General features: G+C 32.0%; 48 protein-coding genes, 1 pseudogene and 1 other annotated feature. Of the genes and pseudogenes, 6 read left to right on the forward strand and 43 right to left on the reverse strand.

The annotated features are described in order from the left end of the window. The 15 genes and pseudogenes from GMA11_RS09330 to GMA11_RS05195 all read right to left on the reverse strand — a co-directional run. Positions 1–154 (reverse strand): annotated as a pseudogene (locus GMA11_RS09330) (IS5/IS1182 family transposase); the annotation flags it as partial. Between the two features lie 294 nt (positions 155–448). Beyond that, positions 449–2,059: a ribonuclease Y gene (rny, locus tag GMA11_RS05130; RefSeq protein WP_163546149.1), complete on the reverse strand. Its 1,611-nt coding sequence runs from the start codon at positions 2,057–2,059 to the stop codon at positions 449–451. A gap of 128 nt (positions 2,060–2,187) precedes the next feature. Next, positions 2,188–2,886: a pseudouridine synthase gene (locus GMA11_RS05135; protein WP_163546192.1), complete on the reverse strand. Its 699-nt coding sequence runs from the start codon at positions 2,884–2,886 to the stop codon at positions 2,188–2,190. A 62-nt stretch (positions 2,887–2,948) separates the two neighbouring features. Then, positions 2,949–3,548 carry a Holliday junction branch migration protein RuvA gene (ruvA, locus tag GMA11_RS05140; protein ID WP_163546150.1) on the reverse strand — a complete coding sequence of 200 codons (600 nt, stop codon included), beginning with the start codon at positions 3,546–3,548 and terminating at the stop codon, positions 2,949–2,951. Further along, positions 3,548–5,581 carry a glycine--tRNA ligase subunit beta gene (gene glyS, locus GMA11_RS05145; RefSeq protein WP_163546151.1) on the reverse strand — a complete coding sequence of 678 codons (2,034 nt, stop codon included), beginning with the start codon at positions 5,579–5,581 and terminating at the stop codon, positions 3,548–3,550. The genes ruvA and glyS overlap by 1 nt, the downstream gene beginning before the upstream one ends. Next, positions 5,582–6,496, reverse strand: coding sequence for a glycine--tRNA ligase subunit alpha (glyQ, locus tag GMA11_RS05150; RefSeq protein ID WP_163546152.1), 915 nt, complete (start codon positions 6,494–6,496; stop codon positions 5,582–5,584). A 263-nt stretch (positions 6,497–6,759) separates the two neighbouring features. Beyond that, the gene (locus GMA11_RS05155; RefSeq protein ID WP_163546153.1) at positions 6,760–7,821 is read right to left on the reverse strand and encodes a zinc-dependent alcohol dehydrogenase family protein; all 1,062 of its coding nucleotides are present in this window, start codon (positions 7,819–7,821) and stop codon (positions 6,760–6,762) included. Between the two features lie 118 nt (positions 7,822–7,939). Further along, positions 7,940–8,941, reverse strand: a complete 1,002-nt coding sequence (locus tag GMA11_RS05160) for a YeiH family protein (protein ID WP_163546154.1) — start codon at positions 8,939–8,941, stop codon at positions 7,940–7,942. 425 nt (positions 8,942–9,366) lie between these two features. After that, positions 9,367–10,476, reverse strand: coding sequence for an ABC transporter permease (locus GMA11_RS05165; RefSeq protein ID WP_163546155.1), 1,110 nt, complete (start codon positions 10,474–10,476; stop codon positions 9,367–9,369). A gap of 64 nt (positions 10,477–10,540) precedes the next feature. Beyond that, positions 10,541–11,200 (reverse strand): ABC transporter ATP-binding protein, encoded by a 660-nt coding sequence (locus tag GMA11_RS05170; RefSeq protein WP_205422901.1) that lies wholly within the window; start codon positions 11,198–11,200, stop codon positions 10,541–10,543. After that, entirely contained in the window at positions 11,193–12,200 is a 1,008-nt protein-coding gene (locus tag GMA11_RS05175; protein WP_163546156.1) for an efflux RND transporter periplasmic adaptor subunit, read from the reverse strand. The genes GMA11_RS05170 and GMA11_RS05175 overlap by 8 nt, the downstream gene beginning before the upstream one ends. A gap of 17 nt (positions 12,201–12,217) precedes the next feature. After that, on the reverse strand, positions 12,218–12,616 hold the full coding sequence (locus tag GMA11_RS05180; RefSeq protein WP_163546157.1) for a hypothetical protein: 399 nt from the start codon (positions 12,614–12,616) through the stop codon (positions 12,218–12,220). A 704-nt stretch (positions 12,617–13,320) separates the two neighbouring features. Continuing rightward, a complete protein-coding gene (locus tag GMA11_RS05185) occupies positions 13,321–13,788 on the reverse strand; it encodes a hypothetical protein (protein WP_163546158.1) in 468 nt (155 codons plus the stop codon). Between the two features lie 475 nt (positions 13,789–14,263). Beyond that, positions 14,264–14,881, reverse strand: coding sequence for an ATP-binding cassette domain-containing protein (locus tag GMA11_RS05190; protein WP_163546159.1), 618 nt, complete (start codon positions 14,879–14,881; stop codon positions 14,264–14,266). Between the two features lie 55 nt (positions 14,882–14,936). After that, positions 14,937–15,188 (reverse strand): circular bacteriocin, circularin A/uberolysin family, encoded by a 252-nt coding sequence (locus GMA11_RS05195; RefSeq protein ID WP_163546160.1) that lies wholly within the window; start codon positions 15,186–15,188, stop codon positions 14,937–14,939. 446 nt (positions 15,189–15,634) lie between these two features. On the opposite strand from GMA11_RS05195, the gene GMA11_RS05200 reads away from it, so the two are divergent. Together GMA11_RS05200 and GMA11_RS09510 are read left to right on the forward strand one after the other, a co-directional pair. Next, the gene (locus GMA11_RS05200) at positions 15,635–16,189 is read left to right on the forward strand and encodes an IS30 family transposase (protein WP_163546161.1); all 555 of its coding nucleotides are present in this window, start codon (positions 15,635–15,637) and stop codon (positions 16,187–16,189) included. After that, positions 16,186–16,422 carry a transposase gene (locus tag GMA11_RS09510; protein ID WP_163546162.1) on the forward strand — a complete coding sequence of 79 codons (237 nt, stop codon included), beginning with the start codon at positions 16,186–16,188 and terminating at the stop codon, positions 16,420–16,422. The genes GMA11_RS05200 and GMA11_RS09510 overlap by 4 nt, the downstream gene beginning before the upstream one ends. 61 nt (positions 16,423–16,483) lie before the next feature. On the opposite strand, the gene GMA11_RS05210 is transcribed toward GMA11_RS09510, so the two are convergent. From GMA11_RS05210 to GMA11_RS05240, 7 genes are all read right to left on the reverse strand, one after another. After that, complete coding sequence (locus tag GMA11_RS05210; protein ID WP_163546163.1) at positions 16,484–17,326, reverse strand: MetQ/NlpA family ABC transporter substrate-binding protein; 843 nt, start codon at positions 17,324–17,326, stop codon at positions 16,484–16,486. A gap of 10 nt (positions 17,327–17,336) precedes the next feature. Next, a complete protein-coding gene (locus GMA11_RS05215; protein ID WP_370516575.1) occupies positions 17,337–17,999 on the reverse strand; it encodes a methionine ABC transporter permease in 663 nt (220 codons plus the stop codon). Continuing rightward, entirely contained in the window at positions 17,992–19,008 is a 1,017-nt protein-coding gene (locus tag GMA11_RS05220; RefSeq protein ID WP_163546164.1) for a methionine ABC transporter ATP-binding protein, read from the reverse strand. The genes GMA11_RS05215 and GMA11_RS05220 overlap by 8 nt, the downstream gene beginning before the upstream one ends. Before the next feature lie 36 nt (positions 19,009–19,044). Continuing rightward, positions 19,045–19,267 (reverse strand) — a binding site (T-box leader). Between the two features lie 64 nt (positions 19,268–19,331). After that, on the reverse strand, positions 19,332–20,381 hold the full coding sequence (locus tag GMA11_RS05225) for a C40 family peptidase (protein ID WP_163546165.1): 1,050 nt from the start codon (positions 20,379–20,381) through the stop codon (positions 19,332–19,334). A 162-nt stretch (positions 20,382–20,543) separates the two neighbouring features. Continuing rightward, on the reverse strand, positions 20,544–21,380 hold the full coding sequence (locus tag GMA11_RS05230; RefSeq protein ID WP_163546166.1) for an alpha/beta fold hydrolase: 837 nt from the start codon (positions 21,378–21,380) through the stop codon (positions 20,544–20,546). Between the two features lie 25 nt (positions 21,381–21,405). Then, positions 21,406–22,404: an NADP-dependent oxidoreductase gene (locus GMA11_RS05235; RefSeq protein ID WP_163546167.1), complete on the reverse strand. Its 999-nt coding sequence runs from the start codon at positions 22,402–22,404 to the stop codon at positions 21,406–21,408. An 83-nt stretch (positions 22,405–22,487) separates the two neighbouring features. After that, positions 22,488–22,919, reverse strand: coding sequence for an Rrf2 family transcriptional regulator (locus GMA11_RS05240; protein WP_163546168.1), 432 nt, complete (start codon positions 22,917–22,919; stop codon positions 22,488–22,490). Between the two features lie 230 nt (positions 22,920–23,149). Between GMA11_RS05240 and GMA11_RS05245 the strand changes: the two genes are divergently transcribed. Further along, the gene (locus GMA11_RS05245; RefSeq protein WP_163546169.1) at positions 23,150–24,256 is read left to right on the forward strand and encodes a Xaa-Pro peptidase family protein; all 1,107 of its coding nucleotides are present in this window, start codon (positions 23,150–23,152) and stop codon (positions 24,254–24,256) included. Between the two features lie 143 nt (positions 24,257–24,399). Here the strand turns inward: GMA11_RS05245 and GMA11_RS05250 are convergent, their stop codons facing one another. From GMA11_RS05250 to folD, 20 genes are all read right to left on the reverse strand, one after another. Then, on the reverse strand, positions 24,400–26,082 hold the full coding sequence (locus GMA11_RS05250) for an ABC transporter ATP-binding protein (RefSeq protein ID WP_240332477.1): 1,683 nt from the start codon (positions 26,080–26,082) through the stop codon (positions 24,400–24,402). Between the two features lie 248 nt (positions 26,083–26,330). Beyond that, entirely contained in the window at positions 26,331–26,969 is a 639-nt protein-coding gene (locus GMA11_RS05255; protein WP_163546170.1) for a thiamine diphosphokinase, read from the reverse strand. A gap of 1 nt (position 26,970) precedes the next feature. Continuing rightward, positions 26,971–27,618, reverse strand: coding sequence for a ribulose-phosphate 3-epimerase (gene rpe / locus GMA11_RS05260; RefSeq protein WP_163546171.1), 648 nt, complete (start codon positions 27,616–27,618; stop codon positions 26,971–26,973). 37 nt (positions 27,619–27,655) lie between these two features. Further along, entirely contained in the window at positions 27,656–28,528 is an 873-nt protein-coding gene (gene rsgA, locus GMA11_RS05265) for a ribosome small subunit-dependent GTPase A (RefSeq protein ID WP_163546196.1), read from the reverse strand. 285 nt (positions 28,529–28,813) lie between these two features. Further along, positions 28,814–29,164 carry a YtxH domain-containing protein gene (locus tag GMA11_RS05270; RefSeq protein ID WP_163546172.1) on the reverse strand — a complete coding sequence of 117 codons (351 nt, stop codon included), beginning with the start codon at positions 29,162–29,164 and terminating at the stop codon, positions 28,814–28,816. Between the two features lie 20 nt (positions 29,165–29,184). Further along, complete coding sequence (locus tag GMA11_RS05275) at positions 29,185–29,625, reverse strand: DUF948 domain-containing protein (RefSeq protein WP_163546173.1); 441 nt, start codon at positions 29,623–29,625, stop codon at positions 29,185–29,187. Next, positions 29,615–31,144 (reverse strand): ATP-binding protein, encoded by a 1,530-nt coding sequence (locus GMA11_RS05280; RefSeq protein WP_163546174.1) that lies wholly within the window; start codon positions 31,142–31,144, stop codon positions 29,615–29,617. The genes GMA11_RS05275 and GMA11_RS05280 overlap by 11 nt, the downstream gene beginning before the upstream one ends. Next, a complete protein-coding gene (locus GMA11_RS05285) occupies positions 31,141–31,842 on the reverse strand; it encodes a response regulator transcription factor (RefSeq protein WP_163546175.1) in 702 nt (233 codons plus the stop codon). The genes GMA11_RS05280 and GMA11_RS05285 overlap by 4 nt, the downstream gene beginning before the upstream one ends. A gap of 84 nt (positions 31,843–31,926) precedes the next feature. Further along, a complete protein-coding gene (locus GMA11_RS05290; RefSeq protein WP_163546176.1) occupies positions 31,927–33,279 on the reverse strand; it encodes an aspartate kinase in 1,353 nt (450 codons plus the stop codon). Positions 33,280–33,306: 27 nt separating this feature from the next. Continuing rightward, a complete protein-coding gene (gene mnmG, locus GMA11_RS05295) occupies positions 33,307–35,196 on the reverse strand; it encodes a tRNA uridine-5-carboxymethylaminomethyl(34) synthesis enzyme MnmG (protein ID WP_163546177.1) in 1,890 nt (629 codons plus the stop codon). Between the two features lie 132 nt (positions 35,197–35,328). Then, positions 35,329–36,708, reverse strand: coding sequence for a tRNA uridine-5-carboxymethylaminomethyl(34) synthesis GTPase MnmE (gene mnmE, locus GMA11_RS05300; RefSeq protein WP_163546178.1), 1,380 nt, complete (start codon positions 36,706–36,708; stop codon positions 35,329–35,331). A gap of 154 nt (positions 36,709–36,862) precedes the next feature. Next, a complete protein-coding gene (gene mreD / locus GMA11_RS05305) occupies positions 36,863–37,393 on the reverse strand; it encodes a rod shape-determining protein MreD (protein WP_163546179.1) in 531 nt (176 codons plus the stop codon). Then, complete coding sequence (gene mreC, locus GMA11_RS05310) at positions 37,390–38,304, reverse strand: rod shape-determining protein MreC (protein WP_163546180.1); 915 nt, start codon at positions 38,302–38,304, stop codon at positions 37,390–37,392. The genes mreD and mreC overlap by 4 nt, the downstream gene beginning before the upstream one ends. Positions 38,305–38,425: 121 nt before the next feature. After that, positions 38,426–38,905: a transcription elongation factor GreA gene (gene greA / locus GMA11_RS05315; RefSeq protein ID WP_163546181.1), complete on the reverse strand. Its 480-nt coding sequence runs from the start codon at positions 38,903–38,905 to the stop codon at positions 38,426–38,428. A 163-nt stretch (positions 38,906–39,068) separates the two neighbouring features. Then, positions 39,069–40,739 (reverse strand): DNA repair protein RecN, encoded by a 1,671-nt coding sequence (gene recN / locus GMA11_RS05320; RefSeq protein ID WP_163546182.1) that lies wholly within the window; start codon positions 40,737–40,739, stop codon positions 39,069–39,071. A gap of 12 nt (positions 40,740–40,751) precedes the next feature. After that, on the reverse strand, positions 40,752–41,570 hold the full coding sequence (locus GMA11_RS05325) for a TlyA family RNA methyltransferase (protein WP_163546183.1): 819 nt from the start codon (positions 41,568–41,570) through the stop codon (positions 40,752–40,754). A gap of 10 nt (positions 41,571–41,580) precedes the next feature. Next, positions 41,581–42,453 (reverse strand): polyprenyl synthetase family protein, encoded by an 873-nt coding sequence (locus tag GMA11_RS05330; RefSeq protein ID WP_163546184.1) that lies wholly within the window; start codon positions 42,451–42,453, stop codon positions 41,581–41,583. A 5-nt stretch (positions 42,454–42,458) separates the two neighbouring features. Continuing rightward, positions 42,459–42,680 (reverse strand): exodeoxyribonuclease VII small subunit, encoded by a 222-nt coding sequence (locus GMA11_RS05335; protein WP_163546185.1) that lies wholly within the window; start codon positions 42,678–42,680, stop codon positions 42,459–42,461. A 1-nt stretch (position 42,681) separates the two neighbouring features. Continuing rightward, a complete protein-coding gene (gene xseA / locus GMA11_RS05340; RefSeq protein ID WP_370516576.1) occupies positions 42,682–44,031 on the reverse strand; it encodes an exodeoxyribonuclease VII large subunit in 1,350 nt (449 codons plus the stop codon). Between the two features lie 7 nt (positions 44,032–44,038). After that, positions 44,039–44,905, reverse strand: coding sequence for a bifunctional methylenetetrahydrofolate dehydrogenase/methenyltetrahydrofolate cyclohydrolase FolD (folD, locus tag GMA11_RS05345; protein ID WP_163546187.1), 867 nt, complete (start codon positions 44,903–44,905; stop codon positions 44,039–44,041). Positions 44,906–45,046: 141 nt separating this feature from the next. Between folD and GMA11_RS05350 the strand changes: the two genes are divergently transcribed. The 3 genes from GMA11_RS05350 to rpsT all read left to right on the forward strand — a co-directional run bounded on the left by GMA11_RS05350 (position 45,047) and on the right by rpsT (position 46,255). Further along, positions 45,047–45,421 carry a helix-turn-helix domain-containing protein gene (locus tag GMA11_RS05350; protein ID WP_163546188.1) on the forward strand — a complete coding sequence of 125 codons (375 nt, stop codon included), beginning with the start codon at positions 45,047–45,049 and terminating at the stop codon, positions 45,419–45,421. Between the two features lie 12 nt (positions 45,422–45,433). Then, positions 45,434–45,907 carry an endolytic transglycosylase MltG gene (locus GMA11_RS05355; RefSeq protein WP_163546189.1) on the forward strand — a complete coding sequence of 158 codons (474 nt, stop codon included), beginning with the start codon at positions 45,434–45,436 and terminating at the stop codon, positions 45,905–45,907. A gap of 93 nt (positions 45,908–46,000) precedes the next feature. Beyond that, positions 46,001–46,255 carry a 30S ribosomal protein S20 gene (gene rpsT / locus GMA11_RS05360; protein ID WP_163546190.1) on the forward strand — a complete coding sequence of 85 codons (255 nt, stop codon included), beginning with the start codon at positions 46,001–46,003 and terminating at the stop codon, positions 46,253–46,255. A 241-nt stretch (positions 46,256–46,496) separates the two neighbouring features. Here rpsT and GMA11_RS05365 read toward each other — a convergent pair. Then, positions 46,497–46,962, reverse strand: a 466-nt coding sequence (locus GMA11_RS05365; RefSeq protein ID WP_163546191.1) for a transposase, incomplete at its 5' end; no start/stop codon positions are given.

Consider the following 46,962-nt stretch of genomic DNA (forward strand, 5'->3'; position numbering starts at 1 on the left):
TTAAAAAGACCAATTTAAATAAAACAACAGGGTCTAAACTATTGCGACCATTCGTATGGCTATAATAAGGAGAAGTAATCTCATAAATAAAGTTGAAATCAATTGATTTATCAATTTTACGTAGTAAATGGTCTTTTGGTACTAATTCGGACAATGTGTTTCATATGATTTCATCATTTGGGTGAGTTTCTTTATAAAACATAGATTTTTCCCTCCTTTTTCTTATCTCTATTATACCACTTTTAAGCGTTATTATCGTATCAGACGTTGTGGTACGAATGGCTTCGTTCTCGCACATGGTAGAGAACGAGCGATGTATCGTGTACATCGTGGTAAGCCGTACAACTTAACGTCTGATACGAAAAAAGACTGTTGACACTCTTACTTTGTCAACAGTCTGAACAAATCATCCTAGTGCTTCTTGCACTAGGATGATTTGTTATGTGTTTTATTTAGCATACTCCACTGAACGCAATTCGCGTATCACTGTTACTTTAATATGCCCTGGATATTCTAACTCAGATTCGATTTTCTCTTTAATATCACGTGCCAATAAAGCCGTTTGATCATCGTCCAATACATCAGGTTTAACCATGACACGTACTTCACGACCTGCTTGTATAGCAAAACTTTTATCAATACCTTCAAAACTATTTGAAATTTCTTCAAGTTTTTCCAAGCGTTTAATATAGTTTTCTAATGAATCACTTCTAGCACCTGGTCTTGCAGCAGATAACGCATCTGCAATGGCAACAATCGCTGCAATGACTGAGGTAGCTTCAACATCACCATGATGGGAAGCAATGGCATTGACAACAATAGGATTTTCTTTATATTTTTGAGCAAATTCAGCACCAATTTCTACATGTGAGCCTTCTACTTCATGGTCTAAGGCTTTTCCTAAGTCATGTAGCAATCCTGCACGTTTTGCTAAATTAACGTTTTCTCCTAATTCTCCAGCAATGATACCAGATAAACGAGCCACTTCAATACTATGATTCAAGACATTTTGTCCATAACTTGTTCTGAAATATAAACGTCCCAATATTTTAATTAAATCAGGATGTAATGTATGCACACCCACATCAAAGACTGCTTTTTCCCCAATATCTCGAATGCGTTCATCCATTTCTTTTCTAGATTTTTCAACCATTTCTTCAATACGAGCCGGATGAATACGTCCATCTTTCATGAGTTTTTCTAATGTCATTTTAGCAATTTCACGACGTACTGGATCAAAACCACTTAATACAACAGCTTCTGGTGTATCATCTATAATAACATCAATCCCTGTTAACGTTTCTAATGTACGAATATTTCGTCCTTCACGCCCAATAATGCGACCTTTCATTTCTTCATTTGGTAAAGAAATAACTGATACAGTATTTTCAGAAACTAAATCTGATGCCGTACGTTGAATAGCTTGTAAAATAATATTTTTTGCTTGACGATCGGCTGTTTCTTCTGCTTGACGTTGTGACTCTTTTACCAAAACGGCACGTTCATGTTTTAATTCTTCTGTTAGTTTTGTTAAAATGATTTCTTTTGCTTCATCAGATGTTAAAGATGCAATATTTTCCAATTCTTGTTGTTGTTGTGCAATCAATGATTCTATTTTTAATTGCTCTTGTGACAATACTTCAGAACGTTGAGATAGTACCTTTTCCTTATCATCAATCGTTTGCTCACGACGAGATAAGTTCTCATCTTTTCTATCTAAATTTGTTTCACGCTGAACAAGTCTTTTTTCTTGTTCAATGACATCGTTTCGACGTTCTTTTAACTCTTGATCTATACTTGTACGATATTGTTGAATTTCTTCTTTTGCACCTAATAATAAAGCTTTTTTCTCAGATTCCGCATCTTTTAATGTCAAATCTGCATTCTTTTTAGCATCTTCTAATAAAAATTCGACTGTACCACGTGTACTTGCCAATTTTTTTTCATAAGATAATTTTCTAAAAATATATCCTGCCCCTATACCAAGGATAGCAGCTACTAAAATAACAATGATAGTAGAGGTTGCATCTCCTTGTGGGATTAAACCACTAGGTCCCATATCGACACCTCCTATCATATTTATTTTTTTATTTTTACTAAATAATACATAATGACATACGACAACTTAGCCGTACACCCTTACATTTTATAGATAATATAGTCCCTTGTCAAATATTATATGGTCATTTATCTACCCTTTTTTAAATGCTCCAATTCTTCGATTGTTAACTCTCGATATGCTCCAATTGGAAGTGTTTCATCTAATTGTAAACTTCCCATACTCAATCGTTTTAAAAAAACAACTTTATTATTCAATGCTTGAAACATACGTTTTACTTGATGAAATTTTCCTTCTTGAATCGTCACGAATACACAATACGAATCTTTTATCGTGAGCTTAGCAGGCAAACATTTATAGCCGTCTTCTAATATGATGCCTTCTTCAAAAGAAAGTACTAAATCTTCTTGAATTGGATATTTTAGATGTACTTCATATCGTTTATCAACATGCTTTTTAGGAGATAATAAATCATGTGCTAAAGCACCGTCATTTGTCAATAATAATAGACCTTGTGTATCTTTATCCAATCTACCAACAGGTGCTACTCGATGATACCTTTTATCCAACAAATCTAAAACTGTTTGATGTATCTTATCTTCTGTTGCACTTACCACACCTTGTGGTTTATTTAACATAATATAGTCGTATTCTGTATAGTGATATACTACCCCTTGGCACATAACTTCATCTTGTTTTTCATCTATTTTATCATCTGCTTTTTTAGCAATTTCTCCATTTACTTGGACTTGTTTCTTTTTGATTAACTCTCTAACATCTTTTCGCGAGCCAACACCCATGTCTACTAAAAATTTATCTAATCTAATCATCTTTTTCTACCTACTAACACAATAAAATCACACTGGTAACCCACTGTGATTTTATTGATTTATTTACTTCCTAATAAAAGTTTAAATGCAATTCTTAACGCTTGATCTGTCGATTGACAATGTTCTTTTTCAAGTTGAGGTAAGACTTTTTTAATTTCACGTTCCGAATATCCTAATCCTAATAACGCTTCTTTCGTTTCTGCTAAAATTGGTGATATTTCTAAAACAGGAATATGATTTTCCAAAACAGGTTTCGATATATCAGTAAACTTCCCTTTTAAATCTAACACTATTTGAGCTGCCGTCTTTTTCCCAACACCTGGAAACTTCGTCAAATAAGTAATATCATTCGTTTCAATAGCCTGTATCAATCCCTCACTATTATCACTCGCCAAAATGGACAACGCACTTTTTGGACCAATCCCCGATACACTAATCAATTTCAAAAATAATTGTTTTTCTTCTAATGACTTAAATCCATATAACGTAATGGCATCTTCTCGAACAGCTTGATACACATACACCGTTATATCTTGTTTGAGCATTTCTTGCAAACCGAATGCATTCGGCATAAAAATCTGATAACCAACACCATGCACCTCTACAACTACATACGTTGGATAAATCGACACTAACTGTCCTTTTACATACTCAAACATTATTTCACCACTAACTTCGTTGTATCTGCATAGTTTAATACTTTTGTTGCACATTGCACCAATATACTTAAACGATTGTTCCGAACTTCTTCGTTTTCAACCAACACCATATTATCATTAAAGAAAGCTGTAATAGGTTGTGTCAATATTTTTAAAGTATCATAAGAAACATGCTCTACTTGTTGCACCACTTGCGCCAGTACTTTCTCACTATCTGTTTCAAATAAATCTGATACGATATTTATTTCTCCGAAGTTTTCTATATCATGCGATTTTTTAGCAAGGTTTAACACACGAGATACAGCCTCGATTGTTACTTTAAAATCAATTTCTTGCGTATGCTCTTGCAAATCTTTGGCATTATGGATAAGCAATGGAATATTTAATGTTTGACTCGCTAAAACAGATTCAATCACATCATAACGAATATCATAACTTTGTAATTTTTGTTGTAAACGTGCCAAAATAAATTGTCGTAATAACTCTACAACATCACTATTTTCAACGTGGTATACTGTTTTTAAAATAGTTTCAAATAAAGAACCCATATCGATTTGCCAATTTTCTTTTTCAAAAATAGACACAATACCAATGGCTTGACGACGCAATGCGTACGGATCATTCGAACCACTTGGTATCATTCCTTTTAAGAAGAAACTAATCAATGTATCTAGTTTATCAGCAACAGCCAACAATGCTCCAGATATACTTTCTGGTAAAGCACCATCACTTGATAAAGGCAAATAATGCTCTCTAATGGCTTGTGCCACTTCTATGCTTTCACCTTTATCTAAAGCATATTTTTCACCCATAATTCCTTGTAATTCTGGGAATTCACCAACCATATTTGTCACTAAATCAAATTTATAAATTTCTCCTGCTCTTACAGCATGTGTCACATCAATTTGTAACAAGTTTGAAAGAACTGTTAAAATGGCTCTTGTATTTGACATTTTGTCATAGACAGATCCAATTTTCACATGGAAGTTAACATGTTTTAGTTTCTCAACTGCTTGTGCAATCTGAATTTTAGCGTCTTCTTTTGTAAAGAATAGCGCATCTTCTAAACGTGCTACCAACACTTTTTCATTTCCTTTAACCACATTATCTAAATGTTGATCATTCCCATTTCTAACAGAAATAAAGAATGGTAATAATTGACCTTCTTTATTTTTAACATAGAAATAGCGTTGATGCTCTTTCATTGTGGTGATAAGCACTTCATCAGGTACAACCAAATATTTTTTGTCAAATATTCCAAAAAATGCAGTTGGATACTCCACAATGCTTGTTACTTCTTCAAGCAACTCTTCATCTAATTCCACAACCCAATCATTTTCTTGTGCTAACGCATCAATTTGTGACACAATCAATGATTTTCTATCTTCTTGATTAACTAACACATATTCTTTTTCTAACTGTGAAACATAGTCACTCGGTGTCAAAACTGTCGTTTCTTGTCCTAAGAAGCGGTGACCTCTTGTTGTTGTACCTGTTTCTACACCCAAAATATCAAATGGAATGATAGTATCTCCGTAAAGAGCGATTAACCAATGAATAGGACGAATATATTTCAACGTATGATTGCCCCATGTCATTGAAATCGGAAAAGTCATTTTTAAGATTACATCTTTTAAACCAGGCAAAATAGATAATGTATCTTGTCCTTTAATTGATTTTTTAACATGAACATACTCAACACCTTTAATATCCTCAAAGAAAATATCATCTGTTGATAATCCTTGCCCGTTGACAAAACCAATAGCGGCTTTTGTCCATTGACCTTGTTCATCTAAAGCAATTTTTTTTGCCGGACCTTTAGCAACTTCTTCTATATCTTCTTGTTTTTCAACAACTTCTTTAACAATAACTGCCAAACGACGAGGTGTGGCATACGCAACCACTTCTTTGAATGCCAAACGATTTTCTGTTAAAAATTGTTCTACACGTTCTTTTAATTGTTCACTACTAGAACGTACATATTTAGCAGGTACTTCTTCTAGTCCAATTTCTAATAAGACATCTTTTGTCATTTATTTATCCTCCTCTAATAATTTTCGTGCTTCTTCACGACTTAACAACGGAAAACCTAAATCACGTCTTGCTTGTACAAAAGCTTTTGCGACTTCTCTAGCCATATTACGAATACGTGCCAAATATCCTGCTCTATCTGTTACAGAAATAATACCTCTTGCATCCATTAAGTTAAATGTATGACTACATTTTAAAATATAATCATAAGCTGGGTGAACTAAATTTTTCTCCATTTGCTTCAATGCTTCTACTTCATATTTATCAAATAATTCTTTTAATAATGGAGCATCACTTGTTTCAAATGCGTATGTAGAATGTTCAAACTCTGGTTGAATAAAAATCTCACCATATTTTACTGTATCGGTCCATTGTAAATCATACACGCTTTCTACTTCTTGAATATAAGAAGCTAAACGCTCTAAACCGTATGTCAATTCTGCTGTAACAGGTTTACATTCTAAACCACCAACTTGTTGGAAATATGTAAACTGTGTCACTTCCATACCGTCTAACCAAACTTCCCAACCTAAACCAGCACATCCTAAAGACGGATTTTCCCAGTTATCTTCTACGAAGCGAATATCATGCTCTAAAGGATCAATCCCCAATGCTTTTAGACTATCCAAATATAATTCTTGAATATTATCTGGAGAAGGTTTCATAATGACTTGAAATTGATGATGCTGGAACAGTCGGTTTGGATTTTCACCATATCTTCCATCTGCTGGACGACGAGATGGCTCAACATACGCTGCATTCCAAGGCTCTGGACCAATAGCTCTTAAAAACGTATACGGGCTCATTGTTCCTGCTCCTTTTTCCGTATCGTATGCTTGCATCAATAAACAACCTTGTTTAGACCAATAATTTTGTAATGTTAAAATAATTTCTTGTAAGGTCAATCCTTTTTTCATATTTTATATCCTTTCCTATCTTCTCGTTCTTATAAAAGAATGGCATAATCATGCCACATTTTACCATATTTTTAATCAATTCACAACGATACAATACGATATACTAAGCTATTAAAATAATGTATATATAAACATTTTTATTGTTTTTTTACAAAAAATATTGAATCTCCGTCAAATCTGTTGGTACAACACGATTTATTATAGAGCCAAAATATTATAAAAAGCCTAAACTAGCCAATGCTAGTTTAGGCTTGGAGTGATTTTTATTCAGCTGGTGTAATATCATTTTCAATAATAACTTTAATCGCATTATGTTCACTTGCTTTACCAAAAATTTCGTACGCTTCTTCAATTTCACTTAATTTGAAGTAGTGTGTTACTAATTTTTCTGGTTGAATTTTGTTTGCTGCTAATGCTTGTAATAATTGAGGTGTTGTATTTGTGGATACTAAACCTGTTGTAATATTGATGTTGTGAATCCATAATCTTTCAATATCGAATAAAACAGGTTTTCCATGTACACCCGCATTTGCGATTGTTCCATCAATCGCAATAACTTTTTGACAGAAGTCAAATGTTGCAGGAATACCAACAGCCTCAATGGCTACATCGACACCACGGTTATCTGTTAATTCAAATACTTTTTGAATTGCTTCGTCAACATTAGAAGAATTGATTGCGTGTGTTGCACCAAATGACAATGCTCTTTCTAAACGGTTGTCATCAAGGTCAATCATAATAATTTTTGCTGGTGAGAAGAATTGAGCTGTTAATAAAGATGCCAATCCAACTGGTCCAGAACCAACGATTGCTACGGTACATCCTGGTGTTACTTTACCTTTAAGAACCCCAATTTCATATCCTGTTGGTAAAATATCTGATAACATCACTAATGCTTCGTCAGATAATTCTTCTGGTGTATGATATAAAGTTGCATCTGCATGTGGTACACGTAAAAATTCTGCTTGTGTTCCGTCGATTAAGTGACCGAAAATCCAACCACCTTCGTCTTCACAGTGTGCATAAATTCCTTTTTTACAGTAATAACATTTACTACATGAACATACACATGAAATAAGTACTTTATCCCCTTTTTTAAAGTTTGTTACTGCTTCACCAACTTCTTCCACAACACCAATACCTTCGTGTCCTAAAATAGTGCCACTTTTAACAGCAGGAACATCTCCTTTAATGATGTGCAAATCGGTACCACAGATTGTTGTTTTTACCATGCGAACAATAGCATCTGTTGGTTTTAAAATAACCGGTTTGTCTTTTTCTACAAATTTTGCTTCTCCTGGTTTAACATATGTATAGGCTTTCATAATTAACCACCTTTCTTCTATATGATTATATTATGCCACATTTTTTACAAAAAATACATAACTTTTAAATACAAAAATCATCGAATTTATTGTTTATTCGGCACAAAAATAAGATGCACTAACGAATGTGAAAAAGAAATATAATGAACAAAGCTATCACAACTTGAAAAAGCCCCACACTCAATCCATAAATAGCAAATTTAGGACCTTCTTTTAGGAATTTTTTTATATCCAGTCGTAATCCAATAGCGGCTAAAGCAATGGTTTCAAACCAACTGCTTACAAATTTTGCACTGGATACAAAAACTGGTAGTATCCCTATGGTACTATTGATAAGGCAAATCAATAAAAATAAGCACACATACCACGGAATAGGGAATGTTTGTCTTTTTTGGACAACTATTGGCGAATGATGTTTTTTAAACACTACTTTTTTACAAGCATATACAACAAATACTAAACACATAATACGTGTCATCTTGTATAGCATCGCAAATTTAACGATTTCTTCGCTGACTAAGCTTGCTCCTGCCACTACTTGACCTACAGATTGCAATGTCCCACCTAACAAGGCACTTTTGGACATCAAAGCATCTTGAAACAGTGCAGTCGCTAAAAATGGTAATGTTAACATCATCACAGTCCCTAATAAATTGACTAATGTGACAATTTGACCTTTCTCATCATCTTTAGCATGTATTGCCGGTGCAATAGCACCGATAGCTGATGATCCACATACAGCATTTCCTCCCGCCATCATCAAACTCATCTCATCATTAAACCCAATACGTCTTCCTAAAAAATAAGTTCCTATTAACACAATAGACATATTGAGGAAAATATATCCGACACCATTGATGCCCATTTGACTAATCGTTTGAAAAGTTACAGTAAATCCTAATAAAACAACAGAACACTCAAGAAGCTTACTTTCAGAAAATTTTGTTCCTTTATTAAATATTTGATGCTTTAAAACAGTATTACCAAATAAAATGCCTAACAAAATAGCTAATGTTGCTGGTCCTCCTATGGCAATATAGCTTGATACCATTTTTGCCATAACCGTGACAAAAAAAGCAGCTATTACACCTGGTAAAAGAGGTTTTATTGATATTTTCATATACTGACACTTCTTTCTAATCTTTTATGTTTATCTTACACAATATGCTCCCTTTTGAATAGGTATTTTACTAAATTCTAACAATCAATTATGAAATATACACTACGACTACGATACAACTTACATTTATCTGTTTATTTAATTTTTCATTGATGTGCTAATACTCCTCTCTTTTCCATTAGAAAAATAGTAAAAAGACTTAAAATCAACACGTTGAACGTGTTAATTTTGCTCTATAATAAATCGTGTTGGTGAAAGTTATCCACCAACACGATTTGACGAAGAGCCATAAAAAATAAAAGAGACTTTTTAAATATCCTCACAAAAAGAAATCACTTTTGGTATATCCCAATTAACTAACAAAGACTACCAACACACTCTGCAGTTTATTTTTGATACTCTTTATAATCAATAAAAATATATAGTTAACGTAATAATTTAATTATTTCTTTTTTTGATATATATTTCGCTGGTCCTACACTAGATACTATACCTATTGTAAAGATTACTAAAAGAGAAACAACTATTCCTGTAGTACTGATTGGAACATGAAAAGGCAACAACAAACCTACAATTTGAGATAATAATATACCTATTAAATAACCAATCATACCTGCAATACTAGTCAAAATAATTCCTTCAATTAAAAATTGATTCCTTATATCTTCTATAGTAGCACCCGTAGCTCTTCTAATCCCTACTTCTGAAGACCTTTCAATAACTGATGAATACATCATATTCATTACTCCAACACTAGCAATCAAAAGTGAAATTCCTGCCACTGTTGATACAAATATTGTTAAACCACTAATTACACTTCCAAACCCTTTAAGTAATGAATCTAAATTTAAAATATTATACGTACCTTCACTTCTATTTGTACCAAAATTTTCCATTAACTCTAATATATTGTCAGATGTTTTTTTTAAATTGACATCAGAATTAATATAAATCGTTAAATACACTGTTTCTTTAGTCCCATTATAAAACTTATATGTTTCGCTTGGAACTACTATATCAGATGAAAAGAAATCCATCTGCTCATTATCATAAATCCCCGAAACTATATATACCGTATCTTTAATTACTATCTCCTTACCGATCAAACTACTTATATTATCTGTAAGAGTTATTGAAAATTCTTTAGATATAACTACTTTCTTATTTAAAAATTCTGAATCTAATCTGATAATACCTTCTCCATAAAGTATGTTATCATAAAATTCGTCTACTAGACTAATATCTATATTTTTAATTTTGTTTGCAATAAATACACTATCAGAAAAAGAATTTGGTGATTTATTAATAAGTTCTAAACTACTTACACCATGTATTGATTTTATTAAGTTAAAATCATCATTAGTAAAATAATGTTCCGTTCGTATTAAATCATTATAGGGGTTAAATATCATTTGGATCGGAATTTCTTTAGAATATTTACTATCTGTAATATTTTCAAAAGTATATTTATGAAATCCTTCTCCAATAGAAACTATGACTATAACACTGCTTAATCCAATTATAATTCCCATCATCGTTAGACAAGTTCGCCTAAAATTTAATAATAATGAGTGTAGTGAATTTTTTAATAAAATTATTTTAGCTTTCATTCGATACTTTACCATCTATAATATTAATAACTTTATTACAATATCTAAGAAGATCACTATCATGTGTCACTATCACAATTGATACTCCTTTTTTATTTAAATCATTTAATAGTGTTAATATTTCCAAAGATGAACCTGAATCCAAAGAACCTGTTGGCTCATCTGCAATGATTATATCTGGATTAAGTACTAACGAACGAGCAATTGCGACTTTTTGCTTTTGTCCACCTGAAAGAGTACGTATATTAGAATCAAATTTATCAGAAAGTCCCACCTGATCCAAGCATTTCATTACTCTATCATTTGAAAAAGACTTCTCTCTTGAATACAAAAAAGGCATTGAAACATTTTCAAAAACATTCATTGTTTCCACTAAAAAAAAACTTTGAAAAATGTATCCCATTTTACTATTTCTGATTTTAGATCGTTCGTAATCACTCATACCTTTTACATTAATTCCATCCAATAAATATTCTCCAGAGAAACAATTATCGATTAAACCGATGATATTTAATAATGTTGATTTACCTGAACCACTTTTACCCCAAATCGCTAAAAAATCACCTTTATTAATTTCTAAATCAATATCTTTTAAAATATTAATACCTGATTTATTAGCACTCTTATTTATATTTTTAAGTTTAATCATCAGAATACACCTCTTTTATTTCATCTCCCACAATTAATCCAGATATTAAAATAATATACCCATTTTTTTCTATGCAAGTAATTTCTGTTCGTTCAAAATTTCCTTCTGCATTTTTTTTATAAACAAAATTATCCTTAATAGATGTTCTCGGTATTTTTATTTCTTCATCTTTGAGTGAAACAAATACTCTGTCTCCTATTTTCAAATTGGTAGATTGTATATTAACTTTAACATTGTAAAATGATTTTTGTGTATTAGTTTCCGAATTTTTAGTAGGTATTTCTGATACAAAAAAAATTTCTCCATTATACACATTATCATCATTTATCTTTTTAAAATTAATCAAATCACCTTTTCTTATTTTTGAATAATCTGTATCAGATATTTCAAACGATACAATTTTAGAATTACTATGAATTGACACTATAAACTCTTCACTCTGAGTTTCATCAATATATACTATACCATCTAATTCAGAAAAGACTTTTATATTCTCTTTAGATTCCATTACACTCTTTCGTGATATTTGATCTTCTAAATTAATTTGCTCTATTGCTAACTGTTCTTTTAATTTATCAAAATCAGCATTTACTGTTTGTTGTCCATCAAAATTTTCTTTACTATCTATTCTTTTCTCATATTCGTCTATATCTTTTTTTAACCCAAAAATTATTCTATTTTGCCTTTTTATAGTATTTTCTAATGAATTTAGTTCCTCAGAAACTGCTGAATTTAAATATTCTAATATTACATCTCCTTTTTTTATACTTTGCCCATTAGTTACAAATAAATTCTTTATTTTCCCAAATTCTGAATTCTTCCTAATAACCTGAGTTGTATTAGCCATCACTTTTCCTTGTAATATTATATCAGGAGCGTTTTGTACAACAAAAACCTCTCGATTAACTTTATCTTCTTTTTTTAATAAAAATTGAACAGCTACAACAAACAACATACAAATTAGAAGTATTGAACAAATCGCAATTAATTTCTTTTTCATATTTTTTCTCTTTCTATCTATTGTTCATAAACTTTATAATGTCTAATAATAAACACTGCATTCAAAGCAGAAAATAAAATGAGCATAAACACATTATAATAGCTCGAAAACATGCCAAATTCAACATGTTGATAAGGAATAATTTTAGCAACTGTCAAAAACATAAAGTACGCAAAGAATGTACCACTCAAAATTAAAGACAACATTTCTTTGACAATTCTGTTATAGTATAAATATGATCTTTGTAATAAATATCCATATATTACACTATCTAAAATAAATAGCGTTACAGAAATTACACCTATAATCAAAATAAAAAATTCAATAACTTTATTAGTAAATAGAGAAATAATCAAACACAAAATAATCATTTCTAAAACTTGGATTTTAAATTTTTCAACTTGATTTATAGACAAAAAGGTTAGATTAGGTTTAGATTTTTTGGTTAAATTTATAAAATATCGCGATTGGAATATCGATAGCATTCTTTGGTTACTTTTATATATATTCTCAATATCTGCTACTAAAAATAAACATATTACTGATAAAAACTGTTCAACTGGAACATATTGCCATAATTTAGACATTTTTATATAAGAAAAAAAACAAATATATTTTAGTAGTTTTATAAAAAATATATTTTTTCTCTGAAAAAAAGATAATTTAATAAAACTTTTTGAAGTATATAATATATTTTCCCATTTAATATAAATATACATAATTCCAATTAAATAAAGTATACATAGACATATAACATGAACAGTATTTAGTATACTTGCAAACATTGTTACAATCATGCAAGATATATTTACATACTCATAGTATCTTAAAAATTTATATTTAGAGATTATATTCAATATAAGAGTAAAAAGTTGCAATAATACTAACCATATATATTCAAATGATTGAATACATCCTATTAAAATCAAAATCACCCATAAACTAAATTCAATCATAAAATTACACACTAATTTCAACAAATAAAATTGTAATTGCTTGCTCTTTTTTTTAACAAAAAAAGAGAGATAAATTTGTTTATATTCCAAAATTTTAGAAATTATATCTACTAACACTAAACATGACATCATGTTTACGAAAATAAACATATACGACATAAAATTCACCTCAATCCATTTTCAATAATTGCTGCTATCAATAATAACGCAACTCCAAAGCTAATATATATAAGAACTCTTTTTATAGGTATTTTTCTATCACCATACAGCATATTATTCAATGATAACGGTATTGAAAAAGCTAACATTTCAATAGGATAATGTATTAATTTAAACAACACAAAATAAATCCCAAAGTTTAAGACTGATTGAACGATATAAGCATAAACAAAAATCATAGCGTAACAAAAATACACTGGACTTACTATCGGTATTAATAGGATCAAAAAAAATAAAAAATTATTCAAGAATATATGATATGCTGATTCTGGAATCGAGGTTTCTGAAAAATAAATATCATTGTTTTTAACAAAAAAAGAGAAGAATATTATACACAAAAATATACCATATGAAAGAACAGCTAAATACGTAAAAAATATTTTCTTCACTAAATAAATATTTTCCGTTTTCATTTAAATATCACCATAAAATTTAATACATTCAAAATAAATAAGATAATAATAACTAAAAACACCATTTTTTTAAAATTCTTACTAATTTGTTTAATATTTTTTTCTAAATAAGTGTATATTAAAATACAAAATATTACACCGAATAACATTTCTCTTATAAAAATGATATAACTTGGAATTTGAAAAAAAACAACAAAAATATTTATTAGCGATATAATTAGTTTAGCTATTATAAATAAACAATACAATATTCTTTTTGGAACATTCAACTTACAATATATAACGACTACTTTAATTATATTAAACATTACTAATATAGAAATCAAATTACTCAATATAATACCTATTATTATGAAATAATCACTATATGCTATACTATTTCCCAAATGTATTTTTGAAATATATTGATTAATTTTACTTAAATCTACTAATGGTATTAAAATAACCAATATTGTCGTAAGAAAATTTAAAAAAACTAATTTACTATCCTTTTCTCGCATAAAAACTCCTTAATACTTATATGATCTAATAATTTCTCAATAATACTTTCACTATGTTCAACAATTATTACAGTAACATTCTTTTTGTGTAATTCACATAATCTATTCTGTAAAACAAACTGTGTACTTTCATCCACTCCCGAAAAAATCTCGTCTAATACATATAATTCAATATTTTCAAAAAAAAGTGGGATAAGACATAATTTTTTTCTCATTCCGGTAGACAATTCAAAGGTTTTCTTTCCCTTAATATTTTCAAAATTCATATCTAATATGTCTAACTTATCTATAATGTCCGCTTTAGATACATTATAAAAAAAAGACAATATATCAATTACTGAACTAACTTTTTCTGAGTCTAAAAAAAATGGATTAGCAGTAATATAAGATACTGTATCTTTATTAAAAAACACTTTGTATTTACCTTCAACATGACGATTTAATCCTAAAATAGTATTTAAAAAAACAGTTTTCCCACTACCGTTATTTCCTTTTATTCTATAAAAATCTCCTTTTCTCAACACAAAAGTAACATCACTTAAAATATTTTTATCATATATATTAATATTACAATTTTCAAAATATATTTCCATATAAAATAACTTCTCCTTAAAATAAAATCAGAGTGATAGAGTTATTAGTTATAAATTACCAAGCAATCGCTGCTTTTTTACCTACACGTTGAATTAGTTCTTTAACGCCAAACCAAACTACAGCTAACGCACCCCCACTAACCGCAACAAGACCTATAATACTCCAAATACTCATACCTGCCATAATAGCATCTACAATTTTCATTGCAGCATAAGTATTCACACCTAACATACTAGCCGCATCAGGAGTTACCACAAAAAATATACCTAAAATTAACATAATAACTGAAAATAATGTTTTCTTCATTCTACACCTCTCGAATTTATCACTCTACTCTCACTCTGACGCATTTTATTATATCATTATTTTTTCTTGTTTACAATACGTAATAAATACGTTTTACAAAAAAGTAAATTATATAATTAAGTTAACCAGTGATACAAAAAAACATCTCATCGGTAGATTATTAGGAAAAAATCACCAAACCATCAATAATGAAATCAAACGTGGACTCATCGATTTATCTTTTCATGGTGGCACTAAAGAATATTCTGCTCAAAAGGCACAAAACGAATATAACCGTTTACGTTTAGCCGTAGGCAGAACAGATAGAAAAAGAAGCCCTCATCAGAGAAAAAATCATGGATAAATATTCCCCTGAAATGATTAGTCAACTACCTGATATGCCCTCTTGTACAACGATTTACACATAGGTATACAAAGGATGGATTACAGGTATTTCGCGTAAACATTTGATTTATCCTAGAAAAACTAAACCGATAACATCAACTGAAAAACGACCACCAAGAAAGGCTAATGCCCTCTCTATCGAGCAGCGACCACAAGAGATTAACGAGAGAAAAGAAATCGGGCATTTTGAAATAGATTTAGTGATTTTAAACAAGAAACGTGGACAACAATTATTGACATTAACAGACAGAAAAACACGCTATGAAATCATTCGTCTAATTCCTGATAAAACGGCTCAAAGTGTGAACATCGCTTTGACGTCTATTCAACAAGACTATTTAATACGCTCTTTAACAGCTGATAATGGTTCTGAATTTTTAAGATTAGACGAAGCCATCACTTGTCCTATTTATTATGCACCTCCATTCTCTTCTTATGAACGAGGCAGTAACGAAAATGCAAATCGATTGATTAGACGATGGTTCCCAAAAGGCACAACAACCGTTACTCCTAACGAAGTAACGGCTGTTGAACAATGGATAAATCATTATCCACGTAAATTATTTAACTATGTATGTCCTTATGATTTGCCTGAAGTGGCTAACTTACTATTGTGATTTACATTAGAAAGAAATTTTATATTTTTAAAACCTATCAGAATGGTATTTATCAAGCTTTTATCATACCTTATTCAAACGGTATCACAGAAGCCATCAACAATCATATTAAAGTTATCAAACGGATTACCTATGACTATAGACGTTTTTCTTATTTTAGATTGCGTATTTTAATCATACAACACCATTCCCAATGGCAGAAAAAGAATGTGAAAAAGGTAGTGAATGGTTAATGCCATTCACTACCAACATACTCACTATTTCTTTCCACCAACACGATTTGACGAAGAGCCTTTATTTATAAGACGGTTTGTCGAAACCTTTGAATTGTTCATCAATCACTTTGTTGAAATCATCTGATTTCACAACGTCGATAATGTCTTTTGCAAATTGTGCATCTTTGTCTTTTGTATTGACAACAACACGGTTACGATAATTGTCATCCATTTTTTCAAGAACAAGTGCTGTTGTTAAATCTAATCCAGATGCTAAAGCGAAGTTACCTGGTACAGCTGAAATATCAGAAGATTCGATAGCTCTTGGTAAACCAGCAGCTTCAATTTCGTTAAAGACTAAGTTTTTTGGATTTTCAGCAATATCTTTTTGAGAAATTTTCAATACATCTACATCCGCATTTAATTTTAATAAACCTTGTTGACTTAAAATATTATATGCACGTGCAGCATTTGTTGCATCTCCTGGTAATGATAACTCTGCTTTTTCTGGTAATTCAGATAATGATTTATATTTAGATGAGTAAATACCCATTGGTGCTGTTGGTACTTGAATTAAATCAGATAATTGTAAATTATTTTTTTGAGCAAAGTTTTTCATATAAATAATATGTTGGAATAAATTAGCGTCTAATTCTCCAGCTGCTAAAGCATTATTTGGCTGTACATAATCTGTAAATTCTTTTACTTCTACTGTATAACCTTTTTTCTCTAGACCTGGTTTAATAGCTTTTTTCACCATATCCGCATAAGGTCCTGATGTTGCACCAATAACTAAATTTTTCTTTTCTTGTGGTTTCTCTTTGTCCGCTGCTTTTTCTGTTTGTGCACCACATGCCACTAATGTAACAGCTGATAAAGTTGTTAAGCCTAATAATAGTAATTTTTTAAATGATTTTTTCATATACATTCTCCTATTTCTTCGTTAATTCTGCTAATTTGTCGCCCGATATTTGAATAATTTGGACAACTAATACTAAAAAGACAATCGTCACAATAAGTGTCATATTATCATAACGATAATAACCATATCGAATAGCTAAATCACCAATCCCCCCTCCTCCAATTGCTCCAACAGTAGCACTATAAGCAATAATGTTAATAAGTGTTAACGTAATGCCTTGTATAATGCCATAAGTTGCTTCAGGTAGTAAGACAGAGGTAATGATTTGCCATGTTGAAGCTCCAGAAGCCACACTTGACTCCAAAACACCTTTGTCTATATTTCGCAAAGCCGTTTCAACTAAACGTGCCAATAATGGCACTGCCGCTACACTAAGCGGTACCACGGCTCCCATAGCACCTGTTGATTTTCCAACAAGTAATTTTGTAACAGGAATCAGAGCAACCATTAAAATAATAAATGGAATGGAACGTATCATGTTAATAATCATATTAGAAATGGCTCTCACTACATGATTTTTCCATATTAGCCCTTGACTTGTGATATAAAGTAAAATACCTAACGGAATCCCTAATACAATCGCAATGATAAGCGATAAACCTACCATAATGCTTGATTCCTGTATTGCTTTCACAAATTCTGGTCCAATTTCTTGAATAAATGTTTCAATCACAAGACGTCACCACCTTTACCTGTGATACGACACTTCTTAAATAACTTAGTGCCTTTTCCTTTTCTTCATCTTTTCCGGATAAAGCAATCGTTAAATGCCCCAATGGCTCATCTTGAATATACTCAATTTTTCCTTGCAAAATTGACACAGATACCTCAAATAAATCTTTTAGTTTATCAATAACCGGTTCTTCGGCATTATTGGAATGAAACACTAACGTTAAAAGAGTGTCTTTTTCATTATGATTAAACACTTGACTTGGTAGAGCATCATCATATAAACTCGCAACAAATTGTTTCATCAAATCTGATTGTGGATGTGCAAACAAGTCATACACACGATTGCTCTCAACAATGCGTCCTTTCTCCATAACAGCAACTTTATGACAAATGGATTTAATCACTTCCATTTCATGTGTTACCAGTACAATCGTAATACCTAATGATTCATTGATTTTTTTTAATAAAGATAAAATTTGTTTTGTTGTTTCCGGATCTAATGCACTCGTTGCTTCATCGCATAATAAAATCTTTGGATTATTTGCCAATGCTCTTGCAATACCGACACGTTGCTTTTGTCCCCCCGATAATTCTTTTGGATAACTCGTTGCTTTATCGGATAGACCTACAAGCGTTAACAATTCATTGACACGAGTAGCATGTTCTTCTTTTGGTACATTTGCCGCTACTAAATTAAAAACAATATTTTCATAAACCGTCTTAGAGGCAATCAAATTAAATTGCTGAAAAATCATACCAATGCTTGCTCTAGCACGTCTTAATTCGTTTTTATTTAGCGTTGATAAATCCACACCGTCAACTTCTATTTTCCCAGATGTTGGCTGTTCTAAAAAATTGATACATCGAAGCAAAGTACTTTTTCCTGCTCCACTATATCCAATAATACCAAATATATCACCTTTTTCGATATGCAAGTTGACTTGATGTACGGCTTGTATTTCCTGTTTTTTCTGTTTAAACAGTACACTAACATCATCAATTTTTATCATATCAATCTCCTTTCTGCACAAAAAAACTCGTCCTTCATGAAGGACGAGTTTCACCCGTGGTACCACCTTTGTTTACTTATTCATCACTAAATAAGCCTCATACAGTTTAAAACTGTGACACGATAACGGGTGCTCCGTTTATTCCTAATAAGTTAGAATAACCACTCTAAGACCATTTCCATTAGCGATTATATTTGCTTTCACCACGCACAAACTCTCTACAATTATCCACTAATGTTCTTCTTTTCACTGCGTTTTATGAGAGAAATTATAATATTGACTCATCATTTTGTCAATATTTTTTTATTATAATCTACACAAAATTATGGTTGAACAATTCGACGCACATATTTTAATTCTTTTTCATAGGGTGTTCCTAAAATGGACATCATTTCTAAAGAGGCATTTTCATTTGGAGCGTGTAGCATGACACCTTTATCGACGTAAATACCTACATGATGTATACCTTGCTCATTTTCAAATAATAGTAAATCACCTAAAGCCGCTTTATCTTTTGGTATCTCTATACCATCAAGCACTTGCTTCGTTGTATCTCTGGATACTTGAATATCTAATAAACGATACAAAGTATGTACCAAACCACTACAATCAAAGCCATTACCACTTGTCCCAGCCCATGTATAGTCTATCCCAATCAATGATTTTCCAATCGTCATCATCTCTTCTAATGAAGTCATAGATCCTCTCACGATTGCATCTGATTTTTGAATGGTCGCTTTTCCATTTAAGGTTTCAACAATAAAATCCGTTTCTGTTTCATCTACTAATGGTAAATAAGAACCGATTGATAATGTTATATCACTATTCTCTAATCGTCCTTTGGCCGTTGCTTTACTCACAACAATTTGTTTTTCAGCTCTTTTAAACGTTTCTGGAATATCAGATAAATCTTGAGTAAAGACCCACCCGATATACCCATCCACATCTTTACCATTAGGCTGTTGGAGTGCGACAACTTTTGTATAATCACCACTTGTTTCAAGCACTCTTACCGTATCGGCGTACAGCAATTCTGAATCGACTAACTGGTCATGCAATAATTGAACACGCTGTTCATGATTTAACACATAAGGTTCTTTTTTCAATGCTTGCTCGTATAAAATATCTTTTACAGGATGTGATGTAGGTGCCTTAAATAAAAAAGTCGAAAAACGATTGACTACTTTTAATTGTTTCTCTGCCGTCCATTGATTAGATACTTGATTTGTATCTGTTTCTTGAACAACAGATTGTGTTTGATTCTGTTTCATCAATAAATAAATGAAAATAGAAAATATCATCAACAGTAAGACTACACCCATACCTATTAAATGTGTTTCTTTTTTCTTTACGTGTTTCTCAATTCTTTTCATTCTCTCACCATTAATATTCTAATTTTGTGACATAATACGATTTGTCTTTTTATCAATCTTACACTTACAACCTAGATAACGTCAATATTTTTGAATGCTAAAAATGAACCGACAATGTTGAGTTGTCGGTTCACCTTATCATATTTATAAATGTTGTCGTTTTTATACTTCTAAAAAGGTGAACACATCTTTTGAAAATGTATCTGCATTTTGAAAAATAGAACCATGTCCTGCATTAGAATAAATAATCAGTTGACTACCCGAAATTTTTTCGTGCATATCATAAGAATTTTCGGTTGGCACTTGCATATCATTGTCGCCATTGACAATGAGCGTTGGTTGCGTAATAAAACGTAAATCATCACTTTGTGATTTCCCCCAACGTTTGATTGCTTTTAATTGTGTTAAGAAAGCAGACACTTTCATCGCTTTATCTGCATAGCTATCTTGTCTTATGTTCATGCGATTTAACACTTTTTCTGCCTCAAGTTTTCCTTGTTCATCATGATTATAGAAAATATAGCGTTTTGGATCGACACGCTCCAAACTCGCTTTTAACATATAGCGAAAAGTCTTACCAGTCACCTTATCTACTTCTTTACCTCCACGAGAAGCTGTTCCAGCTAAAATTAACTGATTGACCAATTCGTTGTTTAATCGAACGATTTCTTGTGCAATCATACCACCCATAGATAAACCCAGAAGATTGATTTTTTCATACCCAAGTTCTTGAATAATGGTAATAGCCTGCTCTGCCATTCTTGGAATAGTACCGGCTACTTTCCCCTCACTTGCACCAACACCAGGTAAGTCTAAAACAATGATATGTTGTTTTTCTGAAAGTAAATCAAGTAATTTTGGATCCCAATTATCCAAAGTAGCTGCTAAATGAATAAGCATTACCAAAGGTAGTGCTGACTTCCCTTTCCCAAGTTCTCTATACGCAATTCGGTTACCCGAAACCATAATATACTCATTTTTTGTTGTAATATACGACATATTTTCTCCTTTATACTAAATCACTCTAAAATGTTAATACTGTCTTACCTTTAGAACGTCCATTCGCTACTTTATCTAAAGCTTCATTCACTTGTTCAAATGGATAAACTGTATCAATAGACGGTTTAATCATACGTTCACTAAAAATATCAGCAACTTCTTGTAATTGTTCTCCATTGCTTTCTACAAAAATAAAATGATAGTGTACACCATATTGACTTGCCATTTTATCAAATTTGCGGCCTGCCAATCCAAATAAAAATTGTTTCCACTTTGGTAAATGCATTCGTTTGGCAAAATCACCATTTGGCATGGCACGTAAAGAAACGAGATGTCCACCTTTTTTCATAATAGACATTTGTTTCTCTGTTTCTTCTCCACCAAGGGTATCTAAAACATAATCAACTTCCTTTAATAAATTTGTATAATCTTCTTTTTTGTAGTCAATAAAACGATCTGCACCTAAAGCTAACACACGTTCTTCATTGACACCATCTCCATTCGTAATAACGGTTAGACCTTTTGCTTTTGCAATAGGAATTGCCATGCCTCCAACGCCTCCTGTGCCTCCAGAGATGAAAATAGTTTTTCCCGCTTTTGCATCCATCAATGCCAAAGACTGCATAATAGTTAATGCTGTAAGAGGAATAGCCGCTGCCTCAATATCTGTTAAATATTCAGGGACTTTGGCTAATGCTGATGCATCAACAGCAACAAATTCTGCAAAGGCTCCAATGCTATTTAATGGTAAACGAGCAAAAACACGATCTCCTACATGAAATGTTTTGACATTTGATCCTATTTTTTCAACAAAACCGACTACTTCATTACCTGCCGTTTGTGGTAATTTATATGGAACAATCATCTTTACTTCACCACGAGAAATCATATTGTCAACAGGATTTACACCAGCTGAAACTACTTTCACTAACACTTGATGCGATTTAATTTCAGGTATATCCATTTCTGTTAAAGTTAAGGTAATATTTTCTTTATGATAAGTTGTATGTTGTGCTACTTTCATTTTGTATTCTCTCTTTCTTTTTATGTACTTGTATCTGATTCAAGTCTATCTTTATGTTTAATAAAATCTGACTATTATATTAGTCAGATACGATTTTGTCCTACTTCTTGATAAAGATTATGAATGACATCATCTAATGTTTGTTTTGATAGCTGGTTTTCTAATAGACGTTCAGCATCTGAAAAAATAGGAAACATAGCTTTTTCAATATGTTTTCCAACAATACATTCCCTATTGGCATGTTGGTGAATTTGAAAAAGACTAATAGTGTTAACTTCTTGTGTTGCATAATAAATTTCCAATAAAGAAATTTCTTTGGCAGTCTTACTAAGTTCATAGCCTGATTTTCCTTGTCGAGATGTTAAAAGATCTGCATTTTTCAATAGTGCAATCACCTTACGAATATAACTTGCATTTGTTCCCACACTTGTTGCCAATGACTGAGAACTTAATACTTCCTTACTTTCGCTAATCATCGTCAAAATATGAAGAGCAACAGAAAATTTTGTATCCATAACGGCTCCTTTCGTAGTTGTATCTGATACAAGAACAACTTTAACATAAAAATATTTTTTTGACAAGCTTTTTTGATAACAAAAATAAAATAAAAATGACTTTTTATAAATATCTATCATCTTTCTAAGAAAATAAGACAATATATCCCGTCTTTATTTTAAATAGTTGCGATAAACAAAATATGTGCTAATATAATTTATAACAAATGAACTAGAAAGGACAAAACATAATGTCTACTTTACACACATTACAACAAACTTTAGCACATCAACAAGTTGATTTATGCTTTATACAAAATCCAAGTACTATTGGTTATTTAACAGGATTTCATAGCGAACCACACGAACGAGTGTTTATGCTTATCCTTGTACCAAATGATAAACCATTACTAGTCTTACCTGCTTTAGATTATGAATTAGCTAAAGAAAGTACAACAGGATTACAATTTTTACCCCACTTTGACAGTGAAAATGTTTGGGAAAAATTGGCACAAACATTACGCCCATATATTTCTCAAGCAAAAAAAGTATCTATTGAGAAAAACTTTGTCACAATGCAAACATTAGAACATTTAACACGTGTCTTACCAACCATTCAATTTACGCACGATGTTTCAAGTACGATTGAACAATTAAAACTAATCAAAACACCAGAAGAAATCATTTTATTAAAAGAAGCAGGAAAAACAGCCGACTTAGCTACTAAAATTGCCGCTCAAACATTACAAGAAGGCATTACAGAAAGTGCTGTTATTGCAGAAATTGAATACCAACTAAAAAAACAAAACGTATCCAAAATGAGTTTCGACACAATGGTACTGTCTCAAGCAAACGCAGCAAATCCACATGGTAACCCAGGCTTAAATAAAATTCATTTTAATGAATTTGTACTCGTTGACTTAGGTACAATGCACCAAGGGTACGCTAGCGACATGACACGTACACTATTCTTTGGTGATAACCTATCCAGTGAACAAGAAAAAATTTATAACATTGTTCTTGAAGCACATCACACAGCAAGAGAAATGGCAAAAATTGGTATGACTGCTAGTGAATTAGATGCTATTGCCAGAAATATTATTACAAAATACGGATATGGCGATTATTTCACACATCGCCTAGGCCATGGTATTGGACAAACCGTTCATGAATTTCCGTCTATTGCCTCTGGCAATGATTTTGTACTTCAAGAAAATATGTGCTTCTCTATTGAACCAGGTATTTATATTCCTGGAAAAATCGGTGTTCGTATTGAAGACTGCTTCTACCTAACACCAACAGGTGCACAATCCTTTACTTTTAGCCCGTACTCTCTAAATTGGAAAGATTATATTTAATGAAAACAGAGATAATCGACATGCTTACCAGTTCGATTATCTCTGTTTTATCATTCTAAATATTTTTAACATTAAATGAAGAAAGTTTTTTGAAATAAATTCGGCTCTTTTTATTTTAGGTCAATTCGTATTTTTCAATACTTTTATATCATTTGTTCAGACACAAAACGTGCGTATGTTTCATGTGTTTGTAAAAGTTCTTCATGTCTACCTTGTCCAGTAACACAATTATTTTCTAAGAAATAAATTTGGTCGGCATCTACAACTGTTGATAATCTATGAGCTATGACAACAATCGTACGATACTCTTTTAATTTCTTTAAACTTTGATTGATTTTATACTCTGCATCAGCATCTAAATTTGCTGTTGCTTCATCAAACAGAATATAAGGAGAATCTTTCAAATAAGCTCTTGCTATTTGCAATCTTTGCTTTTGTCCTCCAGAAAGTAATTTGCCATTTTCTCCAACTTGACTATTCAACCCTTCGGATAATTGTTTTATTTCATCTGTAAGAGATACCATGGACAATGCTTCGTCTAAGTCTTTGTCTGTCACTAGTTTGTCTATCCCAAAGCAAAGATTTTCACGAATGGTACCAGAAAGAACAGCATTAGATTGTGCCACTAAAGCAAATAATTGTCGCCAATTTCGTAAATCATATTGATAAATATCTTTTTCACCGATTTCAATACTTCCTCCTGTAATATCATAAAATCTTAAAAGGAGATTGATAATAGTTGATTTACCAGCACCAGACGGCCCAACAATCGCAATTTTTTGATAAGGCTTAATGATTAGATTCACTTTATCTAATACAGGCTTATCAGAAGAATAACTAAACGATACATCTTTAAATTGAATGGTTTCAACATTCATAGAAATTTCTGTTCCTTCATACTCCTCACTAGGTATTTCTAATAAATTCATTATTTCTGTTGTAGCACCCTTTTGTTTCGCAAATTCTGCAGAAATAGACGATAATGTGCCTATTGGATTTAAAAGTTGCAACAAATAAATAATAAAGGAAACTAATGTACCAACACTTAAATCTCCTAACGCTACTCTCTGACCACCATATAAAAATACAATGGCTATAACACCAAAAATAAAAAGTAGTGCAAATGGTGATTCAAACGATAGTACTAAATCTGTTTTTAAAGCGTGTTTTCGGATAGAATCTACTCTTTTTTCTTGTTTAGTTGCGATACTTTTCTCTGCAACATTTGCTTTAATCATTTCTATCTCTTGAAAAGATTCAGCAATATTCCCACTTAGTAAACTTGTTTCTTCTTGAAGTGATTTATTTGCTTTTTCACTAATATTAGAAATTGGTATAATCAACAACGCCATAATAGGTAATGTAATAATCAAAACGAGAGAAAGTTTCCAATCCAAATACAATAATACACTCACTGTTCCAATTAGAATGATAATACTTGCCACTAATTGCGGTATACTTTTTATCAAAAAATCTCTAATAACAAGTGTATCATTCACAATTCTAGAAGCTAACTCTCCACTTTTTCGATAATGAAAAAAACTCATTTTCTTACTATAAAATTGACTGATTAAATGCTTTCTAAGTGAAGCAACTTGATTTTCACCTGCCACAGCAAATACGTAATTACCAAATGACAAAATTAATGCTTGAAGTAATAACATACCTATGAGAATACTTAAACTATTTATATCCAAAGAAGTATCTGAATCAACCACTTTTCTTAAAAAAAGAGGAATGATTAAATTTGTTAAAGATGATGCAATAACCAAAATAACTCCGATAGACATTTTATGTGTCCACACCCACAATTTATTTTTTTTCATGTAGTAGCTCCTTTCAATATCTTACAATTAATAGATCCCATTAAAAAAACAAGTAATAAAGTATGCAAACAGAAGCTAAATTCTCCTAATAAATTTTATCAATAGATACAACAAATACCGACTGATAATTCATATAAAACTAAAATTTTTTAATTGCTTGTTCCTTCTCCTCCAATAATTGAAATAAAAATCCTTTTAAACAATATTATATATTGGCAAATATTTAAAATTCTCCATCAATATAGTGCTTATTTATCAGCTGTTTGCATCACACACATTAAACCTTCTTCAAAAGAAAACGTCATCGTGTCTGTTAAAAACTCATTGCTGATTAAAGAAACAGGATACTCATAATTGGCTTTGTTCAAAGGATATTTCGCATTAATTAAACTCAATGCTTTTAAGGGGGTCATACCAATAAAGGACAAATATTTTTTCGTTTTGTCGTGTGTCAACGTATACTCTCCCGGTTCATAAAAACGCATCGTATTGCCTTTTTCAATCAAATGATATTTTGTCAACCACTTTTGAAAACGTGGTTGGTACACAAACCACAGATTACAAATCAAGTGGTCAATACGTCCACCACTTAAAGAACCCAAAATGATAATTTCTTCAATATCATCGTCATTTTCTTGGCTTAACACATGCATAAGAGCATACTGCAAATCAGTATCATCCTTTTCACAAGGCAATACAATACTCTCTTTACTATCCGGTTTCTCAACCGAATCAAAATCTCCAATAGCCCAGTCCAGCACATACCCAGCATCTACTAAGCGTTTGGCACCAGCATCAACACCAATTAACATATCATACGAGATTGTTTTTAAATATGCTAAATCAGGGTCTGGTGCTCCAGCACAAAAAACAATTTTTTTACCCATATTACTGCACGGCTTTCAAACTTAAAATAGCTTGCTCTATATTTGGTGCATTGTAAATATAAGAGCCTGCGACAACAATATCCACACCTGCTTCGTGACATAATTGAGCAGTTTTATCATTGATACCTCCGTCTACCTCAATGACATAGGTATACTTTCTTTCTTTACGCAATGTATCTAATTGTCTAATTTTATCTAATGTTGACGTGATAAACGCTTGACCACCAAAACCGGGATTTACTGTCATGACAAGCACTAAATCTACATCTGCTAAAATAGGTTCAATTGCACTTACTGGTGTCGCAGGATTGATAACAACTCCAGATTTTACACCAGCCTGTTTAATTTGTTGTAAAACACGGTGTAAATGTGTACACGCTTCATAATGAACGGAAATAATATCCGCACCCGCTTTAGCAAAAGCGTCAATATACTGATCAGGATTTGAAATCATTAAATGACAATCCAATGGTAAATTGGTAACTTTGCGAAGTGCTTCAACAATATTTGGTCCTAATGTTAAATTAGGTACAAAATGTCCGTCCATTGCATCAATATGAATCAAATCAACTCCATAGTGTTCAACTAATTTAACATCTCTTTCTAAATTGGCAAAATCTGCACTTAAAATAGACGGTGCTACTTGCATCTATATTCCTCATTTCTTTTTAGTTTATTCTTTTTAACTATTTTTTATAAATTTTTTTTTTGTTTTTTATTTCATCATGAAATTGTACATAATGCTGATAACGTTGATTTAAACCTACATTCGTATCGAGTTGTTTCTTCACAGCACAATGTGGTTCGTGCGTGTGTAAACAACCACGGAATTGACAGTCCTGCTTAAATGTAAAAAAGTCAACAAAACATTGTTCTAGTTCTTGTAATGACATATCAAAAAAATCAATGGCACTAAACCCGGGTGTGTCTGCGATAAAGCACCCCTCCACATCATGTACTTCTACATGCCTTGTTGTATGACGACCACGTCCCAAATGTGTTGAAATATCTCCTGTTTTCAAATCTAATTCAGGTAATAGCTCATTTAAAAGTGTTGATTTACCTGCTCCCGATTGTCCCATTAAAACCGAAAGCTTACCTTGTAAAACATTTTTTAATGTTGATAATACATTTTCTTGGTGTGAATAAAAGACTGTATATCCTAATTGCTCATAATACTGACACATTTGATGTATAGACGTCATATCTTCTATTAAATCACATTTGCTTACATAAATAACAGGTTGTATCATCAGCTGTTCCAATGTCACAATAAACCGATCTAATAAAAAACTAGAAAAATCCGGTTCAATAGCCGACATCACGATAATGCCTTTATCCACATTACAAATAGGCGGTCGAACGAGTTCATTTTTTCTTGGAAATAACTTTAATAATACACCCTCTTTGTTATTAGTACTTTCAAACTCAACAAAATCTCCAACCAAAGGTTTTTGATTGCTCACACGAAAATTTCCTCTCCCTCGTGTTTGATACACTTTTTGATTGGCTTCCACATAATAAAAACCACTTAACGCTTTAATAATTTGTCCTTTTATGCCTATCACCTCATTTATTTACTACAATTTTATCATAAAGTACCTACTCGGAACAGATAAATCATTTTCTATTTAAAAAATATGATAAGATAATATTCACTCATCTATTAGTATTTTTGAATATACATTTAATCTTATATTGATTATACCATATTAACAGAACAATACGAACGATCGACTATACTTGTCTTTATACCAAACCGTGTTGGTGGCTTTCAGCCACCAACACGGTTTTGCGAAGTACCATAAAAAAACAAAAAGCACCCTAAGGTGCTTCTCGTATGACTATTCAACGTCTTCTTTAATGTCTTCAACAGATTCTTTTACATCTTCTACAACTTCTTCAGTTGTATCTTTTACTTTTTCTGCTTTAAATGATAGTTGAGATTTCAAACCTTCAACATTTTCTTTTAATGTGCCACGTAATTCTTCTGTTGATTGTAAAGCCGCTTCTTTTAATTCTTGACCTTTAATGCTTGCTAGTTCAACATAATCTAAAGCAACAGCTTTTAAATCTTCTGCTTTATCAGCAATATCTTCACGTAATTCTTCACCTTTTTTAGGTGCGTATAATAATGCTACAACAGCTCCTGTTGCCGCTGCTAAAACAGTTGTAAATACATATTTTAATTTCATGTTATTCTCTCCTTATCTCATTAAAATTTTTTGATTGTTGTTGGTTTTTTCTTTGTTGTCGATTTGAAAATTTTGCTGACTGCACTTCCCATTTTCACAACAGACTTACTTGCTTGTTTTTTTCTTAAAACAAATGATTTTGATAAATTGTTTGCAGATGTATTCACATTTGAAACAGATACACCTAATTCACCCAATGCTTTAAAAACAGGATCTGTTTGTTCTAATTTACCATTGATGTCATTGACTAAATAATTCGCTTTATTTAATAAGCCTTCAACTTCAATTGATAAACTATCAACATCTTTTGTGACAATATCAAGACTATTTTTTACTTCATTCAATAATTGATTTGTTGTTTTAACAACACCCATCAATCGTTGTATAAATAATACTAATACAATCACTAACACAATGCAAGCAACTAACAACAAAGATAATAAAATATTATTAAAGCCCATAATGTTCTCCTTGTTCTATGTTTTTCTGTTTTCTTTTTCTCTTTTCTTGAATGATACGTGATAAATCAGTAATCACTGGTAACTCAATTCTAAAAGTAGAACCACTACCTACAACACTTTCAACACTAATACTTCCTTTGTACCCTTCAATCAATTCTTTTGCAATGGATAAGCCTAAACCATTTCCGCCTTTATGACGAGATCTAGCTTTATCAACTCTGTAAAATCTCGCAAATACTTCCTTCATGTCTTTTTCAGAAATACCTTCTCCAAAATCTTGAACAGAAATTTGTACATTATTCAATGTTTTAGATAAGGACAAATGTATTTGAGGAATATCCGTTGAATATTTCACAGCATTATCCAATAAAATAATCAAAACTTGTTCTAAGTGATGACGAGAAATAGATACCCAAATTTCTGTTTCATCTTTAGGATAATCATTCTCAAGTTGAAACTTAAATTTCGGATGAATAAGCTCAAAATTATGATGAACTTGGTTGACTAAGCCAACGACTTCTGTCATTTCATTTTTGTAGTGAATACCAACTTGTTCAGCTCGAGATAAATCTAACATTTCTTGTACTAATGTTTTCATTCTTCCTATCTCTGATAAAGAAGCTGTCAATGATTCTTCTAAAACTTTAGGATCATCTTTTCCCCAACGATTTAATAATTGCAAATGCCCTTCAACAATGGCAACCGGCGTTCTTAATTCATGAGAAACGTCCTCCACAAATCTTTTTTGATGTGTGATATACATAGCCATTGTATCCAATAAATCATTAAAACCAATGGATAGATCTGTTAGCTCATCGCTTTTTCTTCTTGATAAATCCATACGTTTATCAGAAAGTGCATCTTCTTTTAACTCTGCCATAATATCTGTCATGTGCTTAATTGGTTTAAAGAAAATATAAGCAACAATGTTTCCTGCAATCATACAAATAACAATCGCAATCAAAGTAATAAAACCATATGTTTTATAAATATTGTTAACATGTTGATAATAGTGATTTAATCCAAATATCAGTTGCATATATCCTTTTGATTCTTGAGTTTTTTCATCAATAATGGCATGGGTTGTAATAACAACGTCTTTTTTATTATTTTTTATAACAGATAATTCATCATTTTTTGGACTAAATACTATTTTAGGAAAAGGCAAACTTTCATAAATTAGTCTATTTTCCGTATTAAAAATTCTCACTTCAATATTATCATTTGTAAAATGATAAGGTATAGCAGCCGTCGTTGAAAATTCTGTTTGACGTGTAGATGTTGTAAAGAAATCATGAAGATTTTGTTCGTTTAAAGGCTCAGATGATTGAGATAAAATACGGACCATTGTTTGAGAATATTGCGTAATTAAATTTATCTCTGATGAAAAAACCTGATCCTTTAAGAAGAGAACCATGACATAAGAAATAGATAAGTATAATAAAGAAAAAATAATACTTAACATACCTGCCCATTTCCAACGTAATGACAAGTTATTGGAAAATAACTTTTTTATCATGACCTCATAACATATCCTGTACCACGTACAGTTTGCACATAACTTTTTTGATTAGGTCTATCAATTTTATTTCTCAAATAACGAACATATACATCTACAACATTTGTTTCAACTTCTGGTTTATATCCCCAAACACGTTCTAATAGCACATCACGAGATAAGACAACATTGATATTTTCCATTAAGGTTAACAACAATTCATATTCACGTTTTGTTAAATCAATCACTTCACCGTCACGTTTTACAATACGATTTTCTTTTTCAATCATTAAATCTTTATACGTTACAACCGTTTGTTTTTGATTTTTAGCATCATCTGCTAAATCAATACGTCTAAATAGAGAGCGTAAACGTGCCAATAATTCTTCTATGGCAAAAGGTTTTACGATATAATCATCTGCCCCTTGATCTAATCCAGATACTCTATCTAAAACAGAATCTCTCGCTGTCATAATGATAATAGGCGTTTCTTTCGTTGGTCGTATACGACGACAAACTTCTAACCCATTCAATTCAGGTAACATTAAATCTAATAAAATAACATCCCACTCTTTATTTAATGCTGCGTCTAAACCGCTGCGTCCGTCATGATAGATTTCCGTTTCGTACCCCTCATGTTTTAATTCTAACTCTACAAAACGTGCTAAATTCTTTTCATCTTCAATAATCAAGACACGCTTTTTATCTGTGTGTTCCATGCTTTTCTTCCTTTCATAAAAAGTTCGATATTACTTAATAATATCATACATTAAAACGGATAAATTTACCATTAAAATTACTTTTTATTGTTCAAAAAACTCTTTATATAGTGCACGAACCGCTCTATGTTCGTCTTGGGGTGCAATACCAAAAATAATACTTACTTCTGATGACCCTTGGTTAACCATTTGAACGTTGACATTTGCATTGGCAAAAGCGTTTGCCGCACGTGCAAGCGTCCCTACTGATTCAACCATTCCTTCCCCTACAATCATAACTAAACAAATTGGATCTTTGAAACGAACTTCATCAGCATTTAATTCATATTTTAATCGTTGTAATAAAATAGCACTTTTCTCAGGAGATAATTGATTATCACGAATTAAAATGGTAATATCGTCAATTCCTGACGGCATATACTCATAACTAATATCTAATTCATCACAAATTTTTAATGCTCTACTCCAAAAACCAACTTCTCTATTCATCAAATATTTTTCAATATAGACTGTTGTAAAGCTAGGCATACTTGCAATACCAGATACTGTATGCACTGATTTTGGAACACTTTTCGTGATTAATGTTCCCGCTGCTGTTGGATTATTCGTATTCTTTACACGAACTGGAATCCCCTCTGAAAAGGCAGGTTGTAAAGCTTCATCATGCACCACACTAAAACCAGCATAAGACAATTCACGCATTTCACGATATGTCAAATGTTCTAATTGAATAGCATTTTTTACAATATTTGGATTAGCTACACAAATACCGTCAACATCTGTAAAGTTTTCATATAATAAAGCACGTACCCCTTTGGCAACAATCGCTCCTGTAATATCTGAGCCACCTCTTGAGAATGTCACCAGTTTTCCATCTAGTGTATACCCAAAAAAGCCTGGAAAAACAACGATTTCTTTATAATTTCTTAATTTTTTTAAATTTTCATACGAAATAGGTAATACATTGGCATTTCCTGGTTCGTCACTCACGAATAATCCTGCATCTTTTGGATTGACATAAACAGCAGGTAAACCCTCTTTTCTAAAATAGGCAGCAATGAGCTTTGCATTATTATCTTCTCCACTTGCTTTTAAAGCGTCCATAAAATACGATGGTTGTGACATATCACTTGTTACTAAAGTATGTAAATTTTCTTTTATATCCTCTAAAACAGGTTCTTCTATTTGTAAATCAGTAACCATTTGTGCATAACGTTCTAATACATGTTGAAACTGTGCGGAATAATCTTGATTATTTAATGCTTGTTCTCCTAATGCAATGAGCATATCCGTTACTTTCTCATCATCTTTAAATCTTTTTCCAGGTGCAGATACAATAACTAAACGGCGATCTGCATCAGATTTTATAATTTGAAATACTTTTTTTATTTGTTCTGCCGAGGCTAATGAACTCCCACCAAATTTAACAACTTTCATTTTATTTCCTCCATAATATGCTGATGTTTAAACTTGTTTTTGACCTTGTGTCATATAAATCGTTAAAATAGAAATATCCGCTGGATTTACACCACTAATACGGCTAGCTTGTCCTAATGTTTCTGGTTGAATGAGTTTCAAACGTTGTCTTGCTTCTGTTGCTAGACCATTGATTGTATCATAATCAATAAATGCTGGAATTTTTTTCTCTTCCATTTTTTTCAATCGTTCTACTTTCTCAATCGCTTTAGCAATATATCCTTCATATTTTATTTGAAGTTGCACTTGTTCGTGAATATCTCGTGGCAATGTATTTTCCAACGGTGCAAACTGTAAAATATCTGAATAAGTTAATTCAGGGCGTTTTAATAAATCTGATGCTAATACACCATCTTTTAACTCTGCAGATTGTTTTTCTTGTAAAAAGGTTTGTAGTGCCTCTGTTGGTTTCAAACGTGTCGTTCTTAAACGTTCAATCTCTTCTTTAACAGATTCTTTTTTGTGTAAAAAGGCTTGATAACGTGTATCTGTGACTAATCCAATTTGATGTCCAATATCCGTTAAACGTAAATCGGCATTATCGTGACGTAATAACAAGCGATATTCCGCACGTGATGTTAATAAACGATACGGCTCAATCGTTCCTTTTGTCACCAAATCATCAATCATCACACCAATATATGCATCACTACGTTTTAAAACAAGCGGTTCTTTTCCTTGTACGCTAAGAGCAGCATTGATACCAGCAATCAACCCTTGACCTGCTGCTTCTTCATATCCAGATGTCCCGTTCATTTGTCCTGCTGTAAATAAATGCTTAATTAACTTTGTTTCTAAAGACGGACGAAGTTGATGTGGTTTAATCACATCGTACTCAATCGCATATCCTGTACGCATCATTTTCGCATGTTCCAATCCCTCAATAGAATGCAACATATCTTCTTGTACCTCTTCAGGCAAAGAAGATGACAAACCTTGTACGTATACCTCTTCTGTATGTTCTCCTTCTGGTTCTAAAAATAGTTGATGACGAGGTTTATCACTAAAACGAACAATTTTATCTTCAATGGACGGACAATATCTCGCACCAACACCTTCTACAATACCTGTAAACATCGGTGCACGATGTAAATTGCCACGAATAATCTCATGTGTTTTTTCATTCGTATACGTTAACCAACAAGGAATTTGATTGTAACGATACTCACTATCTTTTGTTTCAAAACTAAAATGATTTGGCGTATCATCACCCGGTTGAATTTCTGTTTTTGTATAATCAATCGTTGAAGATAAAACACGTGCTGGCGTTCCAGTTTTAAACCTTGCTAATTCAAAACCTAATTCCTCTAAATGCTCTGATAATTTAATAGACGGCTGTGAATTATTTGGACCAGACGAATAAACAACTTCTCCAATTATAATTTTCCCACGTGAACTTGTTCCTGCTGTTAACACAACAGCTTTTGCACGGTATACAGCACCTGTATGTGTCATGACACCACAACATGTATTATTTTCAACAATCAAACGTTCTACTGTGCCTTGACGTAGCGTTAAATGTTCTTGTTTTTCAATGGTATGTTTCATTTCTTGTGCATATAAATGTTTATCAGCTTGAGCACGTAATGCTTGTACCGCAGGCCCTTTACCAGTATTTAATAAACGCATCTGAATATACGTTTTATCAATATTTTTTCCCATTTCTCCACCAAGAGCATCAATCTCACGTACCACAACACCTTTTGCTGGTCCTCCAATGGAAGGATTGCACGGCATAAACGCAACCATATCTAAATTGATTGTTAATAATAATGTGTCTTGTCCCATACGTGCTGAGGCAAGAGCTGCCTCCGAACCGGCATGTCCTGCTCCAACAACAATGACATCATAATGTCCTGCTTCATACATTTCAACCATATATATCTCCTTAACTCTATTGATTTTTTATTCTTTTCGTATTCATTTCAAATCATTTGAACGCATACTATTTTTTCTTTGTTGTACATACTCTTATTGCTTACTTAACACAAACTTTAAAACTGATTAATTTTATTTTCCTAAACAAAATTGACTAAATAGCTCTGTCAATAATTCATCTTGAACCGTATCTCCTGTAATTTCACCTAACAGTTCCCAAGCTCTTGTAAAATCAATTTGAATTAAATCGACTGGCACTTCTAAATCAATGGCTTGTAAAACATCTTTCAATTTTTCAATGGCTTGTTGAATGAGCGTAATATGTCGCACATTCGATACATACGTCGCATCTTTATCATTTACTTGTCCAGCAAAAAACCACTCTGCAATTTTTTCTTCTAATTTATCAATACCTTGATTATTTAATACGGATAAAGGAATCACATTATCCATATCAGTATATGGCAATAACTCCTCCATATATAACTGACTAGGCAAATCTATTTTGTTTAGTAAAATTAAACGTTTCATACCTTTTGTCATCTCTAATAATGATTTATCTTCATCTGATAATTGTTCAGATTGATTTAAAATCAATATAATAAAATCGGCATCAAGAATAGCTTTCTTACTACGTTTCACACCAATTTGTTCGACCACATCATCCGTATCACGAATACCTGCTGTATCAACTAATTTTAGTGGAACACCTCGCACATTTACATATTCTTCAATCGTATCTCTTGTTGTACCAGCAATATCTGTTACAATCGCCTTATCTTCTCTTAATAAGCGATTTAATAAACTTGATTTCCCAACATTTGGACGCCCAATAATTGCTATTTGTAAACCGTCACGCAAAATTTTACCTTGCTGTGCTGTCTGTAATAGATACTCTAATTTTTCTTTGACATCTATTGATTTTTCTTTTAATAGTGCCAGAGTCATTTCTTCAACTTCGTCATATTCGGGATAATCAATATTCACTTCAACTTGCGCCAATGTATTTAAAATATCTTGACGTAACTGGCGAATCAATGATGATAAATGCCCGTCTACTTGTTTTAATGCGACAGACATAGATGTATCTGTTTTTGCACGAATTAAATCCATAACCGCTTCAGCTTGAGATAAATCGATTCGCCCATTTAAAAAAGCACGTTTTGTAAATTCTCCTGGTTCTGCTAATCTCGCACCTTGCTCCAAAACCGTTTGTAACACTTTGTTGACAACAACAATCCCACCGTGGCAATTTATTTCAACAACATCCTCTTTTGTAAACGTCTTTGGTGCTTTCATCACACTAACCATAACTTCATCAATCTGTTGTAATGACGTTGGATGTTGAATATGTCCATAATGAATGGTATGTGACGGTACTTTTGTTAAATCTTTTTCTTTAAATAATGTATTCGCAATATCAATAGCCTTTTCTCCCGATAGACGCACAATACCAATAGCTCCCTCACCTAATGCTGTTGAAATTGCTGTAATTGTATCAAATTCAAACATGTTTTCACCTTTTCTATATAAAATAAAAGTGCAAACGACGCCTAGTAAAACTAAGACGAAGATGCACTTTCACTGCTCTTCATATTAACAGTTATATCATAACAAAACATTGTAAAAATGCAAGTCATTCATAACAAATTCATATCTTTTAGCACTAAATGTCTTCAATACGATTGAAAAAAACAAATACTGCTTTAAACGGTTTATATACTATAAATAAATAAATGATATTTAAAAGCATTGTTGGGATTACTTTGTTCACAAGATAGCCGAAAAAACTCATATCTACAATTCCTATCGCTAAAGCAACAAAAAACTGTAATAGATTACACAAAAAATTACTAAAAGCAACAACTAAAACTAATGTTAAAAAGGTTTTTTCTAATTTTGGCTCAATCTGTTTAATCATATACAGAATAGCCACAAATGTGACTGTATAAAAAGACAATACTGAAGCATAATACGCATCATAAATCAAACCAAATACAATAGCTAATAAAACACCATGACTTCTTGGTATCCAAAAATTTATCATGATAAGCATGGTTAAAAAGAGTTGTGTCACCATAATAAAATCAGGTGTAAAAAACATATTTTTTGTATATACAGATATTGCACCGTCAAAAATAATAGCTGCCAATAACAAAATCGGAATAAAGAGATAATCTACGATATAACGTTTCATTGGCTAACACTCTCACTTCCACGTTTAATGACCGTGACATATTTAATATCATAATGATCACTCGTTGGTGTCACCATGACTTCTTTAAATAATCCCGTATTATCGACTGCTACCGAAGAAACTTTTCCAATCGCTAAAGAGCTAGGGCCTACACCATTCATACCTGATGTCATCACATTTTGCCCTTCTTTTATATCTGCGTCTAAACGTACATTAGACATCACATACATTTTTGACTTACTATCATATTTGTTAATGACACCATATTCTGTTTTATCTCCAATTTGTATCATTGCAGAAACAGAAATATTGGTAGATTGTACACTTGTTAATAATCCGACTTTTGCACTCGTCGCATTTACAGAAATAATACGACCAATTAATCCATTATTTCCCATAACAAGCATACCAACCTGTAATTGTGCATCTGTTCCTTTGTCAATAATTAATTGTTCATTCCACATATCTGGTGTTCGTGCAATAACAGCACTCACAACAGTTGTGTAATCTGATAAATTCCCTTTTAATTCAAGTGCTTTTTTTAGTTGTTCATTTTCTTTTTCTAATGTTTCATTTTTAGATTGTAATTCAAATAAGTGATCAATATGAGATTTCAATACTTTATTCTCTTCATAAGTACTGAATAATCGAGAAATAGACTCTCCGAGTCCATTTACCCATTCAACAGGTTTACCAAAAATACGATTAACTAAACTAATAGATTCATTCCCTGTTGACAAAACCGTATTTTGACCTCCATTAAATGTAGATAGTACTGCTAAAGCAATAAACACTACCATTGTGACGACAAAAAAAAGTAACTTTCTATTATTAAAAAATTTATTCAATCTTTTTCCTCCTTGTCGTCTTTCACATGATACAATCATACCACCACATACAAATTTTTTCATTACAAATTTACTATTTTTTGAAAATTTTTTATAAACGAAAAAAACAAAAAAACTATTCGAGAAAAAAACAAACATTATTTTTTGTTTTCACCGAATAGTTCCCATTATTTTTCTAAAACATTTATGCTAATTCAATTTTGATGATTTTAACTTTCATCACACCCCCAGGAGTGTCAATAGCTACTTCATCATTTAATTTTTTACCAATCAACGCACGAGCAATCGGAGAATCATTAGAAATTTTACCTTCTAACGGGCTTGCTTCTGCTCCACCTACAATCGTATATGTTTCTTCTTCCCCGTCTGGTAACTCAATAAAAGTGACTGTACGTCCTAAAGATACTTCATCTTTAGCAATATTATGATCATCAATAATTTCTGAGAAACGTAACATTTTTTCAATCGTTGTAATACGACCTTCTACAAATGCTTGTTCATCTTTTGCTGAATCATATTCAGAGTTCTCAGATAAATCACCATAACTACGAGCTACTTTTATACGATCAATAATTTCTGGTCTTTTCACTAATTTTAACTCTTCCAATTCAGCTTCTAATTTTTGTTTCCCCTCAAGCGTCATTGGATATGTTTTTTCTTCCATGTTGTTTACACAACCTTTCATTCATAATTCAAAGTAGTAGCAATAAGATACCATGAACTGATTAGAAAATCAATTCAAAATTAAAAAATATATTGCTTATATCAAAAACTTATAAATTATCACTAAAAATTTTCGTATGTTTGTACATTATTGACAATGTTATTTACTTTTTATGCAATAAGTCTTTAGCGTGTAATAATGCAGTATCTGTAATATCATCACCCGCTATCATACGTGCAATTTCAACTATTCTTTCCTCTATTGTTAATAGTGATACATATGTTTTTGTTCTATCCTCAACAATTTCTTTTTTCACAACTAAATGATGATCAGCAATTGCTGCTACTTGAGGTAAATGTGAAATACATAATACTTGTGTATCATGAGCAATCAAAGACATTTTATTTGCAATCGCTTGAGAAACACGTCCACTTACTCCTGTATCAATCTCATCGAAAATGACGGTTGAAATACCTTGTGTTTTTGTGAAAATTGTTTTTAAAGCAAGCATCATACGTGATAACTCCCCGCCACTAGCTACTTTAGCTAAAGGTTTTAAAGGCTCACCAATATTTGTCGCAATTAAAAATTCAATATCATCAATACCATTGGCCTTAAATTTCACTTTATCTTGATGTTCTTTAAAATGTACTTTAAACATCACTTTATCCATATATAAATCAGACAATTGTGTATGAATACTTTGTTCTAAAATCATTGCTTTTTCTTTTCTTAATGTTGATAATACTGTAGCACTTTCAAGTAATAACTCTCTATCTTTTAAAAAGGTTTGTTGTGCTTTTTGCAAATAACTGTCTTTATTTAATAATGTGTCTAGTTCCAATTTAATAGCATCATAATAAGCACGCACCTCATCAATCGTCTGCTTACCAAAAGATTGTTTTAACTGATCCAATTCATTTAAACGGTCATCAAAAGCTTTTACGGTTTCTTCATCGTATTCAATTATTTCCAATGCTTTAGCAATATCTTTAGATACTGTTTGTACTTGTTCATAGACATCATTTAATACAGTATCAACATGATGATACGCATCTCCTAAAAGGGACAATTCAGATATAGCTTTAGACAATAATTCTTTCACACTAATATTATCATCTGACAAAAGCATATCGACATTTGTCAATGCTCTTAGTCTTGTCACATCTTCTTGTATCTGTTTTAACGTTTGTTCCACTTGTACATCTTCATACTCTTTTGGATTTACTTTTTCAATCTTTTTAATCTGGGATTCCAATAAAGAAATTCTGTTTGTGTCTTGCTTATCCGATACCATCAATTCTTTCAATGTTTTTCTTGATGACGTATACGCTTGATATAGTTGACGATAACGATCCATTTCCTTGGATACCTCTTGCCCTCCAAACACATCTAACATGAACAAATGTTGCGTATCGTCCATTAAATGCTGATGCTCATGTTGACCATGAATATCAATTAAAGAAGAACCTATTTCTTTTAAAATTGATACTGTCACCAAAATACCATTGATACGAATCGTATTCTTACCTGTTTTATGTAATTCTCGATAAACCATTAACTGATTATCCTCATAAGGAATATGATGCTTTTCAAGCATTTTTTGTGTTTCAATCAAATTATCAATATCAAATAAACCTTGAAGAATAGCTTTATCTTGCCCGAAGCGAATGTACTCACTTGAACCTCTTGCTCCAACAATCAATGACACCGCATCAATAATAATGGATTTCCCTGCTCCAGTTTCTCCAGTCAATACCGTCATACCAGAAGAAAAATCAACTGTTAATGCCTCAATAATCGCAAAATTTTGAATAGACAATGTTTGTAACATCACGTCACCTCCTTACTTTTTCACTAATGTTTCTGCAGCTTGCATGACAACATCATGTATATCCACGCACACATCATTTTTGTTTAGATCATGCGTCAATTTTAAACATGCTAAAAATTCAATATTACCCGAACCACCTGTTATTGGTGAAAATGTTAAACCAATTACATCATATCCAATGCTCGTGGCAAAATGTAAAACATCATGTATCACTTCTTCATGAACATGTGTATCTTTAATAATACCTTTTTTCCCTACTTTTTCTCTACCTGCTTCAAATTGAGGTTTAATCAATACAACAGCATAGCTATTTTTTTCTAATATATTGGCTAAAGTAGGTAAAATCAATCTTAAAGAAATAAACGATACATCAATTGTTGCGAAATTAGGTTGCCCTCTCTTAAAATCATCTAATTGAGCATATCGAAAATTCACACGTTCCATAACATCTACACGCTCATCTTGTCGTAATTTCCAATGCAACTGATTGTATCCTACATCTAGAGCATAGCATAACGCTGCTCCATTTTGTAAAGACACATCCGTAAAGCCACCTGTTGACGCACCAATATCTAACACACGCTTACCGGTTAAGTCAAGATGAAATAACTCGATTGCTTTTTCTAATTTCAATCCACCTCGACTGACATACTTCAGTGTTTCTCCTTTAATATGAAGTTGTTTTGTTATCGGTAGTTTTTCTCCGGCTTTATCAATTCGTTCATTATTTTCATCATAAATCTGTCCAGCCATAATCATTCGTTTGGCTTTTTCTCGAGTATCCGTTAAACCTTGCTGGACGACTAGTAAATCTGCTCTTTCTTTTTCCATATATCTCCCATTATTTCACATAATTTAAAAAATCCAGTAATAATTCACTATCCAAAGTCGGATATACTTTTTTCAAATTATCTATTGCTTTTTCTGCACGGTTAATTTCTTGAAATAAACTTTCTCTTGCACCACTAATGCCTAATAAAGACGTATACGTACTTTTTTGCAATATGGCATCTTTTCCTTGAATTTTTCCCTCTATATCAAAAGAGCACTCTACATCTTTTAAATCATTGTGTATTTGAAAAGCTAGCCCGAAAGAACGAGAAAACGCCTCTAATAATACTTGTACTTTTTCACAAGCATTTGATAATACCGCACCAGCAAAAGTAGCATATCGAATCAAATCGCCTGTTTTACGAGCATGAATAGATTTCAGCGTATCTAAAGAAACGTGTTGATTCTCGGCTTGAATATCGCCCATTTGACCACCAATCATACCATTTGGTCCTGCACAAATAGCTAATTGTGATACTAAAAGAACTTTTTGAACATCAGGGACATCACTTTGACAAATTAATTCAAATGCTTTTGTATTGAATGCATCACCAGCAAGAATGGCAGTTGCCTCGTCAAATTGTTTGTGGTTAGTTAACTTTCCACGTCTATAATCATCATTATCCATTGCCGGCAAATCATCATGAATTAAAGAATAAGTATGTATATACTCTAATGCAAGTGCTATAGGATAGCCTTTTGATACATCTTTTCCTAATGCTTGTATAGTAGCTAGTAAAAGCATTGGACGTACTCTTTTCCCACCATTTGTTAATGAATAGTGCATTGCCTCTTTTAAACGAATATCATTTATAGTTGTAAGAGAATTTTCCAAATATTGTTCAAAATCTATTATTGTTGTTTTAAATGTGTGTATATTCATAAATATTATCCATTCGTATCCAAAATAGTTTCTTCTCCATTTTCAAGAACTAGTTTTGTGACTGTTTTTTCTGCATTTTCTAATGTTTGTTTACAATATTGACTTAATTCAATACCTTTTTGAAATTGTTTTAATGCTTCTTCTAAAGGGACATCTGCTCTTTCTAATTGTTGTACAATGACTTCTAATTCTTTTAACGCTTCTTCAAAACTCTTTCCTTTAGCCATTTTAACCTCTTCTTTCTATTTCTTCAACAGACTGAATAACTGCATTCGCTTGCCCGTCGACTAATGTAATCGTAATGTGTTCATCTACTTTTAAATCGTGCACACTGGATACTACCTTATTTTCTTTGGTCACATAACTATAACCTCTAGACATACTTTTTAACGGACTTAATAAATCTAATTTTTGTATTAACAAATCCGCTTTCTTTTCTTTTTCTTGATTTATCTGCTTATAATATTGAAGCAACTGTGCACGCAATACATCTACTGTTTGTTTATATTCGTCTATTTTATACGTGGGACTAACATGTTCAAACTGCCAATCAAGTTTATCAAATTGCCCTTTTTTTTGTAGCAGTAATTGTGTCATACGATTGCTGAGTGTTTGATGCATGTAGTCTAATTTTTGTACATAACTATCATACAGCCGTTCCGGTTGTGTAAACACATAAGACTGGTCTAATTGATATAATTTTTTCTTTAAACTATCTAACTCATTATTCATCGCAAGTGTTAGTCGATGAAACCATGTATCCAATGTATACAAGACATCTCTTAGTACTGGAACAGCACATTCTGCCGCAGCAGTTGGTGTTGGCACACGCAAATCTGCTACATAGTCTGTTAACGTTGTATCCGTTTCATGCCCAACAGATGAAATAACGGGAATGGAACATTTATAAATGGCACGTACCACTTCTTCTTCATTGAATGACCATAAATCTTCAATAGAGCCACCACCTCGTGCAATAATGACCGTGTCGTATGTATATGTAGACATCATAATACGTCGTAAACTATTTACAATACTACTCGCTGACTCTTTTCCTTGAACAACCGTTGGATACACATCTAACGCAACAATCGGATACCGTCTTAAAATTGTTTGTTGTATATCGTGAATCACTGCGCCACTTTGACTAGTTACAATAGCAATTCGTTTAGGGAATCTAGGAATGGCTTTTTTAGGTGCAGAAAACAATCCTTCTTTTGTTAACTTTTCTTTTAATTGTTTATATGCTTGAAAAAGTGCACCCGCACCCGCCAGTTCCAAATGTTCAATATAAATTTGATATTCTCCTGTACTTTCATATAAACTAATACGCCCTATAACAAGTACTTTCATCCCTTCTTCTAACATAAACCCTGCTTTTTTAAAAACATTTTGAAAACAAATGGCTTTAATTTTAGCACCGTCATCTTTTAAACTAAAATATTGGTGTGTCGGTCTTAAACGGAAATTTGACACTTCTGCAACTAAATGTACTTTTGATAAATGTGGATCAACATCAAATTTTCTTTTTAAATATTTGGTTAAAGCTGTGACCGTTAAGTATTTTTCTTCTGACACTGTATCACTACTTTCTATTATTGTTTTTCGTATTTTCAACAGCATGGTCAAATGTTTGTTCTAAAAGCATTGTAACCGTCATTGGCCCAACACCACCTGGTACTGGTGTTATATACGAAGCAATCTCACTAACTTCTTCACTAACATCTCCAATTAATTTACCCATATCATTACGATTCGTTCCAACATCAACAACGATTGCACCTTCTTTGACAAAATCTTTCGTAATGAAATGAGGCTGCCCCACAGCAACGACAAGTATGTCCGCTTGTTTGGTCAACTCTTGTAAATTTGGTGTACGTGAATGTGCTGTTGTAACAGTTGCATGTTCATTTAAAAGCATTTGTGTCATCGGTTTTCCAACAATATTACTGCGCCCAACAACAACAGCTAATTTCCCATCAAAATCAATATTATATTCTTTCAATAAAGTCATAATACCATAAGGTGTACATGGTAACGTCGTTTTATTTCCCAAAAAGAAATTACCAACATTCATTGGATGAAAACCGTCGACATCTTTATGATAATCAATTGCTCTTAACATTTTTTGTTCATCTAAATGGGCTGGCAATGGTAATTGAACAAGAATACCATGACATTCTTCTTTGTGATTATAAAAATCAATTTTTTCTAATAATGCTTCTTCTGTAATATCTATGGGAAGATGCTCAATCACCGATTTCATACCAACTTTATTTACAGCTGCTTCTTTATTTCTAACATATAATTTACTTGCTTCATTTTCCCCAACAAGAAGGACGACTAATTCTGGCACAACACCCTTTTCTTCTTTAAACTGTGCGACTCTTTCTTTTAAATTCATTTGCATTTTTTCTGCCAAGGATTTTCCATCCATCTTAATTGCAACCATCTTTTCTCCTACTTCCAATTATTGATATACAACATTTTAACATATCAGATACTTGTTTTCATCTCTTAAAAAAAGCTAAATATTGAAAAACATTCACTTTTGCTTTAAAATAGAGATATATTATTTTATGGAGGTGTCACAATGACATTTGATATCAATATGGTTATTCTCATATTATTCGGATTATCAGCATTCTTTTTATTTCTATCCTTATTTACAAAAAACTCATACAAACGAGAAATAAACGAATTAAAAGACTACTCTTTTGAACAATCTCAAGAGTTATATAAACTAAGAGAACGTATCAGTTCTTTAGAAACATTTACAGGATTTTCACTATCTCAACCTTTATCTTTTACAGGTGAGTTGCGTAATCTAAGTGAATTAACAAAAGAAAATATTATTCATCTTTATTCAGAAGGTCGTTCACCAGAAGATATTTCTATTTTTGCAAATATTCCTGTTGAAACAGTACAAATTTTAATTGACCGCTATATTGATGAATCAACGAAATAAAGGAGGTCAACAATGAAACAAGCATTTCGTTTTTTAGGGATTGGCTTTCTATTGTCCGGTTTATTATTATTCGGTTTACAATATGCAGGCATGCTAACAGCTTCAACTAAACCTACCCCATTTGGAACAAGCCAAATGACGACAACTGCGACAATGTCAACATCAAGTCAGATGACATCTACAACATCATCTTCGACAACGCAACAAAGTCAAGTATCGACAACAACGACAACATCTTCATCTACGTCTACATCTGCTGCAACATCAGGTAGCGATGTCGAGTTTATTGTAAAAGAAGACGATACATCACATGACATCGCTGAAAATTTGAAAAAAGCAGGACTAATTGATAATGCTGATGACTTTATCAAGTACTTATATGAAAAAAACTTATCAACAATCATTCAAACTGGTAAGTTTAAAATCTCAAAAGGATTAAGCTTTGAAAAATTAAGTGATATACTAACAACATATCCTGGAAATTAACAAATATTTATTGCAATAAAGTTTCTATTTTTGTATAATGGGATAGTTGGTATATAGATACCAGAATTAGAATTTTTGAAAGAGGTGACTACAATGCCAAATATTGAATCTGCAATCAAACGTGTTCGTACTGCTGAAAAAGCTAATTTCTTAAACAACACACAAAAGAGCGCAATGCGTACAGCTATCAAAAAATTTGAAGCTGCTGCTGCTGAAGGTGCTGAAAATGCTGCTGAATTATTAAAAGTTGCTCAAAAAGCAATTGACGAAGCTGCAACAAAAGGTTTGATCCACAAAAACAAAGCTAATCGCGATAAATCACGTTTAGCAAAAAAATTAGCTAAATAATCATCAATAAAGCACTCTACAGTGCTTTATTCAGACTGTTGACAATATATCTAAAAAATCCGGCTCTATGTCAAATAGGGTTGATGACTCATAAAAGGTAGTGATGTCACAAATGTTACGTCACTATCTTTTTTTAAGTCACAAAGTGATGTACGGCTCACCGACATGTACACGATACATGTCTTTTCCCCTACGTTGTGCGGGGAAGGAGCTATTCGTACATCACTTTTGACTTAAACTATTAAGCAACTAGTGAAGTAGATGGTACGGTATACGGTACATATAACTTACACATGAATAAAATACGATTTCTAAAATGTGAAAAGTTACGATAACCATAGGCATTTCTCTTAAGTACTTTAATTTTATGATTGATTCCTTCAAGTGCACCATTAGTCAAATGATGGTAGATAAAGGTGTTTTTAATATAGGGTAAATACCCTTTGAACGTTCTTAATACTCTACGTAAACCAGGAGAAATAGCTTCCTGTTTCGCCCATATGAGTATTTCTTCAAATCGGTCAAAATCTCTATTATGTAAAGCATCTCTTAATTGATGAACGACATCGTATGTGGCTCGTAGTTCGGGGACTTGTTCCAATAAATAATCGACTATCCCTTGTGTATGCGTCATCCAATCAAACAGTGGAAAACGGTGATAAGGATAACTACTTAGTGTATCTGTGTTACTTAAAAACAACTTCCAA

The sequence above is a fragment of the Granulicatella sp. zg-ZJ genome, from assembly GCF_010892355.1.
Classification (GTDB): Bacteria; Bacillota; Bacilli; order Lactobacillales; family Aerococcaceae; genus WM01.

Bases quoted from the DNA above. Each gene is read 5' to 3' on its own strand.
- rny (WP_163546149.1), bottom strand. From the start codon at position 2,059: ATGGGACCTAGTGGTTTAATCCCACAAGGAGATGCAACCTCTACTATC.
- ruvA (WP_163546150.1), bottom strand. From the start codon at position 3,548: ATGTTTGAGTATGTAAAAGGACAGTTAGTGTCGATTTATCCAACGTAT.
- glyS (WP_163546151.1), bottom strand. From the start codon at position 5,581: ATGACAAAAGATGTCTTATTAGAAATTGGACTAGAAGAAGTACCTGCT.
- glyQ (WP_163546152.1), bottom strand. From the start codon at position 6,496: ATGAAAAAAGGATTGACCTTACAAGAAATTATTTTAACATTACAAAAT.
- GMA11_RS05155 (WP_163546153.1), bottom strand. From the start codon at position 7,821: ATGAAAGCCTATACATATGTTAAACCAGGAGAAGCAAAATTTGTAGAA.
- GMA11_RS05160 (WP_163546154.1), bottom strand. From the start codon at position 8,941: ATGAAAATATCAATAAAACCTCTTTTACCAGGTGTAATAGCTGCTTTT.
- GMA11_RS05165 (WP_163546155.1), bottom strand. From the start codon at position 10,476: ATGATGGGAATTATAATTGGATTAAGCAGTGTTATAGTCATAGTTTCT.
- GMA11_RS05170 (WP_205422901.1), bottom strand. From the start codon at position 11,200: ATGATTAAACTTAAAAATATAAATAAGAGTGCTAATAAATCAGGTATT.
- GMA11_RS05175 (WP_163546156.1), bottom strand. From the start codon at position 12,200: ATGAAAAAGAAATTAATTGCGATTTGTTCAATACTTCTAATTTGTATG.
- GMA11_RS05185 (WP_163546158.1), bottom strand. From the start codon at position 13,788: ATGAAAACGGAAAATATTTATTTAGTGAAGAAAATATTTTTTACGTAT.
- GMA11_RS05190 (WP_163546159.1), bottom strand. From the start codon at position 14,881: ATGGAAATATATTTTGAAAATTGTAATATTAATATATATGATAAAAAT.
- GMA11_RS05195 (WP_163546160.1), bottom strand. From the start codon at position 15,188: ATGAAGAAAACATTATTTTCAGTTATTATGTTAATTTTAGGTATATTT.
- GMA11_RS05210 (WP_163546163.1), bottom strand. From the start codon at position 17,326: ATGAAAAAATCATTTAAAAAATTACTATTATTAGGCTTAACAACTTTA.
- GMA11_RS05220 (WP_163546164.1), bottom strand. From the start codon at position 19,008: ATGATAAAAATTGATGATGTTAGTGTACTGTTTAAACAGAAAAAACAG.
- GMA11_RS05225 (WP_163546165.1), bottom strand. From the start codon at position 20,381: ATGAAAAGAATTGAGAAACACGTAAAGAAAAAAGAAACACATTTAATA.
- GMA11_RS05230 (WP_163546166.1), bottom strand. From the start codon at position 21,380: ATGTCGTATATTACAACAAAAAATGAGTATATTATGGTTTCGGGTAAC.
- GMA11_RS05235 (WP_163546167.1), bottom strand. From the start codon at position 22,404: ATGAAAGTAGCACAACATACAACTTATCATAAAGAAAATATTACCTTA.
- GMA11_RS05240 (WP_163546168.1), bottom strand. From the start codon at position 22,919: ATGGATACAAAATTTTCTGTTGCTCTTCATATTTTGACGATGATTAGC.
- GMA11_RS05245 (WP_163546169.1), top strand. From the start codon at position 23,150: ATGTCTACTTTACACACATTACAACAAACTTTAGCACATCAACAAGTT.
- GMA11_RS05250 (WP_240332477.1), bottom strand. From the start codon at position 26,082: ATGAAAAAAAATAAATTGTGGGTGTGGACACATAAAATGTCTATCGGA.
- GMA11_RS05255 (WP_163546170.1), bottom strand. From the start codon at position 26,969: ATGGGTAAAAAAATTGTTTTTTGTGCTGGAGCACCAGACCCTGATTTA.
- rpe (WP_163546171.1), bottom strand. From the start codon at position 27,618: ATGCAAGTAGCACCGTCTATTTTAAGTGCAGATTTTGCCAATTTAGAA.
- GMA11_RS05270 (WP_163546172.1), bottom strand. From the start codon at position 29,164: ATGAAATTAAAATATGTATTTACAACTGTTTTAGCAGCGGCAACAGGA.
- GMA11_RS05275 (WP_163546173.1), bottom strand. From the start codon at position 29,625: ATGGGCTTTAATAATATTTTATTATCTTTGTTGTTAGTTGCTTGCATT.
- GMA11_RS05280 (WP_163546174.1), bottom strand. From the start codon at position 31,144: ATGATAAAAAAGTTATTTTCCAATAACTTGTCATTACGTTGGAAATGG.
- GMA11_RS05285 (WP_163546175.1), bottom strand. From the start codon at position 31,842: ATGGAACACACAGATAAAAAGCGTGTCTTGATTATTGAAGATGAAAAG.
- GMA11_RS05290 (WP_163546176.1), bottom strand. From the start codon at position 33,279: ATGAAAGTTGTTAAATTTGGTGGGAGTTCATTAGCCTCGGCAGAACAA.
- mnmG (WP_163546177.1), bottom strand. From the start codon at position 35,196: ATGGTTGAAATGTATGAAGCAGGACATTATGATGTCATTGTTGTTGGA.
- mnmE (WP_163546178.1), bottom strand. From the start codon at position 36,708: ATGTTTGAATTTGATACAATTACAGCAATTTCAACAGCATTAGGTGAG.
- mreD (WP_163546179.1), bottom strand. From the start codon at position 37,393: ATGAAACGTTATATCGTAGATTATCTCTTTATTCCGATTTTGTTATTG.
- mreC (WP_163546180.1), bottom strand. From the start codon at position 38,304: ATGAAAAAATTTGTATGTGGTGGTATGATTGTATCATGTGAAAGACGA.
- greA (WP_163546181.1), bottom strand. From the start codon at position 38,905: ATGGAAGAAAAAACATATCCAATGACGCTTGAGGGGAAACAAAAATTA.
- recN (WP_163546182.1), bottom strand. From the start codon at position 40,739: ATGTTACAAACATTGTCTATTCAAAATTTTGCGATTATTGAGGCATTA.
- GMA11_RS05325 (WP_163546183.1), bottom strand. From the start codon at position 41,570: ATGGAAAAAGAAAGAGCAGATTTACTAGTCGTCCAGCAAGGTTTAACG.
- GMA11_RS05330 (WP_163546184.1), bottom strand. From the start codon at position 42,453: ATGAATATACACACATTTAAAACAACAATAATAGATTTTGAACAATAT.
- GMA11_RS05335 (WP_163546185.1), bottom strand. From the start codon at position 42,680: ATGGCTAAAGGAAAGAGTTTTGAAGAAGCGTTAAAAGAATTAGAAGTC.
- folD (WP_163546187.1), bottom strand. From the start codon at position 44,905: ATGGTTGCAATTAAGATGGATGGAAAATCCTTGGCAGAAAAAATGCAA.
- GMA11_RS05350 (WP_163546188.1), top strand. From the start codon at position 45,047: ATGACATTTGATATCAATATGGTTATTCTCATATTATTCGGATTATCA.
- GMA11_RS05355 (WP_163546189.1), top strand. From the start codon at position 45,434: ATGAAACAAGCATTTCGTTTTTTAGGGATTGGCTTTCTATTGTCCGGT.
- rpsT (WP_163546190.1), top strand. From the start codon at position 46,001: ATGCCAAATATTGAATCTGCAATCAAACGTGTTCGTACTGCTGAAAAA.